This window comes from Acidobacteriota bacterium (assembly GCA_009861545.1).
In the GTDB taxonomy this organism is placed as follows: Bacteria; Acidobacteriota; Vicinamibacteria; order Vicinamibacterales; family UBA8438; genus WTFV01.
This window is the reverse complement of the sequence record VXME01000033.1, coordinates 1-53,129: the sequence shown is the minus strand read 5'-3', so window position 1 is coordinate 53,129 and position 53,129 is coordinate 1. Positions and strand designations below refer to the sequence as shown.

The 53,129-nt window shown below is 69.1% G+C and carries 45 protein-coding genes; 38 read left to right on the top strand and 7 right to left on the bottom strand.

Annotated elements, in window-relative coordinates; translation table 11 throughout:
- Positions 1-47 precede the first annotated feature (47 nt).
- The gene (dnaA, locus tag F4X11_04915) at positions 48-1,364 is read right to left on the bottom strand and encodes a chromosomal replication initiator protein DnaA (protein ID MYN64356.1); all 1,317 of its coding nucleotides are present in this window, start codon (positions 1,362-1,364) and stop codon (positions 48-50) included.
- A gap of 377 nt (positions 1,365-1,741) precedes the next feature.
- Here dnaA and F4X11_04910 point away from each other — a divergent pair, with 377 nt between their 5' ends.
- From F4X11_04910 to F4X11_04810, 21 genes are all read left to right on the top strand, one after another.
- A complete protein-coding gene (locus tag F4X11_04910; GenBank protein MYN64355.1) occupies positions 1,742-1,879 on the top strand; it encodes a 50S ribosomal protein L34 in 138 nt (45 codons plus the stop codon).
- Between the two features lie 128 nt (positions 1,880-2,007).
- A complete protein-coding gene (rnpA, locus tag F4X11_04905; protein MYN64354.1) occupies positions 2,008-2,415 on the top strand; it encodes a ribonuclease P protein component in 408 nt (135 codons plus the stop codon).
- The gene (gene yidD / locus F4X11_04900) at positions 2,303-2,626 is read left to right on the top strand and encodes a membrane protein insertion efficiency factor YidD (protein MYN64353.1); all 324 of its coding nucleotides are present in this window, start codon (positions 2,303-2,305) and stop codon (positions 2,624-2,626) included. The genes rnpA and yidD overlap by 113 nt, the downstream gene beginning before the upstream one ends.
- 42 nt (positions 2,627-2,668) lie before the next feature.
- A complete protein-coding gene (yidC, locus tag F4X11_04895) occupies positions 2,669-4,468 on the top strand; it encodes a membrane protein insertase YidC (GenBank protein ID MYN64352.1) in 1,800 nt (599 codons plus the stop codon).
- Positions 4,461-4,913, top strand: a complete 453-nt coding sequence (locus F4X11_04890; GenBank protein MYN64351.1) for a hypothetical protein — start codon at positions 4,461-4,463, stop codon at positions 4,911-4,913. Before yidC ends, F4X11_04890 begins: the two co-directional genes overlap by 8 nt.
- Positions 4,914-5,015: 102 nt before the next feature.
- On the top strand, positions 5,016-6,386 hold the full coding sequence (gene mnmE / locus F4X11_04885) for a tRNA uridine-5-carboxymethylaminomethyl(34) synthesis GTPase MnmE (GenBank protein ID MYN64350.1): 1,371 nt from the start codon (positions 5,016-5,018) through the stop codon (positions 6,384-6,386).
- Positions 6,340-8,244, top strand: coding sequence for a tRNA uridine-5-carboxymethylaminomethyl(34) synthesis enzyme MnmG (gene mnmG / locus F4X11_04880; GenBank protein MYN64349.1), 1,905 nt, complete (start codon positions 6,340-6,342; stop codon positions 8,242-8,244). The genes mnmE and mnmG overlap by 47 nt, the downstream gene beginning before the upstream one ends.
- A 13-nt stretch (positions 8,245-8,257) precedes the next feature.
- Positions 8,258-8,902, top strand: a complete 645-nt coding sequence (locus F4X11_04875) for a 16S rRNA (guanine(527)-N(7))-methyltransferase RsmG (protein MYN64348.1) — start codon at positions 8,258-8,260, stop codon at positions 8,900-8,902.
- Positions 8,903-9,086: 184 nt separating this feature from the next.
- Positions 9,087-9,830, top strand: a complete 744-nt coding sequence (pyrF, locus tag F4X11_04870) for an orotidine-5'-phosphate decarboxylase (GenBank protein ID MYN64347.1) — start codon at positions 9,087-9,089, stop codon at positions 9,828-9,830.
- Positions 9,831-10,031: 201 nt separating this feature from the next.
- The gene (locus F4X11_04865) at positions 10,032-10,844 is read left to right on the top strand and encodes a ParA family protein (protein MYN64346.1); all 813 of its coding nucleotides are present in this window, start codon (positions 10,032-10,034) and stop codon (positions 10,842-10,844) included.
- Positions 10,837-11,709 (top strand): ParB/RepB/Spo0J family partition protein, encoded by an 873-nt coding sequence (locus tag F4X11_04860; GenBank protein ID MYN64345.1) that lies wholly within the window; start codon positions 10,837-10,839, stop codon positions 11,707-11,709. The genes F4X11_04865 and F4X11_04860 overlap by 8 nt, the downstream gene beginning before the upstream one ends.
- Positions 11,710-11,807: 98 nt before the next feature.
- Positions 11,808-12,353, top strand: a complete 546-nt coding sequence (gene atpH / locus F4X11_04855; protein MYN64344.1) for an ATP synthase F1 subunit delta — start codon at positions 11,808-11,810, stop codon at positions 12,351-12,353.
- Between the two features lie 16 nt (positions 12,354-12,369).
- The gene (locus F4X11_04850; protein MYN64343.1) at positions 12,370-13,899 is read left to right on the top strand and encodes a F0F1 ATP synthase subunit alpha; all 1,530 of its coding nucleotides are present in this window, start codon (positions 12,370-12,372) and stop codon (positions 13,897-13,899) included.
- Between the two features lie 12 nt (positions 13,900-13,911).
- The gene (gene atpG / locus F4X11_04845) at positions 13,912-14,784 is read left to right on the top strand and encodes an ATP synthase F1 subunit gamma (GenBank protein ID MYN64342.1); all 873 of its coding nucleotides are present in this window, start codon (positions 13,912-13,914) and stop codon (positions 14,782-14,784) included.
- A 51-nt stretch (positions 14,785-14,835) separates the two neighbouring features.
- Positions 14,836-16,290 carry a F0F1 ATP synthase subunit beta gene (gene atpD / locus F4X11_04840; protein MYN64341.1) on the top strand — a complete coding sequence of 485 codons (1,455 nt, stop codon included), beginning with the start codon at positions 14,836-14,838 and terminating at the stop codon, positions 16,288-16,290.
- A 16-nt stretch (positions 16,291-16,306) separates the two neighbouring features.
- Positions 16,307-16,741 (top strand): F0F1 ATP synthase subunit epsilon, encoded by a 435-nt coding sequence (locus F4X11_04835; GenBank protein ID MYN64340.1) that lies wholly within the window; start codon positions 16,307-16,309, stop codon positions 16,739-16,741.
- A 39-nt stretch (positions 16,742-16,780) separates the two neighbouring features.
- Positions 16,781-17,578, top strand: a complete 798-nt coding sequence (locus F4X11_04830) for a Stp1/IreP family PP2C-type Ser/Thr phosphatase (GenBank protein ID MYN64339.1) — start codon at positions 16,781-16,783, stop codon at positions 17,576-17,578.
- Complete coding sequence (locus F4X11_04825) at positions 17,568-18,395, top strand: ABC transporter permease (protein MYN64338.1); 828 nt, start codon at positions 17,568-17,570, stop codon at positions 18,393-18,395. Before F4X11_04830 ends, F4X11_04825 begins: the two co-directional genes overlap by 11 nt.
- Complete coding sequence (locus F4X11_04820) at positions 18,155-19,747, top strand: ABC transporter ATP-binding protein (protein ID MYN64337.1); 1,593 nt, start codon at positions 18,155-18,157, stop codon at positions 19,745-19,747. Before F4X11_04825 ends, F4X11_04820 begins: the two co-directional genes overlap by 241 nt.
- 43 nt (positions 19,748-19,790) lie before the next feature.
- Positions 19,791-23,255, top strand: coding sequence for a transcription-repair coupling factor (gene mfd / locus F4X11_04815; GenBank protein MYN64336.1), 3,465 nt, complete (start codon positions 19,791-19,793; stop codon positions 23,253-23,255).
- Positions 23,119-24,405: a hypothetical protein gene (locus F4X11_04810; protein ID MYN64335.1), complete on the top strand. Its 1,287-nt coding sequence runs from the start codon at positions 23,119-23,121 to the stop codon at positions 24,403-24,405. The genes mfd and F4X11_04810 overlap by 137 nt, the downstream gene beginning before the upstream one ends.
- Positions 24,406-24,527: 122 nt before the next feature.
- Here the strand turns inward: F4X11_04810 and F4X11_04805 are convergent, their stop codons facing one another.
- A complete protein-coding gene (locus F4X11_04805; protein MYN64334.1) occupies positions 24,528-25,457 on the bottom strand; it encodes a hypothetical protein in 930 nt (309 codons plus the stop codon).
- A 683-nt stretch (positions 25,458-26,140) separates the two neighbouring features.
- On the opposite strand from F4X11_04805, the gene F4X11_04800 reads away from it, so the two are divergent.
- The 5 genes from F4X11_04800 to F4X11_04780 all read left to right on the top strand — a co-directional run bounded on the left by F4X11_04800 (position 26,141) and on the right by F4X11_04780 (position 33,712).
- A complete protein-coding gene (locus tag F4X11_04800) occupies positions 26,141-28,516 on the top strand; it encodes a hypothetical protein (GenBank protein ID MYN64333.1) in 2,376 nt (791 codons plus the stop codon).
- Positions 28,517-28,811: 295 nt separating this feature from the next.
- Entirely contained in the window at positions 28,812-29,870 is a 1,059-nt protein-coding gene (dusB, locus tag F4X11_04795) for a tRNA dihydrouridine synthase DusB (GenBank protein ID MYN64332.1), read from the top strand.
- On the top strand, positions 29,857-30,375 hold the full coding sequence (locus F4X11_04790; GenBank protein ID MYN64331.1) for an 8-oxo-dGTP diphosphatase: 519 nt from the start codon (positions 29,857-29,859) through the stop codon (positions 30,373-30,375). The genes dusB and F4X11_04790 overlap by 14 nt, the downstream gene beginning before the upstream one ends.
- A gap of 19 nt (positions 30,376-30,394) precedes the next feature.
- On the top strand, positions 30,395-32,383 hold the full coding sequence (locus F4X11_04785; GenBank protein ID MYN64330.1) for a DUF1800 domain-containing protein: 1,989 nt from the start codon (positions 30,395-30,397) through the stop codon (positions 32,381-32,383).
- Positions 32,384-32,458: 75 nt separating this feature from the next.
- Entirely contained in the window at positions 32,459-33,712 is a 1,254-nt protein-coding gene (locus tag F4X11_04780; protein MYN64329.1) for a DUF1501 domain-containing protein, read from the top strand.
- A 3-nt stretch (positions 33,713-33,715) separates the two neighbouring features.
- Here F4X11_04780 and F4X11_04775 read toward each other — a convergent pair whose 3' ends face one another.
- Positions 33,716-35,077, bottom strand: a complete 1,362-nt coding sequence (locus tag F4X11_04775; protein ID MYN64328.1) for a sigma-54-dependent Fis family transcriptional regulator — start codon at positions 35,075-35,077, stop codon at positions 33,716-33,718.
- Positions 35,078-35,393: 316 nt separating this feature from the next.
- Between F4X11_04775 and F4X11_04770 the strand changes: the two genes are divergently transcribed.
- Entirely contained in the window at positions 35,394-36,278 is an 885-nt protein-coding gene (locus F4X11_04770) for a FliA/WhiG family RNA polymerase sigma factor (protein ID MYN64327.1), read from the top strand.
- Positions 36,279-36,285: 7 nt separating this feature from the next.
- Here F4X11_04770 and F4X11_04765 read toward each other — a convergent pair whose 3' ends face one another.
- The gene (locus tag F4X11_04765; protein MYN64326.1) at positions 36,286-37,836 is read right to left on the bottom strand and encodes a response regulator; all 1,551 of its coding nucleotides are present in this window, start codon (positions 37,834-37,836) and stop codon (positions 36,286-36,288) included.
- A 98-nt stretch (positions 37,837-37,934) separates the two neighbouring features.
- Here F4X11_04765 and F4X11_04760 point away from each other — a divergent pair, with 98 nt between their 5' ends.
- From F4X11_04760 to F4X11_04750, 3 genes are all read left to right on the top strand, one after another.
- A complete protein-coding gene (locus F4X11_04760; protein ID MYN64325.1) occupies positions 37,935-40,385 on the top strand; it encodes a molybdopterin-dependent oxidoreductase in 2,451 nt (816 codons plus the stop codon).
- On the top strand, positions 40,382-40,945 hold the full coding sequence (locus F4X11_04755; protein MYN64324.1) for a 4Fe-4S dicluster domain-containing protein: 564 nt from the start codon (positions 40,382-40,384) through the stop codon (positions 40,943-40,945). Before F4X11_04760 ends, F4X11_04755 begins: the two co-directional genes overlap by 4 nt.
- 260 nt (positions 40,946-41,205) lie before the next feature.
- A complete protein-coding gene (locus F4X11_04750; GenBank protein MYN64323.1) occupies positions 41,206-42,729 on the top strand; it encodes a hypothetical protein in 1,524 nt (507 codons plus the stop codon).
- A 28-nt stretch (positions 42,730-42,757) separates the two neighbouring features.
- Here the strand turns inward: F4X11_04750 and F4X11_04745 are convergent, their stop codons facing one another.
- Positions 42,758-43,375, bottom strand: coding sequence for a Uma2 family endonuclease (locus F4X11_04745; GenBank protein ID MYN64322.1), 618 nt, complete (start codon positions 43,373-43,375; stop codon positions 42,758-42,760).
- Between the two features lie 328 nt (positions 43,376-43,703).
- Between F4X11_04745 and F4X11_04740 the strand changes: the two genes are divergently transcribed.
- From F4X11_04740 to F4X11_04725, 4 genes are all read left to right on the top strand, one after another.
- Positions 43,704-44,786: a hypothetical protein gene (locus F4X11_04740; protein ID MYN64321.1), complete on the top strand. Its 1,083-nt coding sequence runs from the start codon at positions 43,704-43,706 to the stop codon at positions 44,784-44,786.
- Positions 44,787-44,905: 119 nt separating this feature from the next.
- Positions 44,906-45,154: a DUF433 domain-containing protein gene (locus F4X11_04735; GenBank protein ID MYN64320.1), complete on the top strand. Its 249-nt coding sequence runs from the start codon at positions 44,906-44,908 to the stop codon at positions 45,152-45,154.
- 93 nt (positions 45,155-45,247) lie between these two features.
- Positions 45,248-45,796: a VanZ family protein gene (locus tag F4X11_04730; protein ID MYN64319.1), complete on the top strand. Its 549-nt coding sequence runs from the start codon at positions 45,248-45,250 to the stop codon at positions 45,794-45,796.
- A 59-nt stretch (positions 45,797-45,855) separates the two neighbouring features.
- Positions 45,856-46,095 carry a DUF2191 domain-containing protein gene (locus F4X11_04725; GenBank protein MYN64318.1) on the top strand — a complete coding sequence of 80 codons (240 nt, stop codon included), beginning with the start codon at positions 45,856-45,858 and terminating at the stop codon, positions 46,093-46,095.
- 262 nt (positions 46,096-46,357) lie between these two features.
- Here F4X11_04725 and F4X11_04720 read toward each other — a convergent pair whose 3' ends face one another.
- The gene (locus F4X11_04720; GenBank protein ID MYN64317.1) at positions 46,358-48,082 is read right to left on the bottom strand and encodes a TonB family protein; all 1,725 of its coding nucleotides are present in this window, start codon (positions 48,080-48,082) and stop codon (positions 46,358-46,360) included.
- A 342-nt stretch (positions 48,083-48,424) separates the two neighbouring features.
- On the opposite strand from F4X11_04720, the gene F4X11_04715 reads away from it, so the two are divergent.
- The 4 genes from F4X11_04715 to F4X11_04700 all read left to right on the top strand — a co-directional run bounded on the left by F4X11_04715 (position 48,425) and on the right by F4X11_04700 (position 52,737).
- Complete coding sequence (locus F4X11_04715) at positions 48,425-48,775, top strand: PadR family transcriptional regulator (protein ID MYN64316.1); 351 nt, start codon at positions 48,425-48,427, stop codon at positions 48,773-48,775.
- Positions 48,776-48,881: 106 nt separating this feature from the next.
- Complete coding sequence (locus tag F4X11_04710; GenBank protein MYN64315.1) at positions 48,882-51,479, top strand: ABC transporter permease; 2,598 nt, start codon at positions 48,882-48,884, stop codon at positions 51,477-51,479.
- A 77-nt stretch (positions 51,480-51,556) separates the two neighbouring features.
- Positions 51,557-51,892 carry a PadR family transcriptional regulator gene (locus F4X11_04705; protein ID MYN64314.1) on the top strand — a complete coding sequence of 112 codons (336 nt, stop codon included), beginning with the start codon at positions 51,557-51,559 and terminating at the stop codon, positions 51,890-51,892.
- Complete coding sequence (locus F4X11_04700; GenBank protein ID MYN64313.1) at positions 51,889-52,737, top strand: hypothetical protein; 849 nt, start codon at positions 51,889-51,891, stop codon at positions 52,735-52,737. The genes F4X11_04705 and F4X11_04700 overlap by 4 nt, the downstream gene beginning before the upstream one ends.
- A gap of 43 nt (positions 52,738-52,780) precedes the next feature.
- Here the strand turns inward: F4X11_04700 and F4X11_04695 are convergent.
- A partial coding sequence (locus F4X11_04695) for an FtsX-like permease family protein (GenBank protein ID MYN64312.1) occupies positions 52,781-53,129 on the bottom strand: 349 nt, incomplete at its 5' end.

The following is a 53,129-nucleotide window of genomic DNA, read 5'->3' as shown; positions in this document are numbered from 1 at the left end:
CGGCTCGCGCCTACAATTGTCGCATCTGTTTTCTGCGGCGCAGACTCCTAGCGGAACGTCTCGATGAAGCTGTTGACCAGGTTGTGGAACTCGCGGTCGGCCTTGCACTGCCCCTCGACCTTGCGAATCGAGTGGACGACGGTCGAATGGTCGCGGCCGAAGCTCTTGCCGATCTGCGGGAGCGAGGCGTCCGTCAGGGTCCTGCAGAGGAACATCGCTATCTGCCTTGGGCGCGCCACCGCCTTGGAGCTGTTGCGGCCCTTCAGGTCGGCGAGCTTGAGCCTGTAGTAGTTGGCGATGAACTTCTGGACCATGTCGATGGTCACCGGCTGCTCGTCGCGGTGGAGGATGTTGCGGAGGACGTCCTGGGCCAGGGCCAGCGAGATCGCGTTGCCGGTCAGCGAGGCGTACGCGATGAGTCGGATGAGCGATCCCTCCAGCTCCCGGACGTTGGACTTGATGCCGCTGGCGATGTAGAGCGCCACATCATCGGGCAGCGGGACGGTCTCGGCCTCGGCCTTCTTCTTGAGGATCGCGATCTTGGTTTCCAGATCCGGCGACTGGATGTCGGCGATCAGGCCCCATTCGAATCGCGATCTCAGGCGTTCCTCGAGCTGCTGGATCTCGTGCGGCGGGCAGTCGCTGCTGATGACGATCTGCTTCTGCGCGTCGTACAGCGAGTTGAACGTGTGGAAGAACTCGGTCTGGGTTCCCTCCTTGCCGGACAGGAACTGCACGTCGTCGACCATCAGGACGTCGAGCTTCCGGTAGCGCTCCCGGAAATCGAGGATGCGGTCGTAGCGGACCGCGTTGATCATCTCGTTCATGAAGCGCTCGGACGAGATGTAGGTGAGGCTGAGGTCGGGCATCTGACCGAGCAGGTAGTGGCCGATCGCATGCATCAGGTGCGTCTTGCCCAGACCGACGCCGCCGTACAGGTAGAGCGGGTTGTACGAACGGGAAGGCGCCTCGCCCACGGCGAGAGAGGCGGCGTGGGCGAACTGATTCGACGAGCCGACGACGAACGAGTCGAAGGTGTAGCGGGGGTTCAAGCCGCGTGCCGCCGCGCCGGGGGCTGAGGCGCGGGAGGCGGATGGCGACTGCGGCTCGACGGTGCCCGCGTCCACGTCGATGACGAAGGCGATCTTGACGCCGCTGCGCTGCACCTCCGCGGTGGCTTCCGTGATTACGGCGGTGTAGTGCTTGGTGAGCCAGTTCCGGCAGAGTTCGCTGGGCACGCGGACAGTGACGCGGTCGCCGGTGTCCTCCACGAAGACGGTCGGGCTGAACCAGGTGTTGAAGCTGTGACGGTTGACCTTGGTCTCGATGCGCGCCAGAAGTTCGGACCAGACGTTGTTCGGCATCGAGGTGCGGTTGCTCCGGCGGCTGCCGCCGGTTTCGCTGATTCCGTGGGCGACGGGCCGACGCGGGGGTGAAGAATCCCTGCGGTGATCTGTACCGTCGTCCAGCAAACCCTCACTGACCGATCCGCACGGCGATGGGCATCCTGTTTATCCACAGTTTCTTCCACACCCTGTGGAAAATCTCTGTGTGGGGGTGCCGCCTCGCGACCGGGACCGAAAATCTACCACACTCGCCGGACGACGACAACCGGCCAGCGACTCGTGGAGCAGGTCGCGCGGGCTCCGGTTTTCGTTGACATGCGTCCGGTGCGGTGGCTACCATGATCGTTTCACGTCGGGTGTGTCCGCCGAGGACGGGCCGCGAGGATGATCAGAGCATGAAACGCACGTATCAGCCGAACAACCGGCGGCGCAAGCGGACCCACGGGTTCCGCAAGCGCATGAGCACGAAGACCGGCAGGGAAATCCTGAGGCGGCGCCGGGCCAAGGGGCGGAAGCGCCTTTCGGTTTCCTGAGCAGGTGAGCGCGGCGTGGAACGGCGCAGATAGTCGACAGGTCCGGTTGCGCGAGCGAGACGGTGCGCCCGGCCGCGTGTCGACGAGCCGACGCCGGGCCGGCCCGTGAATCACGGTGGCGCGCAGACGTGGATCGGAGGCTTTCCCGGCGCGACCGGATCCGACGCCGAGGGGAGTTCCTCAGCGTGCAGCGGCAGGGTGTCCGCATCCACGGCCGCCATCTCGTTCTGTTCACGCTTCCGAACGGTCTGGACCGGAGCAGGCTGGGTATCATTGCGACGCGCCGGATCGGAGGGGCGGTCCGGCGAAACAGGGCCAAGCGCCTGATGCGCGAGCTGTTCAGGCGCCGCAGAGGCCTTCCGGGCTTCGATGTCGTCGCGTTGCTGCGGCCCGGGTTTCCCGACGTTCGATTCGCGGCGCTCGATGCCGACTATCACGCCACTCTCCGGCGGCACGGACGAACCCGTGAAGGTCGGGCGACCGATCGCGGCCCGCGCACCGTCCCTGGCGGCGCGGCTGCTGCTGGTCGGCATTAGGTCCTATCAGGTGACCCTTGCTCAGGTGCTGGGAGGGCACTGTCGGTTCGTGCCCTCGTGCTCCGCCTACGCCGTCGAGGCAGTCGCACGGCATGGCGCGATTCGCGGAGGATGGCTCGCGGCCTGCCGGCTGGTCCGGTGCCAGCCTCTGTGTCGCGGCGGCCTCGACCAGGTTCCCGCGCCGCGCGGCCCGCGCGCCGATGCTCCCTAGAGACAGACTCTCTGGCCCCGGCGTACAGTAACAGGCCCACTCATGGAACGAAGAGTCCTGCTCGCTTTCCTTCTCTCCCTGCTGGTGCTCCTGGTGTACCAGAGTCTCGTCGTACCGCCGCCGGCGCCGCCGCGCGAGGTGGCCGGAACCGATGCGCCGCCACAGCCGGCGCTGCCTGCCGTCGCACCCGATCAGTCGCCGGCGCCGGCGGCAACGTCGACTCCGGCCGCGCCGGCGGCCGGTCCGGAGACCCCACCGCGCGAGGAGATCACGCCGGTGGTCGCCGACCAGGAGCCCCGCGATGTAGTGGTCGAGAGCGCGCGCGTACGCGCGGTCTTCCGGAATCGCGGCGCCTCACCAGTCAGTTGGCTGCTCAAGGAGCACCTGGACCGGGAGACGGGTGCGCCGATAGACCTCGTGCCGGGCGAGTTGCCGATCGTCGAGCTGCCGCCGTTCTCCCTGGTGTTCGAGGACCCGGAGCTGACCGCCCGCGCTGCCGAAGCGCTGTATCGACCCAGCGCGTCGCGCGTCGCGGTCGCCGACCGCTCGGAGACCCTGGCCTTCGAGTTCGAGGATTCGTCCGGATTCCGCATCAGGAAGGAGTACGAGTTCGAGCCGGGCATGCACGGCTACCTCGTGCACTTCCGCGCCGCGGCATTCGATGGAGACAGCCGGCTCGCGCCGCGCGTTGCATGGGGTCCGGCGCTGGGCGGCGTGGAGTCGTCGAGTTCGGGAATGGTCTACCGCGAGGGACCGCGCGGCGTAATCTTCGGCCGCCTCGTGGGCGTCGAGGGCGTGGAGGACGAGGGCATCACGCGGCCGACGTCTTCGGACGTCGTGGCGCGCCCGGCGTACAGCGGGCAGATCGGCTTCGCCGGGGTCGACAATCATTACTTTCTTGCGGTTGCGCTAGTCGGCCGGCAGGAGGCCGACGTGGCGTATCGCTATGTGCCGCTGCCGCCGCGAACGCCCGACGGATCGGCGCGCGAGCTCATGGCGTTCAGCCTGCGGGCGCCCGGAGAGACCATCGACCTGCCTTTCTTCGTCGGGCCGAAGGAGTTCGACCTGCTGGAGCAGGTGGACGCGGCCCTGATCAGATCGATCGACTTCGGGTGGCTGGGGTGGCTGGTGGTGCCGCTCCACCGCTCGCTCACCTGGGTCCACGCGTACGTGGGCAACTGGGGCTGGGCGATCATCATCCTCACGATTCTCGTGAACATCGTCATCTTCCCGCTGCGCCACAAGAGCGTCGTCTCGATGCGCAAGATGCAGGAAGTCCAGCCGGAGATGAAGGCGATTCAGGAACGGTACTCGCACCTGAAGGCCACCGATCCCGATAAGCAGAAGATGAACCAGGAGATCATGGCGCTCTATCGGGATCGCGGGGTGAACCCGGCGAGCGGGTGCCTGCCGATGCTCCTCACCTTTCCGGTTCTCTTTGCCTTCTTCAGCCTTCTCCGGTCGGCGGTCGAGATTCGGGGCGAGCCGTTCGTGGGCTGGATCACCGATCTGTCGGTGGAGGATCCGCTCTACATCACGCCGATCGTCATGGGCGCCTCGATGGTGCTGCAGCAGAAGATGACGCCGACCCAGGCGGACCCGATGCAGCAGAAGATCATGATGCTCATGCCGGTGGTCTTCACGTTCATGTTCGTCTGGGCGCCGAGCGGGCTCGTGCTGTACTGGCTGACGAGCAACGTCATCGGGATTCTGCAGACCGTCGTGACGAATCGGGTCATCGGCCCCCCGAAGACGCGCACCGTGCGGCCGCCCGCCGAACGCCGCGTGAAGAAGAGCGGCCGGGGAACCGGATCCGGAAAGAAGGCCAGGCAAAGTGAGTGACGCACTCGATACGCAAATGGGCGACTTCGTCAGGGGAATCGGCCGGGCGCTGGGCCTGGCGCTCGACGTCGAGGTCGAGCGGATCGAGGACGGCACGCGGGTGCGCCTCGCCGGGGACGGTTCCGACGTGTTTCTCCAACGCAAGGCAGCGGGGCTCGATGCCCTGCAGCACGTGGTCAACGCCGCGTTTCGGCGCGAGCACGCCGATGGACATATCGTGGTCGACTGCCTGGACTATCGGAAGGGCAAGGACGGCGAGCTGCGCGAGTCGGCACGGATCCTCGCGCAACGCGCTCGCGACACCGGAGAGGCCCAGGAGATCGGTCCTCTCAACCCCTACGCCAGGCGGATCGTGCATCTGGCGGTCGCCGATCTGGAGGGCGTGTCGTCGGAGAGCGTCGGGGACGCCTTCCTGAAGACGGTGCTCATCACGGCTTCCGAGTGAGGTGATCGGCGGTTCTCCGCCGCGCTTTACGCACGTTGCGAGCCGGTCGGCCCACGGCGTGGCGATCCGTCCCGCACGGGCGCCCGCCGGGTCAGGACGCGGATGTTCGCCACCGACGACACGATCGTGGCCATCGCGACGCCGCCCGGTCCGGGTGGCGTGGGCATCGTGCGTGTGAGCGGACCAGGCGCGGTCGGCATCGCAGGCCGGATTCTCTCCACCTCGTCCAGGCTGGCGCCGCGGCGCGCCACGCTGACCGACGCTCTCGATCCCGCCGATCGTCGCCCCGTGGATCGCGTTCTGGCAACGTACTTTCCGGGCCCGCGCTCGTACACCGGCGAGGACGTCGTCGAGATCAGCGGTCACGGGAGTCCGGTGATTCTGCGGCAGATCGTGGCGGCGGCGACCGCGGCGGGCGCCCGATTGGCCGAACCGGGCGAATTCACCTTGCGTGCCTTTCTCCGCGGCCGCCTCGATCTGGTGCAGGCCGAAGCCATCCACGACCTCGTCACCGCGGTTACGCCGCGCCAGGCGCGTATGGCCTTCGATCAACTCGAGGGAACCGCTACCGCGGCAATCGGCGTGCTGGATCGCGTGCTCTTCGACCTGGTGGCGCGGCTGGAGGCATCGCTCGACTTTCCCGATGAGGGCTATCATTTCATCGATGCGCGGGCCGCCGGCGTGGAAGCAGCGAGTCTCGCGGCGCGGGTCCGCGATCTGATTGTCTCGGCGCAACGGGGAAGGCTGATTCGCGACGGTTGCCAGGTGGCTGTGGCAGGGCGGCCGAATGCAGGCAAGTCTTCTCTTTTCAACGCGTTGTGCGGGGCACAGCGGGCCATCGTGGCGGACACCCCAGGGACGACGCGGGATCTCGTGACCGAAACCGTCGATCTCGGGGGCATTCCCGTAACCCTGGTCGATACGGCGGGAATCCGCGCCGCGAGCGAAGAGGTGGAAGCGGAGGGCGTTCGCCGGGCTCGTGCGGCGCTCGGCGTGGCTGCGGCGGTCATCGTCGTTCTCGATCGCTCCCGGCCGCTCGATGCGGATGATTGGGGTCTGCTGGAGGAGACGGCGGCCCGACCGAGGCTCGTCGTAGCGAACAAGCGGGACCTGCGAGCCGCGTGGTCGCCGGCGGCGGAGCCGCGGATGGCGGCCTGCCGGCCCCTGCTGGAGACCTGTCTGATCGACGGCAGCGCCGCGGCAGGGGTTCGGGGTGCGCTGCAGCGAGTGATCGAGGGCGGGGCGCCGATTCGCGACACGCCGGCCATCTCCAACGTGCGGCACATCGATCTCCTCGGCAAGGCGGAAGCAGCGCTCCGCCGGGCGTCGGAGGCTGCGGCCGCGGGTGCTTCGGAGGAACTGGTGCTGGCGGATCTGGAGGAGGCGCGGCGCGCACTCGAGGAGATTTCCGGAAGGCGCACTCCCGATGCCGTGCTCGAACGCATTTTCGAGCAGTTCTGCATCGGAAAGTGAAGCGGAGGGTTGCCGGGTGGAGAGTCGATTCGACGTCATCGTGATCGGGGCAGGACACGCGGGCGTGGAGGCGGCCCGTGCAGCGGCCCGAATGGGATGTCGGGTCGCGATCTGCACGCTGTCCGAGGCGACCGTGGCGCACATGCCCTGCAACCCCGCCATAGGCGGCACGGCAAAGGGTCACCTGGTGCGCGAGATCGACGCACTGGGCGGCCTGATGGGCGAGGCGATCGATGCAACCGGTATCCAGTTCAAGCTGCTGAATCGCAGTCGAGGCCCCGCCGTGCGCTCGCCGCGGGCGCAGGCGGACAAGCGCCGCTACAGTGCGTGGGTCGCGGGGGCGCTCCGCCGGGAAGAACGCCTCACCTGGGTCGTCGGCCGCGTTGGAGGCGTGATCGTGCGGCGGGACCGCGTCACGGGGATCGAACTCGAAACCGCCGATGGAGACGCCGGTGGCGAAAGGCTCCACGCGCGAGCGGTCGTGGTGACGACGGGCACCTTCCTGAACGGCCTCGTGCACGTGGGACCGAGACGTACGCCGGCCGGCCGGGCCGGGGAGCCGCCGTCGCGGCGCCTGGCGGAATCCTTGAAGGCGCTCGGCCTCCCGTGGGGCCGCCTGAAGACGGGGACGCCGCCCAGGCTCCACCGGGGGAGCATCCGCTTCGAGCGGCTCGAGAAGGCGATGGGAGACGAGCAGCCGGTACCGTTCTCGTTCATGACCGGGCCCATCGACAGGCCGCAGATCGCGTGTCATCAGATGCACACCACGGAGCGCGTGCACGAGATCGTGCGGGCCAACATCGACCGGTCGCCGCTGTACAACGGTCAGATCGAGGGAATCGGGCCGCGCTATTGTCCGTCGCTCGAGGACAAGGTCATGCGGTTCCCCCATCACGAACGGCACCAGATCCTTCTGGAGCCGGAGGGCCTCGACGTCGACGAGGTCTATGTGAACGGGTATTCGATGAGCCTGCCGGTCGATGTCCAGGAATCCCTCGTCCACGCGCTCCCGGGACTCGAGGATGCGGAAATGATGCGGCCGGGTTATGCCGTGGAGTACGACTTCGTGCAGCCGACGGCGCTGTTGCGGAGCTACGAGGCGAAGGGCGTGGCGGGGCTGTTTCTGGCCGGCCAGGTGAACGGGACGTCGGGATACGAGGAGGCCGCGGGTCAGGGGATCCTGGCCGGTATCAACGCGGCGCGAGCCGTTGCCGGCGAGGAGCCGCTGGTGCTCGGTCGGGACGAGGCGTATCTGGGCGTGCTGGCCGACGACCTGACGACGCGTGGTTGCCTGGAACCGTACCGCATGTTCACGTCACGGGCGGAGTACCGACTGTTGCTGCGGATCGACAACGCCGATCTCCGCCTGACGGAACGGGGGCGCGAGGTCGGGCTCGTCGACGACCGGCGGTGGGCGCGCTTTCGGGACCGGCGGTCGCGGTTCGAGGAGAACGCGCGCCGGGTGGCGCGGACGACGGTGACGTTGGCGGACGGAAAGCGTGCGCGGGCGTCGCAGGCGTTGCGGCGGCCGGATGTGGAACTCGATTGGCTGGCCAGGGGGAACGAGTTGCGGCTGGAGGTGGCGCCCGGGGAGGAGCGAGAGGATCTCTGGAGCGTGGAGACGCACTTCAAGTACGCGGGGTATCTGGAGCGGCAAGAAGCGACGATCGAAAGGGCGCGGCGCCTGGAGGGTCGCCGTATCCCGGCGTCGTTCTCGTACTCGAACCTGCCAGGGCTGTCCCGGGAGATTGCGGAGCGGTTGACGGAGACGCGGCCGGAAACGCTGGGGCAGGCGCTGCGGATTCCCGGCGTGACGCCGGCCGCCGTGGCATTGATTGGCGCCAAGGTGCGCGCGTAGGGACGAGAGAGTCGTGGCGGAGGCGGGGCTGACGGAGCGGCTGCAGGGGCGGGCGGAGCGGGCGGGGCTGCCGCTGGCGCCGGCGCTGGCCGCGCGGTTGGCGGCGTATGTGGCGTTGCTCTTGCGGTGGAACGAGCACATGAATCTGACGGCGCTGCGTGCGGATGACCAGGGTCTGGACCGGCTGGTCGTCGAACCGTTGCTGGCGGAGCGGCGCATCCCGCGGGGGGCGGCGGCGCTCGTGGATATCGGCTCGGGTGGCGGCTCACCGGCGATTCCGATCAGGATCGCGAGGCCCCGGCTGGTCGTGAGATTGGTGGAAGCGAGGGAGCGGAAGGCGGCGTTCCTCCGCGAAGCGGTTCGGCAACTGAAGCTGGACGGCGTCGTGGTGGAGCCCTGCAGGTACGAGGAACTGCTGGACCGCGCGGAGCTGCAGGGCGCTCACGACGTTCTGACGGTGCGCGGAGTCCGGTTGGACGCGGGGGCGGCAAGCTGCCTGGAACGGCTGGTGAGGGCCGGAGGCACGCTGTTGTTCTTCGGCGGAGCCGGCGGGAGGGAGACCGGGGGCTCCGCGGGTCGGGCCGGAGCGGGGCTGGGGAAGGGAGCGGGTCTGGTTGAAGGGAGTGGCCTGGTGGTGGTTCGGAAGGGAGGACCATAGCGTCGGCCAGGATTTCCGGCACGATGTTCCACGTGGAACATTCCTTGCGCAACTTACCCGGTAGCGGGAGCCCGCCCGGTTGATTGCCGAGACGCTACCGTCGTTTGTGCCGGCGCCAGCCGAAAAGGGAGTTGGGACGCGGGACATTCGTAGAATCCGCCGCGAGGCGGGAGGGAGGTGAGTTCTGAAGGAAGGCAAGGACCGCCTGATCGTGGCCCTCGACGTTCGGAGCCATGGCGAGGCGGAGCGGCTCGTGGAGGAGTTGGAGAACGTCGCCTTTTTCAAGATCGGTCTGCGTCTCTTTCTGGCCGGTGATCTCTACGGACTCGTGCGACGGATTCAGGAGCATCGGCGCGGCGGGATCTTCATCGACCTGAAGATGGCGGGCGACATCAGCAACACGATTGCGGACTTCGTCGACCACGCAGGGGAGTTGGGCATCAGGTTCGTGACCCTGGCGGAGAGCAGGGATGACGTCTTCACGCGTCACAGTCTGGCCGCTGGCCGGAAAGCGCGCGGAGAGAATCCGTTTCCGCAGTTCCTCATGGTGCCGTTGTTGTCGAGCCTGTCGCCCGCGAACTTCGGCCGGCCGGAAATCAGCGCGGAGGACTACATCGTGGAGCGGGGAGGGGAGATGCTGGCCGCGGGCTGCGACGGGCTGATCGTGTCGGGGGCGGCCATCGGGACGTGTCGAGCCGCGTTCGGACCCGACGTAACGCTGGTGAGTCCGGGGATTCGTCCGAAGTGGAGCGGAGCGGACGATCACGTGCGCCTGACAACGCCGTCGGACGCGATACGGCTCGGCGCAGACTATCTCGTCGTAGGGCGGCCGATTCGTAGTGCGACAGACCCTCGGGCGGCCGCGCAACGGGTGATCGATGAGATCGATGCAGAGTTGCGGGCCCTCGATCGACGAGAGGGCATCTGAAGTTTGCCTAAAGGAGCGCTTGGGCGTCTGGCCGGCGGAAAGCGACCCCGAGCCCATGGAGCTCCGTCCCGATCGCGGGCCTTGCAACCGCTGTTCCACGTGGAACAGCGGTTGACCTGGAAGGTAACCGAAGCGTACGATGGCGAAACGTCGGATCCGGTTTACGCCCCACATTAGGGTGTTAGACCTAACGAGGTCGGGGTGAGATCTCGCATCTTTGCGATAGCCAACCAGAAGGGCGGGGTCGGCAAGACCACGACGACGATCAATCTCGCAGCGTCGTTGGCGTTGGGCGATCAGACCGTGCTGGTCGTCGACATGGACCCGCAGGGCAACCTGACGAGCGGTGTCGGCCGGAAGGGCGACCATGCGCCCGCCGGCACCATCTACGAAGCCCTGACGTCGGAGTCGACGCCGATGGCCCACGACTACATCGTGCCGACGTGCGTCTCGGGGCTCTCGCTCCTGCCGGCGGACCACAACCTGACCGGCGCCGAGATCGAGCTCGTTTCCGCCGCCCGGCGCGAGCAGCGGCTGCGTCTGCTGCTGGAGCAGGTGCGCGGCCGCTTCGACTACATCCTGGTCGATACCCCGCCCTCGCTGGGGCTCCTCACCCTGAATACCCTCGTCGCCGCCGACGGCGTGATCATCCCGGTCGTTTGCGAGTACTTCGCGCTCGAGGGCCTGGCGGCCCTCACGGCGACGCTGCATCAGGTCAAGGAAGCCTTCAATCGGAACCTGGAAATCGCCGGCGTCGTCCTGACGATGACGGATCTGCGGACGAATCTCGGCAAGGAGGTCGCGGCGGAAGTGCAGGGCGTCTTCGGCAACAAGGTCTTCGAGACCCCGATTCCTCGCAACATCCGGCTGGGCGAGGCGCCGGGTCACGGGCTGCCGGTGATCCTGTACGACGTGCGGTCCAAGGGCGCCGAAGCCTATCTCGCGCTGGCCCGCGAGTTCCTCGCGTGCACGCGCGCCGCGCCCCTGCCGGCGGGAGGCGCACTCCGTGGCTGAAAAGCGCAAGGCGCTCGGGCGTGGGCTGCGTGCGCTGATCCCGGACGTTCCGGCGACCGAGGCGCAAACGCCGCCGGGCGGTTCCCCCCGTGAGATCGACCTCGATCAGTTGCGCCCCAATCCGGATCAACCGCGGCAGGCCGTCGACGACGCGAGGCTCGAGGAGCTGGCGCAATCGATCCGGGCGCACGGCGTAATCCAGCCGATTGTCGTCACGCAGCGCGACGGGGTGGCGGGCTTCGAGATCATTGCCGGCGAACGGCGCTGGCGGGCGGCGCAGCGGGCCGGCCTGCTGCGGGTGCCGGTCGTCGTCCGGGAGATGGCGCCGTCGAAGCGGCTGGAAGTGGCGCTGATCGAGAACATTCAGCGTGAGGACCTGAACCCGCTCGAGGAAGCGGCGGCCTACCAGCGGCTGGCCGACGAGTTCGGGATGACGCAGCAGCAGATCGCGGAGGCGGTCGGCAAGGAGCGGGCCACGGTCGCCAACTACCGGCGGCTGCTCGGCCTCCCGGCAGAGGTGCAGACCGACGTCGCGGCGGGTCGCCTGACCATGGGCCACGCGCGCGCCCTGGCCGGGCTGAGCGACGTGGAGCAGCAACTCGCGGCGGCCCGCAGGATCCGCGAAGGCGAACTGTCGGTCCGCGACGCCGAGGCGCTCGTCAAGCGTACCGCGACGCCGAAGCCGGACCGCGCCGCGGAGACGCCGCCGCCCGACGTCCACGTCCGCGCCGCGGAGGAGCGTCTGCGCATCTCGCTCGGCACGCGCGTCAGGATCGTGCAGCGGGGAAAGCGCGGGCGAATCGAGATCAGCTTCACGTCCGAAAACGAGCTGCAGCGCCTGTACGATCTCCTGTCGGACGGGTGATCCGCTTGCCCGCGTAGCGGCCGAAATGTTATAAAAGGCCGTTTGGCCCACGCTGGTTCAACCCACCTACGTTCCAAACGATCAGGTACTGGCGGAAGATGACGGAACAGGCGGCGGCAAATCGGTACGCGCGGGCGCTGTTCGAGGTCAGCCTCGACAGCGGCGACCCGCGGAGAACCGAAAGGGACGTGGCGGCGTTTCAGCAGCTCGTCGACGGTCACCCGGCGCTGGCGCGCGTGATTCACAACCGGGCAATCTCGACCGTCGCGAAGCGGGCGGTCGTGGAGGCGATTCTCGACAGGACGCCGGAGACGTCACCGGTCGCCCGGCGGCTGCTCCTGATGCTCGCCGAGCGCGGCCGGCTCCACCTGCTGCCGAAGCTGCTGGCGGCGTATCGCGACCGCCTTACGGCGCATCTGGGGATCGTGCGGGCGCGGTTAACGACCGCCGCACCGCTGGACGCGGGGCGCGTGGCGTCCATCACCGAGCGGCTCAAGGCGGCGACCGGCCGGCAGGTAACGCTCGAGACCGCGGTGGACGAGAGTCTCGTGGGCGGCATGGTGACCCGGATCGGCGGCACGATCTTCGACGGCAGCCTCGCGCATCACCTCGACCGTCTCAGGCAGCGCTTCATGACGGCGTGACGGCACCTCAGGACCGATGACAATCAAAGCAGACGAGATTTCCAGGATCATCAAGGAACAGCTCGGCGACTACTCCCTCGACGTCGACGTCGCGGAAGTCGGCACGGTCGTGTCGGTCGGCGACGGCATCGCGCGGCTGCACGGGATCGACCGTGCGATGGCCACCGAGATGCTCGAGTTTCCGCACGGGATATTCGGCATCGCGCTGAACCTCGAGGAAGACGGCGTCGGCGCCGTGCTCCTCGGCGAGTCGACCGAAATCAAGGAAGGCGACACCGTCAAGCGCACGGGCCGGGTCATGTCCGTGCCGGTCGGCGACGCGATGCTCGGCCGCGTGGTGAACGCCCTCGGGCAGCCGCTCGACGGCAAGGGGCCGATCGCCACGGACACGCAGTCCCCGGTCGAGCGCATCGCACCGGGCGTGGTCGACCGCCAGCCGGTCAAGGAACCGCTCCAGACCGGGCTCAAGGCGATCGACGCGATGATCCCCATCGGGCGCGGCCAGCGCGAGCTGATCATCGGCGACCGCCAGACCGGCAAGACCGCGGTCGCGGTCGACACCATCATCAACCAGAAGGGTCTGGACGTCGTCTGCATCTACAACGCCATCGGGCAGAAGCAGTCGACCATCGCGCAGGTGGTCAAGACGCTCGAAGACGAAGGGGCGATGGAGTACACGATCGTGGTCGCGGCCGCCGCGTCGGACCCGGCTCCGCTGCTCTACATCAGCCCGTACTCCGCCTGTGCGCTGGGCGAGTTCTTCCGCGACAGCGGGCGCCACGCGTTGTGCATCTACGACGATCTGTCGAAGCACGCGCAGGCCTACCGGGAGATCTCGTTGCTGTTGCGCCGTCCGCCGGGACGCGAGGCGTTCCCCGGCGATGTGTTCTACCTGCACTCGCGCCTGCTGGAGCGGGCGGCGAAGCTGAGCGCCGAGAACGGCGGCGGCTCGCTCACCGCGCTGCCGATCATCGAGACGCAGGCCGGCGACCTGTCCGCCTACATTCCCACCAACGTCATCTCGATCACGGACGGGCAGATCTTTCTCGAATCCGATCTGTTCCACCAGGGGATCCGGCCGGCGATCAACGTCGGCAACTCGGTGTCGCGCGTCGGCGGGTCGGCGCAGATCAAGGCGATGCGGCAGGTGGCCGGCACGCTGCGCCTCGACCTCGCGCAGTTCCGCGAGCTGCAGGCGTTCGCGCAGTTCGGGAGCGACCTGGACAAGGCGACGCAGCAACAGCTCAATCGCGGCCGCCGGCTGGTGGAAGTGCTGAAGCAGCCGCAGTACGCGCCGCTGCCGGTGGAGCGGCAGGTGCTCGTCATCTTCGCGGGCACGCGAGGCTTCCTGGACGACGTGGCCGAGAGCGATGTCGCCGCGTTCGAGCCGGAGCTGTACCGGTTCATGGAGACCCGGCACGCGGACGTCGTCTCCCGCCTCGTCGCCGACAAGGCGATGAGCAAGGAGTTGGAGGCCGCCGTCGAGGCCGCCATCCGGGAGTTCAGCGAGCAGTTCGTCGCGGCGCGCCAGGGCGCGGCCGCGTAGCGCGGGGGACCGATGCCGTCACTCATCGATCTCCGGCGCAGGATCCGCGCCGTCAAGTCCACCGAACAGATCACGAAGGCGATGAAGACCGTCGCCGCGTCGAAGCTGCGGCGGGCCCAGGATCGCATCGTCGGCGCCCGTCCGTTCGCGCAGTCGATGCGAAGGGTGCTCAGCGACCTGGCGACCCGAACCGGAGAGGCCGCCGCCCATCCGTTGCTGGCTGCGCCCGTGGCGCCCGAGGCGCCGACCCTGCTGTTCGTGGTCACGGCGGACAAGGGTCTGTGCGGCAGCTTCAACTCCAATCTGATTCGACAGGGAGCCACCTTCGCCGTCGAGCCCGATCGCAAGGTCGCGATGGGGCTGGTGGGCCGCAAGGGGCGCGATTTCTTCGTGCGCCGCGGCGTCGACATCCGCTTCGAGATGGTGAACCTCTTCAACGATCTGCGGTACGGCCATGCCGAGGCGATGGCCGAAACCGCGATCGACCAGTACACGTCGGGGGCGGCGTCGGGGGTGTCGATCCTCTACAACGAGTTCAAGAGCGTGATGCAGCAGGAAGTGGTCGTCGACCAGGTGCTGCCGATCCCGACGCTGGACGCATCCGAGGACGAGGAAAACGAGGCGGTGTCGGCGGACTACCTCTTCGAGCCGCCGGCGGAGCGCATCTTCTCGGACCTGCTTCCGCACCACGTGGAGACGCAGTTCTTCCGCGCTCTGCTCGAATCGGCGGCCGCCGAGCACGCGGCCCGGATGACGGCGATGGATGCGGCAACCCGGAACGCCGGCGAGATGATCGACGGGCTGACGCTGCACATGAACAAGGTGAGACAGGCCGCGATCACGCGCGAGTTGATCGAGGTGGTGTCGGGCGCCGAGGCGCTGTAGGCACGCACGGCGGTCAGGAACGGAACAACCACGGATCGGGGGAGCCGGACGATGGCGGACGCGGGTGAAAAGAAGGTCGGACGGGTCGTGGCGGTGATCGGCCCGGTGATCGACGTCGAGTTCGAGGGCGGTTACCTTCCCCCGATCTACAACGCCCTGGAAATCAGGTCGGACTCGGAAGGCGAAGAGCGGGTCGACGTGATTGCCGAGGTCGAGCAGCACCTCGGAGAGGGGCGCGTCCGGGCCGTGGCGATGAAGCCGACCGACGGGATGCAGCGCGGCATGGCCGCCGTCGACATCGGGGCGCCGATCTCCATGCCGGTCGGGCCGCAGACGCTCGGCCGCGTGCTCAACGTTCTGGGCGAGCCGGTCGACTTTCCCGATCGGCCCGTGCAGGCCGAGGAGCGCTGGCCGATTCACCGCGCCGCGCCTAGCCTGGAGGATCAGTCCACCGAGCTCAAGATGTTCGAGACCGGGATCAAGGTCATCGACCTGCTCGAGCCGTACCTGCAGGGGGGCAAGATCGGGCTGTTCGGCGGGGCCGGCGTCGGCAAGACGGTCATCATTCAGGAGCTCATCCACAACATCGCCCTCAAGCACGGCGGCGTGTCCGTGTTCGGCGGCGTCGGCGAGCGGACGCGGGAGGGGAACGACCTCTGGCTCGAGTTCCAGGAGAGCGGCGTCGTCACCCTGAACGATCCCGACAAGTCGCGCGCCGCGCTGATCTACGGTCAGATGACCGAGCCGCCCGGTGCGCGGCTGCGCGTCGGCCTGAGCGCATTGACGGTCGCGGAGTACTTCCGCGACGCCGAGGGCAAGGACGTCCTCCTGTTCATCGACAACATCTTCCGCTTCACGCAGGCGGGCTCGGAGGTCTCCGCGCTGCTCGGCCGGATGCCGTCCGCGGTGGGCTACCAGCCGACGCTGCTGACGGAAATGGGCGCGCTGCAGGAGCGCATCACCTCGACGCGCAAGGGTTCGATCACGTCGGTGCAGGCCATCTACGTGCCCGCGGACGACTACACCGACCCGGCGCCGGCCACGACGTTCGCTCACCTCGACGCGACCACGAACCTGTCGCGCCGCATCGTCGAGCTCGGCATCTACCCGGCGGTCGATCCGCTGGCGTCGACATCGCGCATCCTCGATCCGCGCGTCATCGGCGAGGAGCACTACAGCGTCGCGCGCTCCGTGAAGCAGGTGTTGCAGCGCTACAAGGATCTCCAGGACATCATCGCGATTCTCGGGATCGACGAGCTGTCGGAGGACGACAAGCTCGCCGTCTCGCGCGCTCGGAAGATCGAGAAGTTCCTGTCGCAGCCGTTCTTCGTCGCGCAGCAGTTCACCGGCAAGGAAGGCAAGTACGTGCCGATCGCCGATACGGTCCGCGGGTTCAAGGAGATCGTCGAAGGCAAACACGACAGCCTGCCGGAGCAGGCGTTCTACATGGTCGGCACGATCGAGGAAGCCATCGCCGCCGCCGAAGCGCAGTCCACGGCCGCGTAGCCGGAGCCCGGAACCGATGCCGCTGCCGCCGCACCTGACCATCGAGATCGTGACCCCGGATCGCGCGATCGTCCACGAGACGGTCGATGAAGTCCGCCTTCCGGGAGCCGAGGGCTACCTGGGCGTGCTCCCGGGACATACGCCGCTGCTCGTGACGCTCCAGGTCGGTGAGATCTGGTTCCGGCGGGGGTCCGAGAAGACCTGGCTGCACGCCGCGTTCGGCTTCGCGGAGATTCTGCCCGACCGGATCCGGATTCTCGCGCGGACGGCGGAGCGCGCCGACGAGATCGACCTCGAGCGTGCCGAGGCGGCCGCGAGCCGCGCCCGGGAGCGACTCGCGACGACGACCGGCGACGTGGACTTCGAGCGGGCGCGGATAGCGCTGCTGAAGTCGCTGTCCCGCCTGCAGGTGGCCCGCCGCATCGGCATGCGAGCCGCGGGGAGGCGATGATTCGCGGCGGCTGACGCCGGCCGCTGGGCGCGCCGCCAGGTGCGTGGCCGGCATCCGGTGTGGGTGTTCTGGTTTCAGATGCGACTGACCTGCGCCGCCCGTACCGATCCAGGCCGCCGGCGCGAGAACAACGAGGACAGCTTCTGCACCCGGGAGGACCTCGGTCTCTTCATCGTGGCCGACGGGATGGGCGGCCACGTCGCGGGCGAGATCGCTTCCCGTCTCGTGGTCCAGGAGGTCGAACGATTCGTGGCGGCAACCCCTTCCGCCGCCACGGCGCATGCGCCGGCCCCAGGCGGCACGAGTAGCGCCGGCGACCGCCTGGGGGCCGCCCTGGTCGAGGCGAATCGGTTACTGGCCACCCGGATCGCCGAGGATGCCGCCCTCGATGGCATGGCCACGACCGCCGTGGCGCTGCTCTCCGAGGCCGGGGACATCGCCCTCGCGCACGTCGGCGACAGCCGCGCGTACCTCTGGCGCGGAGGACATCTGACACAGCTCACCAGGGACCATTCCTGGGTCGAGGAACAGGTGCGGGCCGGGCGGTTGACGGAGGAGGCGGCGCGGCGACATCCCTGGAGGCACGTCGTGACGCGCGCCGTTTCCGGCGGTACCGAACTCGAAGTCGAGGTTTCCGCCCTCGCGCTCGAACCCGGTGACAGGATCCTGCTCTGCTCGGACGGGTTGTCGACGGTCGTAGCGGACGGGGGAATCGCCGAGGCGCTCGGAATGGATCGACCGTCGCACGAGGCCTGCGACGAGCTGGTGCGACGAGCCAACACCGCGGGCGGGCCGGACAACGTGACGGTCGTACTAATCGAGGCCCATGCTGAATAATCTGTGGCGGCTGTTCGGGTACCGCGTCCTGATCCAGACGCTGGTCGTGCGCGAGCTCAAGGCGCGCTACCGGGGCTCGGTGCTGGGCTTCTTCTGGTCGTTCGCCAACCCGCTGCTGCTGCTGCTCGTGTACACCTTCGTCTTCTCCGTCCTGCTCCCGTCCCGCTTCGACGGCGTCGAGGACAACTACGCGCTGTTTCTCTTCTGCGGCCTGCTGCCGTGGACGTGGTTCACCTCCGCGCTCACGGAGTCGTCCAACGCGCTGCTCGCCAACGGGAACCTGATCAAGAAAGTGCTCTTTCCGGCCGAGGTGCTGCCGGTGGTGGCCGTGCTGGCCAACATGGTGCATTTCTTTCTGGCGCTGCCGATACTGTTCATCGCCCTCGCGCTGTTCTCGAATACGCCGCCCGGTTTGACGGAGCTGCTGTGGTTTCCGGCCGTGATCGCCGTGCAGCTCATCCTCACGCTCGGATTCGGCCTGATGCTGGCCGCGCTCACGGTGCACTTCCGGGACATCAAGGACCTGCTGGGGAATCTCCTGACCCTCTGGTTCTTCGCGACGCCGATTCTCTACCCGTGGACCGTGGTCACGTCGCGCGGGCCCTCCATCGGCGGCCTGCCGCCCGCGGGCAAGGTGCTCATGGACATCAACCCCTTCGCCCATATCGCCATCTCGTACCAGGAGATCCTGTTCTTCGACGGACCGTTCGGGCACTGGAAGTGGCTGCTCGCGCTGGCCCTGGGCGGTGTCGCGTTGTTCCTGGCCGGCTACGCGCTCTTCGATCGGTTGCGGGACTCTTTCGCGGAGGAAGTGTGACCGGCCCCGCGATCGCGTTGCGCGACGTGACGAAGCTGTACCGCCGGTACGCCTACCGGCGCCAGTTCTCCACGCTCAAGAGCGCCCTGCTCAAGGGAAGCCTGGCCAGCGAGCTCGAGCCGAGCGAGGTGCTGCGCGCCGTCGACGGCGTGTCGCTGGACGTGTCCCCGGGCACTACCGTCGGCCTGATCGGACGCAACGGCTCGGGCAAGAGCACGTTGCTCAAGCTGGTGGCCGGCATCACCAAGCCGACCACCGGGACGGTGGACGTGCGGGGGCGGATCTCGGCTCTGATCGAGCTCGGCGCCGGGTTTCACCCGGAGATTTCGGGCCGCGAGAACATCTTCATCAACGGGGTGATGCTGGGACTGACCAAACGCGAGATCGCCAGGCGTTTCGACGAGATCGTGGAGTTCGCCGAGGTCGAGGACTTCATCGATTCGCCGGTAAAGACCTATTCCTCCGGCATGTACATGCGGCTCGGCTTCGCGGTGGCGGTCCACGTCGACCCGGACGTGTTGCTCATCGACGAGGTGCTCGCGGTCGGCGACGAGGGTTTCAGCCTGAAGTGCCTCGACAAGTTCGCCGAGTTCAAGCGCCGCGGCAAGACGATTCTGCTGGTGACGCACGGACTGGGCCTGGTTCAACGCTACTGTGACGAGGCGGTCTGGGTGGATGCCGGACGCATCCGCGGCCAGGGCGACCCGCGCCGCGTCGTGCACACCTACACGACCGACGTCGCCAGGAACGAGGAGCATGCGATCGCCTCGGCGGACCGGAAGGCGCTGGCGGCCACCGAGGCGTCCGGCGACGACGCGGACGACACGCCGGACGACTCTGCGGTCCCGCCGCTGGACACGGAGGAGCCGCCCGCCGACATGTTCCAGGCCGCGCAGGGGCGCTGGGGCGCGGGCCCGGTGCGCATCGACCGCGTCGCCCTCGAACGCGACGGAGCCGAAGCGCATGTCTTCCAGAGCGGCGACCGGCTCGCAATCCGGCTCGGGGTGAGCACGTCCGAGCCGGTGCGCGACTTCGTTTTCGGGATCAGCATCTTCAATGCCGAGGGGGTGTGCTGCTACGGCACGAACACGGACATCGACGAGTTCGAGCCGGTCGAGCTGTCGGGCGCCGGCGAGGTGATCTTCGACATCGACAGCCTCGATCTCGTCGAAGGCACCTACAAGCTCGACGTGGCGGCCCACACGCGCAACGGACTGCAGTACGACTACCATCGGCTGCTCCACACGTTCCGCGTGAAGTCCCATACGAAGGACGCCGGGATCTACCGTCCCCGTCATCGGTGGTCGTTCAGCTCGGGTGTCCGCCTCGCGCCGCATCCCATGAGTAGGTAGAATCAAGGGTTCGGCGTCGATTCCGCGCCGCCATATCACCACCTTGCCGCCGACCACCGCGTCGCTGACGCTTCGCGCCCTGCTGCACGACTCGGCCGCCCGCGCCGGTCTGGGGGGCAGCTCGTCGTCCGGCGGGTCGATCAGCGGTCTGACGCCGCCGGCGCAGGCGCTGGCTGCCGCCGTGCTCGCCGGCGGCGGGCCGGTGGTGGTCGTGGTTCCGGGAGATGCGGCCGTCGACGGGATGGTGACCGATGCCCGGTTCTTCCTGGCTGGGCTCGAGGGGCTCGCGCGCGGCGATGTCGAGCGGGGTGTGCTTCCGTTTTCGTCGCCGGAGGTGGACCCGTACCGCGGCATGACGCCGCACCTGGACGTCGCCTCCTCCCGCGCGCGGGCCCTGGCGGGGATGGCCCTGGGCCAGGCGCGGATCGTCGTCGCCTCGGCGGTGTCGCTTCTGCCGCGCATCAGCCCGCCGGACCGGCTCCTGCTCGCAGCCGTGGATCTCCGGCTCGGCGGCTCGTACTCCCCTGTGGACCTGGCCGATCGGCTCGTCGACGCCGGGTTCACGCGCCGCGACCCGGTCGAGGCCCACGGGGAGTTTTGCGGACGCGGCGGTGTGGTCGACATGTTCCCGGCGGGGGAGACTTTCCCGATCCGGGCCGAATTCGTCGGGGACAACATCGAGTCGCTCCGCCGCTTCGATCCGGCGACGCAGCGCTCGGTGGCCTCCCTGGACCACGTGGCCGTCCGGCCCCTCACCGAACAGCTCGAGCGCGTGGCAGGAGGCGGCGGTCTGGAGCAGGACGAGTCCCCGACGGATCGCAGCGGGACTTTCGACGACTACGTCCGTCGCGCGTCGGCCCGTTTCGTGGTCACCGAACCGTCGGAGGTCGCGGATCGCCTGCGACAGGCGGCAGAGCAGATTCGGGCGAGCTACGCGGACGCCGCCGCGCGCGACGATCCGGCCCCGCCGCCCGCGACGCTGCAGGTGGACGACGGGGAGGCGGCCGCCTGGCTCGCCGGCGCCACGACGCTGGACGCGCTCGAGATCGGCGAGCCGTTGCCGGACGGCGCGGCGCCCGCCGGCCACCGGCACGTGGCCTGCCAGCCGGCGGTGGAGTTCCGCGGGCGGCTTCGCGATTGGGTGGCCGACGTCGAGCGCGCGCGCGACCGGCAGGACGTGCAGGTATTCGTCGCCGAGACCGCCGGCCGCGCCGAGCGCATCGTGGAGCTGTTGGGCGAGCACGGACTGGTCGGCGTTCCGATCGAGGGCGCGGAGGAGACGACATCCGCGACGGTACTGGTCACCACCGGCGTGCTCTCCCGCGGATTCCGGTTGCCCGCGGCCCGGCTGCAAATCTACGCCGAGACCGATCTCTTCGAGGCCGAGCACGTCGTGCGCCATCAGCGACGCTCGGTCGCGAGGTCGTTCCTCTCGGACTTCCGCGATCTGAAGGTCGGCGATCACGTCGTGCACGTCGACCACGGGGTGGGCGAGTTCGTCGGTCTGCGGCAACTCACCGTTCCCGAGACGCGCGGCCGGCACGAGTTCGTGGAGCTTCGCTATGCCCGCGGCGACAAGCTGTTCGTGCCGGTCGAGCAGCTCGATCTGCTGCAGAAGTACACGGGTTCCGCCCACCCGACGCTGGATCGGTTGGGCGGAACGACCTGGGAGAAGGCGAAGACGCGCGTCCGGAAGTCGATGCGCGACATGACGGACGAGCTTCTCAAGCTGTACGCGGCCAGGCAGGCGCTGCCCGGTCACGCGTTCGGCGCCGACACGCACTGGCAAGAGGAGTTCGAAGCGGCGTTCGAGTACGAGCTGACTCCCGATCAGCGGACCGCGCTGGCGGACATCAAGCGGGACATGGAGCAGCCGTCGACGATGGACCGGCTCCTGTGCGGCGACGTCGGCTACGGCAAGACCGAGGTCGCGCTGCGGGCGGCGTTCAAGGCCCTGATGGACGGCAAGCAGGTGGCGGTGCTGACCCCGACGACGGTCCTCGCCTTCCAGCACGGGGAGACCATCCGCGAGCGCTTTGCGTCGTTTCCGGTCCGCGTCGCCGTGCTCAGCCGCTTTCTGAGCCGCGCCGAGCAGAAGGCGGCGCTGGCCGACCTTCAGTCGGGCAAGGTGGACCTGATCGTCGGGACCCATCGCCTGCTGTCCAAGGACGTGAAGTTTCGCGACTTCGGACTGCTGATAGTCGACGAGGAGCAGCGCTTCGGGGTGGCCCACAAGGAGCGCATCAAGCAGATGCGACGCCATGTCGACGTGCTGACGCTGACGGCGACGCCGATTCCGCGCACCCTCAACATGTCGCTTGCCGGAATCCGGGACATGTCGGTCATCGAGACGCCGCCGAAGGACCGCATGGCGATCCAGACCAGCGTGGTGCGGTTCGATCCGCAGGTGATCGCGCGGGCCATCCGCACCGAGCTCGACCGTGGCGGACAGGTCTACGTGGTGCACAACCGCGTGGAGTCGATCGACTCGATCGCCGGGCTGATCGGGCGACTGGTGCCGGAGGCGCGGCTCGCCGTCGCTCACGGCCAGACCAGCGAGATGGCGCTGGAGAAGACGATGGTGGCCTTCGTGGCGCACGAGTACGACATCCTCGTCGCGACCACGATCATCGAGAACGGTCTCGACATCCCGAACGTCAACACCATCGTCGTCAACCATGCGGAGCGCTACGGCCTGGCCCAGCTCTACCAGTTGCGGGGACGGGTCGGTCGTTCCGACCGCCGCGCCTACGCCTACCTGGTCGTCCCGGCCGACAACACGCTGTCCCCGGTGGCGCGGCAGCGCCTCTCGGCCATCCGCGAGTTCAGCGAGCTCGGCAGCGGCTTCCGCGTCGCCGCCCTCGACCTGGAGATTCGCGGGGCCGGCAACCTCCTGGGCGCACAGCAGAGCGGACACATCGAAGCGATCGGTTTCGACATGTACGTCAAGCTGCTCGAGCAGACCGTCCGCGAGCTGCAGGGGGAAGAGGTGCGCGACGAACGCCGGGCGCGCATCAGTCTCGGCATCGACCTGCGGATCGACGAGGGCTACGTCACGGAAACCGATCAGCGGCTCGCCGTGTACCGCAAGGTCGCCACCGCGGCCGACGAGCCGGCGCTGGCGGCGGCCCTCGAAGAAGTGAGCGACCGCTACGGACCCTTGCACCCGTCCCTGGTCCGCCTCGCGGAGTACGGCCGCGCCCGGGTGCGAGCGAGCCAGCTCGGCGTGGAGGCGATCGACCGGGAAGCGTCGCGGCTCGTCATAAGGTTCGGGGGCGATGCCCGGATCGATCCGGGGCGCCTGGTCGATCTCGTGCGCTCGCGTCCGGGTCTCGCCCTGACGCCGGCCGGCGTCCTGCGGCTCGATCTCGATGCCGCCGGCCGGTCCGGCGCCCCGCAGGCTGTGGGGAACCGGCCCGGCGCCCGCGATTCGCCGGCCGTGGGCGGGGACCTCGACCTGCTGGCGCGGGTCAACGCGTGGCTCGACGATCTCGGCGATGCCGGGTGACGGTTACACTTGCAGCAACGGCCCGGTGCCGGGGAGAGGAACCATGGTGCAGAAGTCGACACGGTGTGGATGGTGGTTCGCGCTCGGCGCCGCGGGCGCGGCGCTCGCCGCCCCGGCGGCGGCGCAGACGCTGGGCGGGACGTCTCCGGACACGGCGACGGGCATCGTCCTGGAACGCATTCTCGTGAAGGTCAACGGTGACATCATCACGCAGACCGAGCTGGAAGAGCGGCAGGTCGGCCTGATACGCCAACGCGGTCTGCAGCCGCGCAGCGATGCGGAGCTCGTCCAGGCGTTGCGGGAGCTGACGCCCGAGGTGATCTCCGGCGCAGTCGACGAGCTGCTGCTGATCCAGCGGGCGCGGGAGCTCGGCTACCAGTTCACCGACGAGCAGTTCGACGAGATACTCGGCGATCTCATGGCGGAGAACGGATTCGAGACCGAGGAGCAGTTCCAGGACGCCTTGAACCAGTCGGAGGGAATGACCCTCGATGACCTGCGGCGTGTCATGGAACGCCAGATCCTGATCAATCAGGTCCAGCAGATCGAGGTGCTGGGAACGGTCACGCTCACCGAGGTGGAGGCGCGCGAGCACTACGAGGCCAACATCGCCGAATACACGGCGCCCGCCACGGTGACCATGCGCGAGATTCTGATTCGCGTGCCGGAGGGCCTCGGCGGTGCGGGCGTCGCCGCCGGCGATCAGGCCCGGCGGGATGCGGAAGAGGCCCGGCAGCGGGTGATCGACGGAGAGGAATTCGAGCTGATCGCGATTGCCGTGTCCGACGCCGCGTCGAAGGCGAACGGCGGCTTGATTGGTCCCATCGACGTGTCGCTGCTCAGCGGCACGCTGCTGGACGCGCTTGCCGAGATCGACGTCGGCGACGTCACCGAGCCCATCCGCACGTCGCTCGGCTACCAGGTGTTGAGGCTCGAGGCCTGGACGCAGCCCGAACCGACACCCTTCGAGGAAGTGCGGGACAGGATCTCGGAGAACGTGTTCAACGACCGCCGCCTGGCGGAATACGCAAGGTACCTGGATAACCTGCGTGCCGAGGCCGACTTCGAATGGAAGGACGACCAGGTCAGGCAGGCGTTCGACGACTACCAGGTGGTCCGGGCGGCGAGGCTCGCGGACGGCGGCGAGTGAATCGAATCAACGCGAGGAAGGGAACAGTCGGACGGCAGACGGGCGGGCGGCGAGCGGCCGGCAGGCCGCGCTCACGGTCGCTGCCGTAAGTCGCGGCCTGCCGGTCCTGCGAGCGGGAACCTTCACGGTTCGTTGGTCGGAACGGCGCCTGGCAGCCCCGGCGGTCGAGCCGTCTCCACCAGCTCGGCGACGTCGGTCGGCTGCGGCTGCGTGGAGCGGTTCTCCGGTTCGATCCCCGACCCGTCTGCCAGCGGTCCCGGGGCCTCCGAACGCGAGGCTTCTCCGGCGGCCGGCTCCTCCGCAGCCGCCGGCCGTCCGAGAGCGTCCGCCGGTGACTCGTTCACAGGTGACGAGAGCGAAGCCGCCGGTACTCCCGTCACCGGGGGCGGCGCAATATTCTCCGACTCGCTGCCGGCGAGCTCCACAGCCGGCCCCGGAGCCTCGGCCGGACCGGAAGCGGCGCTGTTCGGCTGCAGCGAATCGGGACTGCCGCCGCTCTGCGGGATGACAGGCTCGCCGGCCGCGGACGCAGCCTCCGGCTCCGACGCCGGACCCGCGGCGCCGCCGTTGTCGATCCCGCCCCGCATGGCGCCCGGCGCCGTGGCGCCGGTGGCGTTCGCGGAATCGTCGAGCGCCGGGAGGTCGGCTTCCACCAGCCTCGTGAGCTCCGTCGTGATCTCACGCGAAATCTCGCCCATCCGCACCAGCGCGATTTGTCCGACCGCCTCGCGAATCGGTTCGAACACCTCGGTCAGATCCAGCTCGACGCGGTTGCCGCTCTCCCGGACCTCCCGAAGCTCGGCGATCTGCTGCTCGAGCGCGAGAATGCGCTCCTGCGCGTCCAACTGCTGCTGCAGAAGGTTGCTCTGATCGAGCTGCATCTTGTTGGCGTTGAGCAGATAGCCGGTGCCGAATGCGCCGCCGAGGGCGATCACCAGCAACAGAAACTGAAGCAGGAACCGCTGGAACCCCGACGACTTCGGAGGCGGAGCGGCGGGCTTGCGGGGGGTGGGCGCGGTTGCGGGACGGACCGGGTTGACTCCCCGATCCATTGGCGGATCCGCTGGCGGTTTGGTCGACATCGTTGCCCTCCTGACGGGTTTGGACGACGGCGCCCGAAGGATGGCTGGTACGATGCCTCCCTGGATCCCCGACGCATTGGCAGTCGGGGGGCGCTCGGGCGCCAACAATCGCTACACGCTTCAAACCGGAGCACCCCTAACGGCCTGGGAGTTGCCGTTTTCGGGAAGGCAGGCTACGAACAATCTGGCAGTGCTTCCATTATAGAGGTGGTTGCGATGTTGTCAAGGAACAGGAGGTGGTTGCGACGCTTGTCAAGGCCGGTCGCCGGCCTCGATCGGCTGTCGGCGTGGTCCGAGATGCCCGCCGCTGGTCGCCGGCCTGTCCAGCCGCCCCTGAAGAGATTCCTCGACCGGCCACGATTTGGGCTTGACCCCGGCAACGGGCGTACCCATAATGCTCATAGCGGGCAACCGGTCAGTGCCCGTCCATCCATGTAGACGGCTACTCCCAAGCCAGTCTTCATTCGGCGTGCGTCGCCCAACCATGTTGGGAGCGGCGCGTTGATGGAGCGCGGGTCCGTTGACGGACCTGCCCCGGAAATCGCCCGGCGTCGTCCCGGTGCGGGACGTCGGCGGACGAATACCGGATGGCTTGTGCCACGCGCTACGCGGCAGCAACTCGGATCTGCGGTGGCGATTCAAGGAGTAGTGTGATGCAGAACCAGACAGGAGCTCGACGAGGGAGGCCCGGCCCGACCTGCGCGATCAGGTGGTGGGCCGCCCTTCTGACGTGCGTGGTCGGCGCGGCGGCGACCGCGGCGGCGGCGAACCCGGAGGCGACCTACCGTTGGCACGGCGAGCTCGTGGCGCTCGACGAAGCCGCCGGAACGGTGACCGTGAAGTCGCCGGCGGCCGATCCGGACGGGCTGGCGTCGCTCGAAGAGGCGCGCGCCGGCGACCGCATCCTGATTACCTGGTCGGGCGCCGAGAACCGGGCGGGCGCAATTCGCATGGCGGTGCCCTACGCCGGTGCGGATCCCGCGCCGGTGGCAGTGCAGGAGGCCGTCGAGGCCGACGGCGACGCTGCGGCCGCGGAGGAGTCCGCGCGCTTCCTGTCGGCGAAGTTCGTGGCAGTCGATGCCGGCGACGCGCATCTCACCTTCGAGGCGCCGCTGCCTGCGGGGAGCCTCGGGAAGGTGCGGTCGCTGACCCGCGGCGCACGGATCACGGCCACGACGACCAGCGGCGGGGCGGAGGCGGACGCGAGGTTGCTGTCGATCGCGGCCTACAACCCGTCTCCCGAGTGGCGTCCGTCGCCGCAGCGAGGGGCGACCTACCGGTGGCAGGGCGAGCTGGTCTCACTCGACGAGGCGACGGGGACCCTGACGGTGAAGGCCCGCGTGGCGTCGCAGACCGGTCTGGCCGCGGTGGCCGGCGCGAAGTCGGGCGAGCCCATCGTCATCAACTGGTCGGGCTTCGAGAGCCGGGCGAGCGGGATCCGCAGCGCGATGCCGGATGACGGTTCGGGCCTGTGGGGCAGCAACCGCTTCCTGCTGCGGGCCACGTTCGTGGAGGCCGACGATACGGGCCGCTACCTGACCTTCGAGACCGCGGTGCCCACACAGAGCCGGGCGACGGTGCGGTCGCTGACGCGCGGCGCCTGGGCGAGCGTGACGTCGCCGCACCACCCGTCGGACGGGTCGCCCGCCGTGCTGTCAGTGGACGCGTACGTGGCGTCGCGGGAGCGCCGTCCGGCGCCGCTGCCGGGCGCGAGCTACCGCTGGGACGCGGAGTTGCTGGCCCTCGACGAGTCGACCGGCACGGTGACGGTGAAGTCGCGCGTGGCCTCGCCTGCGGGTCTGGCGGCGGTGGCCGGTGCGAAGTCGGGGGCGCCGATCGTCATCACCTGGTCCGGCTACGGGAGCCGGGCGAGCGGGATCCGCGCTGCGATGCCGGACGACGATTCGGGTCTGTGGGGCAGCAACCGCTTTCTGCTGCGAGCGGCGTTCGTGGAGACCGACGAAACCGGACGCTACCTGACCTTCAAGACCAGGGTGCCCGCGGAGAGCCTGGCGACGCTGCGGTCGCTGACCCGCGGCTCCTGGGCGAGCGTGCGGTCGCCGCACCACCCGTCGGACGAGTCGGCCGCCGTGCTGGCGGTCGATTCCTACGTGCCGCTTCGGGACCGCCGGCCGGCACCGCTGCCGGGCGCGACCTATCGCTGGGACGGCGAGCTGGTTTCGCTCGACGAATCGACCGGCACGGTGACGGTGAAGTCGCGCGTGGCCTCGCCTGCGGGTCTGGCGGCGGTGGCCGGCGCGGAGTCCGGGGCGCCGATCGTCATCACCTGGTCCGGCTACGAGAGCCGGGCGAGCGGGATCCGGTCCGCGATGCCGGACGACGGCTCGGGTCTGTGGGGCAGCAACCGCTTCCTGTTGCGGGCGACTCTCGTGAAAGCCGACGACGCCGGGCGCTACCTGACCTTCAAGACGAAGGTGCCGGCGGGGAGCCTGGCGACGGTGCGGTCGCTGACGCGCGGCTCCTGGGCGAGGGTGACGTCGCCGCATCATCCGGCGGGCGAAACCCGATCGGTGATGGCCGTCAACGCGTACGTGCCGTCGCCGGAGCGCCGGCCGGCGCCGTCCCCGGGCGCGACCTATCGCTGGGACGGCGAGCTCGTTTCCCTCGATGAGGCCAGCGGCACGCTGCGGGTCCGGTCGCGCGTAGCGTCGCCAGCGGGTCTCGCGGCGGTCACGGATGCGCGGGCCGGCGCGCCCATCGTCATCACGTGGTCCGGATACGACAGCCAGGCCAACGGGATCCGGACCGCGATGCCGGACGACGGCTCGGGTCTGTGGGGCAGCAACCGCTTCCTGTTGCGGGCGACTTTCGTGGAGGCCGACGAAGCGGGGCGGTACCTGACCTTCGAGGTCGCGGTACCCGAGGCGAGCCTGGAGGCGGTCCGCGCGCTGGCGCAGGGCGCCTGGACAAGCGTCACGTCTCCGCACCACCCGGCCGACGCGGCGCCGGCGGTGATGGCCGTCACCGCGTACGCCGCCTCGGCGACGTTGGATTCGGCCGCACAGTAGCTCGGCGCCGGGGCCGGCTGTTCCTTGGCAGCCGGTCGTCGTTCCCGGCATTCGGCGCTCGGAAGCGGGGTCCCGGCAGCGGCTGCCGCGGGCCCCGCTTCTCCTTCCTGCCCCCCTGCGACCTCTTGGCACGTCGGCGCCGCTGCGCTGCTTTCTGCGGCGCAAGGTCCTAGCGCCCCGAAACGCCTCGCAGGCTCGGCGTCTCGGCCCATCCCCCCCGCTCCATGACCTTGCGCCCCAGAGCTCCGCTTCGCTGCGTTCTGCGGCGCAACGTCCTAGAATGGATCCAGCGCTCATGAGAATCGGATCCGTTTCGCTCGATCATCGCTACGCTCTGGCCCCCATGGCGGGCATGACCGACACCGCCTTTCGCCGCCTCGTGAAGGCGCGCGGCGGGTGCGGGCTCGTGGTCACCGAGATGGTCAGCTCCGAGGGGCTCGTGCGCGGTATCGACCGCACGCTCGAGTACGCCGAGTACACCGAAGCGGAGCGACCCGTGTCGATCCAGATCTTCGGCGGCGATCCCGGCAAGATGGCTGCGGCCGCCCAGATCGTCGAGGCGATGCAGGCGGACATCGTCGACGTCAACATGGGCTGCCCGGTTCCGAAGATCGCGAAGCACAACGCCGGGTGCAGCCTGATGCGCGAGCCTGCGCACGCCGCACGCATCGTGCGGGCGATGACCGACGCGGTGGACATCCCGGTAACGGTCAAGATGCGGGCCGGTTGGGACGACGGCAGCATCAACGCGCCGTCGATGGCGCGCAGGATGGAGGACGCGGGGGCCGCGGCCGTGGCGGTACACGGGCGCACCGCCAGGCAGTCCTACAGCGGGGAATCCGACTGGGAATTGATTCGGACGGTCGCCGAGCAGGTGGCGGTCCCCGTGCTGGGCAGCGGCGATTGCGTGACCCCCGAGCAGATGGTCGACCGCGCCCGCGCCGGTGTGGCCGGCGTTCTGGTCGGGCGCGGCGCGCTGCGCAATCCCTGGATTTTCCAGCAGGCCGCCGTGCTGGCCGCGGATGGATCCGTGCCCGAGGTGTCGCTCGAGGAGCGCGGGCGCTTCCTCCTCGACTACATCGATCTGCTGATGCGCGAGGGCGTCGACGAGTCGCGCGGATTCCGTCATCAGGCGCCCGGGACGGCCCCGCCCCGGGCGCGCCGCGCGCGGCCCCCGCGCAGCCGCGAACGGTGGGTCGTCAACAAGCTGCGGGCGCTCGGCTCCTGGTACACGAAGGGGCTGTACGGCGGCTCGCAGTTGCGGACGGCCATCAATCAGGCGGAGTCCGTCCAGGCTCTGCAGAGCATCATCGCGATGCACTTCCTGGAGCCGGCTGGCGATGCCGTCGCCTGAACGAGGCACGCCGGTCCGTCGCGTACGCGAAATCGACTGGACGTGCTGGCGCGCGGTCGATCCGGCGACGCTCGTCTTCGTGGTCAAGGACCGGCGCATCCTGCTGATCCGCAAGAAGCGGGGGCTCGGGGCCGGCAAGATCAACGGGCCGGGCGGACGACTGGAGGCAGGCGAATCGTTCGACGCATGCGCGGTCCGCGAGGTGCGCGAGGAGCTGGGCGTCACGCCGCTCCATCTGGAGAAGCGGGGGCAGCACAGCTTCCAGTTCGTGGACGGCTACTCGACGTTCGTGCACGTCTTCCGCGCGGCGGATCTGGCCGGCACGCCCATCGAGACGGACGAGGCCGAGCCGTTCTGGTTCGACGTCGACGCCATTCCGTTCGACGAAATGTGGGAGGACGATCGCCTTTGGCTGCCGCTCGTCATCGACGGCCGGCGGTTCGCCGGGCGCTGGGTCTTCGACGGCGACCGCATGCTCGATTACACGCTGGACGTGCTGCCGTAGCGGCGCCCAGCCCGTCGCGATGCGCCGTGTTCGGCCCCAACTCCCACCGCCCCAGGCGTCTTCGCCACGGCACTTCGCTTCGTTGCGTGCTGCGGGGCACACTCCCGGCCCGACAGTTGGCGAAGCGTACACGGTGACGTATCATGCGAGTCTCTGCGCCCGGAGGCCTGGTTGCGGCCGGGCTCGGCAAGACCGGAGGAACACCGTGGCACGACAGATACTCTTGGCGGCACTCCTGCTGACGGTCGGCGCGGCTCCCGGCGGGGCCGCCGGCGAGGGCGCCGGGCCAGCCTCGTGGCAGAACGACCTCGCGCCGATCGCCGCCGGAGAATGGGACCGCCAGAAGGCGGCCCACCTGCTGGAGCGCGCAGGTTTCGGCGGGACCCCGGCCGAGGTGGAGCACCTGGCCGGAATGACGCCGGCCGCCGCGGTGGAGTGGCTGGTCGACTACCAGCGGCAGCCCGACACGCTCGGGTCGTTCGACGCTTCTCCCATCTGGGATCCGGGCATGGACCCGTTCCCGAAGAGCCGGGCCGAGGCGGTCCGCATCGGGCGGGAGCAGGGCGAGGCGATGGGCGTGGCGGTCCTGCCGGAAGGCGAGTCGCGCCGCCTGCAACCGGTGGTGAACAAGTTCTTCTACGGGCTGCGCGCCAACGCCATCGAGACCCAGCGCCTCGCGACCTGGTGGGGCGAGCGGATGCTGGCCACGACGCGCCCGCTCGAGGAGAAGCTGACGCTCTTCTGGCACGGGCACTTCGCGACCGGCAACACGAAGGTCCGCGACACGCGGATGATGCTGCAGCAGAACGAGATGTTGCGCGCCAACGCCAACGGGAGCTTCGAGGACCTGCTGATGGGCATCCTCACGGACCCGGCGATGCTCGTGTATCTGGACAACGGCGAGAACGTCAAGGATCATCCGAACGAGAACTTCGGCCGCGAGCTGCTGGAGCTGTTCAGCCTCGGCGTCGGCAACTACACCGAGCAGGACATTCGCGAGGGAGCGCGCGCGTTCACCGGCTGGACCAACGACGTCCTGGCGTTCGAGTTCGACGCCGAGCAGCACGACTTCGGGGAGAAGACGTTCCTCGGGCAAACCGGTCCGTTCGACGGCGGCGACATCATCCGGATCATCCTGGAGCAGCCGGCCGCAGCCGAGTTCGTGAGCGGCAAGCTCTACCGGTACTTCGTCCGCGAAGAGCTCGCCGAGTCGGTCCGGACCGAGCTGGCGGCGACGTTGCGCGACGCCGACTACGGCCTGAAGCCGCTGCTGACGAAGATCTTCCTCTCCAGGGACTTCTACAGCCCGCCGTCGTACGCCACCCAGATCAAGAGCCCGGCGCACCTCGTGGTGTCCACCTACCGCAAGCTGGGGCTGACGGAGCTGCCGACGATTCCCGACTTCAACCGCCTCGTCGCCGGCCTCGGACAGACGCTGTTCAATCCGCCGAACGTGGCGGGGTGGGCCGGCGGCCGGACCTGGGTCACGCCGGCGACGCTCCTCCAGCGCGGCAACCTCTTCCGCGACGTGCTGTATCCCGACACCGACGGGTTCTGGGCGCCCGACCGCGTCGTGCCGGGCATCTACCGGCAGGTGGAGGAGCGCCTCGCCCGCGGCATGAACATCACGGCGGCGACGCAGCAGGGGGATGCCGAGTCGAGCCGGCTCGTGGATCGCGACGAGGACTACAACACGCGCTACGGCGGGTACATGGGCTACCTGATGGCGTTCGAGAAGCTGCATCCGATCCCGCGGCGGGTCGCCGACCTGGACATGGTTCGGCTTCTGTCGGACGCGGGGGTGGCGGAGTCCGGGGCGGTCGTCGACCACCTGATTCGCCGTTTCCTGCGCGTCGAGCTGAGCGGCGCGGACCGCGCCGTGCTCGTCGATTTCCTGCGCGACGAGCTCGGGAGCGACCGCATCGAGTCGGATACGCCGCAGACCGAAGCGGCGTTGCGCGCACTGCTCTATCTGATTCTGAGCACGCCGGAGTATCAACTGGCCTGATTGCGAGAGCAGTTGAAGGGCCGAAGCGACACGCGGGCGGCTCGCCGTCGAAGCCGCGGGAGTTGGGGGACAACGATGGCTCGATTCAAGTGTGGATGTTCGCGACGTGAATTCCTGGTCAAGGGCATGTACGGCCTGGGCGTCGGCGCGACGCTGCCGATGCTGCTCAACCGGACCTCGGCCGCGCTGGCGGCCAGGGCGCTAGAGGGCACGAGCATGGAGACCAGCCCGGAGCGCATCCTCGTGGTGGTGGAGCTCTCCGGCGGCAACGACGGCCTGAACACGGTGGTGCCCTTCGCCGACGACGCGTACTACCGCGCCCGGCCGACCATCGGCATTCCCCGGTCCGAGGTGATCGAGATCGAGGACGGCTACGGGTTCCACCCGTCGCTGGTCGGTTTCGAGCGCCTGTACAAGGACGGCGAAATGGCCGTCGTGCACGGCTGCGGCTACGACAACCCGAGCCTGTCGCACTTCTCGTCGATGGGTTGCTGGCACACCGGCGTGCCCAACGGCGGCGAGACGCTGGGCTGGCTCGGGCGGCTGGCCGACGGCGCCTACGACCACGACGCGCAGGGCAACCGCATCGTGAACATCGGGACCCGACAGTCGCTCGCGGTCCGCAGCCGCCACCACTCGCCGCTCGTGTTCAACGATCCCCGCACCTTCCGCCGCGAGGGCGCCGAGAGCGAGAAGAACGCGCTCGCGAGCATGGCCGCCGACGGCGCGCGGGGCAACGCGACCCTGGAGTTCCTGGCCGGCACGGCGCAGAATGCGGCGGAGAGTTCCGAGTTCGTGCGGCAGGCCGCTGCTTCGTACCGGACGCCGGTCGACTACGGCATCGGCGGGTTGTCAGGGCAGTTGCGGCAGGTGGCCTCGCTGATCCACGCCGAGATGCCGACGCGCATCTACTACGTCGCGTACCAGGGCAACTCGTTCGACACGCACGTGCACCAGGCGGACCCGCATGCGCGGCTCCTGGCCTACACCGCCGACGCCGTGCGCGGCTTCACGCAGGACCTGAAGCGGATCGGCCGGGCGGACGACGTGGCGATCGTGATGTTCACCGAGTTCGGGCGCCGCGTCGAGGAGAACGGCAGCCTCGGCACCGATCATGGCACCGCGACGCCGATGTTCGTCGTCGGCAACCACGTGCAGGGCGGGCTCTACGGCACGCATCCGAGCCTGACCGCGCTCGACGACGGCAACCTGATCAAGACCACCGACTTCCGCCGCGTCTACGCGACGATGATCGAGGAGTGGTTGAAGTTCGACGATGCCCCGGCCGTGCTGAAGGGATCGTTCGACTCGCTCGGGGTCTTTGCATAGCGCTCACGGCCAGCGTTTCGTCTTCTCGATCAGGGTCGTGCGCTTCAGGCCGAGGAGTTGCGCGGCACGTTGCTTGTTGCCCCCTGTACGCTCGAGCGCCGAGCCGATCAACGCGCGCTCGATCCGCTGCAGGTGGTCCTGCAGGTCCAGCCCCGTCTCCGGGAGGGAGATGGCCGCGTCCAGCGGTCCTTCGACCGCGGCCTGTATCTCGCTCGGCAGGTCGGTCGTCTCGATGTGGGACCGGCCCGGGCTCAGGGCCAGCGCACGCTCGACGGCGTTCTCGAGCTGCCGCACGTTGCCCGGCCACTGGAACGCCATCATGCGCCGCATCGCGTTCTGCGACACGACGACACCGCGCCGCGGCGGCGTCTGCGCCGTTCCAATGCGCTCGACGAAGTCCTGCACGAGCAGCGGAATGTCCTCGCGGCGGTCCCGCAGCGGCGGCAGATGCAGAGGAATCACGTTCAGTCGGTAGTACAGGTCCTCCCGGAAGTGGCCCTCCTCGACCAGGCGGACGAGATCGCTGTTCGTCGCGGCGATCACCCGAACGTCGACGCGCCGCGTTTCGTTGCCGCCGACGCGCTCGAACTCGCGCTCCTGCAGGGCGCGCAGCAGCTTGGCCTGCAGGCTCGTGCTCATCGTGCCGATCTCGTCCAGGAACAGCGTCCCGCGATGCGCCTGCTCGAGCCGCCCCGGCCGACTGGTGAAAGCGCCGGTGAACGCGCCCCGCACGTGGCCGAACAACTCGGCCTCGAGCAGCGCGTCGGGGATGGCGCCGCAGTTGATCGCCACGAAGTGCTGATGGCGGCGCGGGCTGTTGTGGTGGATGGCGCGGGCGACGAGCTCCTTGCCCGTGCCGGTCTCGCCGGTGATCAGAATGGTGCTCGTCGTGGCGGCCACGGTCTCGAGGAGCTGGAAGAGATCCCGCATCGGCCGGCTCCGTCCGACGATGCCCTCGAACCGGTAGCGTTCCTGGAGCTGTGAGCGGAGGTACTCGTTCTCGGACTTCAGCCGCCGCTGCTCCAGCGCCGTCGAGAGGATGTGCAGCAGATGGTCGAACGGGAACGGCTTCATGACGAAGTCGGTCGCGCCACGCTTGATGGCGGATACCGCGTCCTGCACCGTGCCGTAGCCGGTGACGATCACGGCGACGATCTCCGGGTAGCGCTCGAGTGCGAGCTCGACGACTTCGGCGCCGTCGATGCCCGGCAGACGCAGGTCGGTGATGAGGATGTCGAAGGCGAACTCGGCCAGCAGGTCCCGCGCCGCTTCCCCGCTCTCGGCCTCCGTTACGTGATAGCCGTGCTCGACGAGCCGCTCGGCGGTCGCCTCGCGCAGGGGCGCCTCGTCCTCGACGAGGAGCAGGTGCCTTTCTTGTTCTGCCACGGTGGTCCAGCTCGCCGGGGGAAGTGTCGGTATTCTGACGCTCGGTGCGGCGGTGGTCAAGACGCAGACCCCTCGAGAACAGCCTGTTTCCTGGTCGATCGGCGCGCCTGCTGCGTCGTCGGCCGACCCGTGGGTCAGCCGATGTCAAGGCATTGACGGTCGGCCGCGATCAGCCGTCAACCCAATGACGGTCCGGCCGCCGCCCGCACGCCGCAGAAGAAACACCCCGCGGTCATGTCGGGACATAACCCACTGACAAGACTGGGTTTACAGGTGCGCACGAAGGCACGCGTCCATGCGGTTTCGTGTTGGCACGGTCATTGCCATTGAACCGGGCATGGAGAACAACACGCGCACCAAGACACAGCAGGAGCGCATCGAGGCGGGTGTGCCGTTCGTCGGCGCGATGGCTCGGCGCCTGGCCGCCTCGATGCCGCACTCGATCGATCTCGGCGATCTGGTTCAGGACGGGATGCTCGGCCTGATCGACGCGGTGGAGCGATTCGACGAGGGACGGGGCATCAAGTTCGAGACGTTCGCCGAGCGGCGCGTGCGCGGCGCGATGATCGACGCCCTGCGTCGCGGCGCCTGGCCGCGCGGAATCCGCCGCGTGCGGCGTGAGCTCGAGGCCGCGCGCGAGAAGCTGCGGAACGACCTCGGCGGCGAGCCGTCGCTGGCCGACCTCGCGAATCACATCGGGACGGACGAAGCGGCGCTCGGCCGCACGATCAACCGGATCAACATCATCGAGTCGACCTCGCCGCTGGCGACCGCCGATAGCATCGAAGGCATGGATCTGCCGCCGGTGCTGACGCCGCCCGAATCGCCGACCCCCGACAAGGTCTGCGAGGAGACGGAGGTCAACGACCGCGTGCGCGCGGCGATTGCCGCTCTGCCGGATCGTGAACGCAGGATCATCGGTCTCTACTACTACAGCGATGCGACGATGAAGGAGATTGGCGCCGAGATCGGCGTCAACGAGTCGCGCGTCTCCCAGCTCCACGCACGAGCGATCCGGAAGCTGCGTGCGCAGCTCGCGCCCGACCTGGCCCCGGAGCAGTTCAAGGGGACGCTGGCCGCTGCCGGAAACCGGACGCTTCCGCGCGCGCGTCCGAAGATGAGGATGGCAAAGGCAGACCTCCGGCAGCCGGCGGTCCGGCCCGCCGCCGCCGCGCCCTGACCGCCCGTCAGGCGCTGACCTCGCGCGCCACCTGCAGGAGATCGGCCAGGCGAAACGGCTTCCGCAGCCAGCGGCAGCCGCTCTCCTCCAGGAACGCTTCGGCATCGGCCGTGACCACGTCGCCGGTCACGAATACGATCCGTCGCGCGAGCGACGGCACCGTGCCGGCGACCGCCCGGTAGAATGCCTGTCCGTCCAGCCGCGGCATCTTCAGGTCGCAGATCACCAGGTCGTACGTCCGGGTCCGTGCCTGTTCGAGCGCCTTTTGACCATCCGGGGCGCCGTCGACCAGGAATCCTGCATCCTTCAGGGCATCGCGCACGGCTTCTGCGAGCGCGGGCTCGTGCTCGACCAGGAGCACCGCGGAGCCTCGTCCGACAACCGGTTGCTCCCGCGGTGGGGAGGTCGCCCCGGGCCGCGGCAGCCCGGTGCTGGTCGGGAGCCGCACGTAGAACGAGGCGCCGCGCCCCGGGGCCGACTGCATATCGAGCTTGCCGCCGTGATCCTCGACAATCCGGCTCGCGACCGTCAGGCCGAGCCCCGTTCCCGTCCCGGCCGACTTCGTCGTGAAGAAGGCGTCGAAGATGCGTGGCCGTACATCGTCCGGAATGCCCGGACCGTCGTCGTTGATCTCCAGGACCACGCACCCGCCGGCGGCCTCGTGCCACGTGCGGACGATGAGGGTGCCGCGTCCGCTCGCCGACAGCATGGCCTGCTCGGCGTTGATGACCAGGTTCAGAAGTACCTGCTTGAGCTGATGCGCATCGGCGAACACCTGCGGGAGGCCCGTCGCCAGGGCGTCGATCGTGGTGATGTTGGAGACCCGTTGGTCGTACGTCCGGAGTGACAGCGTCTCGCGTACTACCAGGTTCAGGTCCACCATGCCGCGCGTCGTGTGGTGCTTGCGCGAGAACGTCAGCAGATTGCGGACGATTTTCGCGGCGCGTTCGGATTCGCTCAGAATGGTCGCGATGCCGCGCCGGGTCAGCGCGTCGACCGAGCGCCCGGCGAGGCGTTCCGACCAGGTCAGAATCGTGGCGAGCGGATTGTTCAGCTCGTGCGCCACGCCGGATACGGTCTGGCCGAGCGCCGCCAGCTTCTCGTACTGCAGCAGCTCGTGGTACACGCCGCGGCCATGATCCTCCATCTTGCGCCGCTCGCTCACGTCGCGCAGCAGCGCCCCGACGCGAGCCGGCTCGGGCACGCCCGGAACGGCAAGGTGTGCGTTGACCTCGACCCAGATCGGTTTGTCGTCGGCCCGCCGCAACCGGAGCAGGTAGTCGGTCACGGCGCCGTCGCGCGTCAGCCGCTGCACGAAGGTCCGCCGAGCCTCGGGATGCACGAACCGGTCGCCGTCGAAGGGGCGGACCTCGTTCTTGTCGACCTCCGGCGGGAAGCCGAACATCAGTTTCAAGTGGGGATTGGCGCCGAGAGTGACGCCCTCCCCCCGGAGCGGAAGCGTGCCGAGATAGATGCCCTCGTGCGTGGTCTCGAACAGCTCGGCGAGCGCGGCGTGCAGATCGGGGGGAAACGTGTGTCGGGCGGCGCTGAACGACACCGCCGATTATAGCAACCGCAACACGACCCCGGACGCGCAGTCTCCGAAGGATCCCGGCGGCGAGTTGCGTTCTCGACGAAACGCTATAAGATGCCTCCATGCAGTCGCGGCGGAGCTTCCTGAAGTGGAGCGCCCTCGTGGGCGGCGCGTCGGCCCTCGGCGGCGGCGGTCTGCTCCTGTCCCGCTATCCGACCGGCGGGGCGCCCGCCGGCGTCTCCGGCGCGGGGGCCGCCGCGGCAGCGGCGGCCGGCACCCGCATCGTCCGCACCGCGAACACCCCGGAGTGCCTCCACTGCGCGCTGCTGGCCCACGTCGAGGACGGCCGTCTGGTCAAGGTGACCGGCGATCCGGACTTCAACATCCTCGCCTGCGCCCGCGGCATCTCCCGCATCCGCCAGCTCTACAGCCCCCATCGGCTCAAGTACCCGATGCGCCGGGCGGGCCGGCGGGGCGAGGACCGCTGGGAACGGATCACCTGGGAGGAGGCGCTCGACACCATCGCCGAGCGCTACCAGCGGATCCTCGAGGAGGACGGCAACCAGGCGTTCCTGGCCTTCGGCGGGACCGGCAACTGGTCGTCGCTGTCGACGGGCGTCCGGGGCCTCTACTCGGCCTTCTGGAACCGCTTCGGCGGCAACACGCCGATCATCTCGCAGCTCTGCTGCGCCTCGGTCAGTTCGGGGTTCAACGCCATCTTCGGGGGCGGACGGTCGGAGTTCCGCGACGAGTGGGTCCACAGCCGCTTCTTCCTGGCCTGGGGCAACAACCCGGCGGTCTCGAACCAGGGCTACATGAAGAACCTCTTCCAGGCCCGGGAAGAGCACGGCGCACGGCTGATTACCATCGACCCGCGGCTGAGCGAGACGGCGGCCCTGTCGGACCGCTGGATACAGATCCGGCCGGGCACCGACGCCGCCTACGCCCTCGGCATGGTCAAGGTGCTGCTCGACGAAGGGCTCTTCGACGAGGAGTACGTCCGGCGGTTCACCAACGCGCCGTTCCTGGTCCGCCTCGGCGAGCGCGGCTGCGACCTGCAGGCCGAGTCGCGGGGCTGGCCGGCGGGCGGCGAGACGCTGCCGGTCGATTTGCGTGACCTGCGGCTGTTGACCGACGGCGGCAGCGGGCCGGGTAGCTTCGTCGTCTGGGACGAGATCGGCGGCCGGCCGGTTGCCCCCGACACGCCGGGGATACGGCCCGCCCTGCGCGGCGACTACACGGTCGGCGGCGTCCGCTACCAGCCCGTCTTCGAATGGATGCGCGCCATCGCCGCGCGCTACACCCCTGAAGTGGTGCACCGCATCACCGGCGCCCCGGCCGATTCGGTCGCCCCGGTCACGCGGGAGTATGCGGCCGTCAGGCCCGCCGCGATCATCCAGAACATGGCCGGCGCGCAGCGCACCGACCACGGCACGCTGACGGTCATCGGCCACCTCTACCTGGCCTCGCTCACCGGCAACATCGGGATGCTGGGCGGCGGCGTCAACGACAACGGCGGCTACCTGCGGCAGGGCGGGAACATCAACTATCCGGTGCCGGTCCAGCGCAACGAGCCCATCGCCGGCATTCCCGCCACCAAGCTCGGGGAGTACCTGGTCGAGCGCAAGCCGCATCCGATCCGGGCCATCCACGTGGCGGGGACGGGCGTGCTGACGCAGTACCCCAACACGCGGAAGATCATTGCCGGGCTCGACAACATCGATCTGATGGTCGTGCAGGACATCTTCATGACCACCACGGCGCGCTACGCCGACTTCGTCCTGCCGGTGACCACGCTCTTCGAGACCCGGAATCTGCTGGCCGGCGTCCGCAGCCGCTACATCCAGCTCATGCAGCAGGCGATAGAGCCGCTGTTCGAATCGCGCCCGGACCGCTGGATCCTGACCGAGCTGGCCAGGCGGCTCGGCTTCGGCGACGACTTCGACAAGCCGGACGACGACCTGCTGCGGCACGTGCTGGAGCCGACCGGGGTGAGCCTCGAGCAGCTCGAGGAGGGCCCGATCAATCCCATGCCGGACCCGTGGGTCCCGTTCGCCGACAAGAAGTTCGACACGCCGTCGGGGCGCATCGAGTTCTTCTCGACGTATCTGCAGGAGCGGGGCTTCGACCCGCTGCTCGAGTACCTGCATCCGGTGGAGGCGCCGTGGGTGGATGAAACGCGGGCCGCGCGATACCCGCTGCAGCTCATCAACCGCAAGAACCACAACCACGTCAACTCCAGCTTCCACCACCACGACTTCCTGACCGAGATCTGGGCCAGCCAGGTGCTGCAGATCCATCCCGACGACGCGACGCCGCGCGGCATCGAGGAAGGGGCCCGCATCCGCGTCTTCAACGACCGCGGCGAGATCGAGGCGATGGCGCACGTGACCCGCGGCATCCTGCGCGGGGTGGTGAGCGTGACCACCGGCTGGGGCGGCGTGAACGAGAAGCAGACGGCCAGCATCCTGAGCCCCGACAAGTACGAGCCGATCTCGCTGGGACACACGCTGAACTCGTCGATGGTCGAGGTCGCCGGCGGGGATGGGGCATCCCGGGGGGACGCGGCATGAGCGGCCCGAAAAAGCAGGTGGCGTTCTTCTTCGACGCGAACCGCTGCACCGGCTGCCGCACGTGCGAGGTCGCCTGCAAGGTCGAGAACGGGGTCGAGCTGGGTCCGCGCTGGCGCAAGGTGCGGACGGTGGAGGGCGACCAGGACGGCGGGCCCTACATGTACCACGTCTCGATGTCGTGCAATCACTGCGAGGTCCCCGTCTGCGCCGAGGCCTGCCCGTCCGGCGCCATCACGAAGCGGGACGACGGCATCGTCATCGTCGACGAGAGCAAGTGCATCGGCGCCCGTCTCTGCGCCTGGGCGTGTCCCTACGACGCGCCGCAGTTCAGCGAAGAGACCGGCAAGATGGAGAAGTGCAACTTCTGCTCGCACCGCATCGACGCCGGCACCGGCGGACCCGCGTGCGCCGAGGCGTGCCCGACCAAGGCGCTGCAGTGGGGCACGCTGGACGAAGTGGCCGCCAAGCCGGGCGCCATGGCCGAGTTCGGCCCGCTGCCCGACGCGGAGATCACCAAGCCGGCGATCCGCTTCATCCCGCTCAAGCTCGTCGGCTCCTGACCCGCGCGCCGCATGGAGACGCGCGACTGGTCGCTCGTGTTCTTCACGGTCCTGACGCAGGCGGCGGTGGGCGCATTCCTTACGCTGCGGGTGCTGGAGTACCTGTCGGCGCGGCGGGGAGGTTCCGATGCCGGTCGAGAGTCTGACCGCGCCCCGCTTCTCGCGGTTCTCGCGGTACTGTCGGCCGGGTTGTTCGCGGCCCTCTTTCATCTCTCCACTCCGCTGCAGGCGGCGCGGGCCGTCGTGAACTTCTCGTCGTCCTGGCTGAGCCGCGAGATCGTCTTCGGGAGCCTCTTCGCGGCGCTGTTGAGTGCGGTCGTGGCGCAGGAGTGGCGCGCGGCCTATTCGGGGGCAGTGAGTTCGGCGCAAGAGCGGCGCGCGGCGAATCCGGCGCCAGCCGGTCCGCCATCAGCGAATCCGGCCAGGGGGCGGCGCGAGACCGGTCCGGAGCCGGCGAATCCGACGCCCGCGAATCCAGCGCTCGCGACGTGGCTGCCCCGACTCGCCGCCGTGGCGGGCCTGGCGTTTCTCGGCTGCCAGATCGCCATCTACCTGCTGCCGGCCCAGCCGGCCTGGAACAGCTTCGCGACGCCCGCCGGGTTCGGGGGCACGGCGCTGCGGCTGGGCATCCTCGGCGTGGCCGCCGGGTTGGCGGCGCAGCGCCTCACGCTGACAGGCGACGCTCTGTCGGGAAGAGATCCCGTGACCAGCCGCGGGACGCCGGCGGCGACCCTGCGGGGACTCGCGCTGGCCGGCATCGCGGCGCTGGCGCTGGAGTTCGTTGTCGTGCCGCTCCACCTCTCCTCGCTGGCCGCCAATCCCTTGCCGGCCGCGGCGGCGAGCGTGCAGAGATTGACCGGCGACTACGGCGGCATCCTCCTGCTGCGGCTGGGACTGCTGGGCGCGGCCGCCGCGGCACTCGGTGGTGTTCTTGCGAGCATTCGCAGAGCCGGGGGATCTTCCGGGTCCTCCGGGTACTCGCCCCATCCTCTGGCTTCCGCTCTCACGTGCGGCGCGTTCGGCCTCACCACGGCGTCGGAGGTGTGTGGGCGCTTCCTCTTCTACGCCATGCAGGTGAGGGTCGGCATTTGACCGCCCCCGCGCCGGACGAAGCGCGGACGATACCGGCCGAATGGCGGCGGCGGCAGCAGGAGCAGGCCCTCGCCTACCACTTCCTCGGCCGGTGCTTCTACGAGGCGCCGCGCCCCGAGTGGCTGGCCGCCTTCGCGGGGGACCGGCTGTTCGAAGCCTGGCCCTTCCCGTCCGGCGACGACAGAACCGCCGCGGGGCTCGTGTTGCTGACCGAGTTCTGCCACGGCTGGAATCCGGCGCAGCTCGACGCGCTGACGTGGGATTTCAACCGGCTCTTCGTGGGGCCGGGCGAGATGCTGGCCGCACCCTGGGAGTCGGTCTATCGCAGCAAGACTAAGCTCACCTTCCAGGAGTCGACCCTGCAGGTCCGGGAGCTCTACAAGCGGTTCGGCGTGCAGGCGCCGGCGATGCACCGCGAGCCGGACGATCACCTGGGGCTGGAGCTGGCGTTCGTGGCGACGCTGTCGGACCTGGCCGCTCAGGCCGCAGCCGCGGGCGACGCATCTCAACTTGGGAGATGCTTCGAAACCCAGAAGGATTTCCTGCGGGACCACGTGCTTGCCTGGGCTCCCACCTGTCTCGCGCTCGTGGACAAGCACGCCGAGACCGGCTACTACCGCGGCGCGGCGCTTCTTGCGCTGGGGTCGCTTGCGGAATCGGCGCGTCTGTGCGGCGCCACGACGTCTGGTTGACACCAGGAGCAGCCTGCGGCGAAGTGTGTCACTTCGCGTCGAACACGCTCGCCACGTCGAGCGGGCAGTCGCGCAGGCAGACGGAATCGGTCTGCTGTCCCCTCCGGAACACGCCATGTTCAACGTAGGCGGTCCCTCGCAGCACGAGCACCGTCACCGTCTCGTCGAGTGGATTGACGATCCAGTACTCGGGAATCCCCGCTTCCGCGTAGTCCAGCCGCTTGTCCTGCGTGTCGCGGCCAGGGTCGTCGGGACTGACGACCTCGATCACCAGGTCGGCGCCCGTCCAGAAGTCGTTGCCTCGGCGTGGATCGTTCGCGTCGAGCACGAGCAGCAGATCCGGCTCCCGGAACTTTCCGTCGCGAATACGCAGCCGCAACGGGGCAAAGAGCACCGTACCGCCGAGCTCCTGTGCACGCGGAAACAGAGCCAGCAACAGAAACCGCACGATGACCTGATGCTGGTCCGTCGGCATGGGCAGGATATCGAGATGGCCGTCCGTGAACTCGAGCAGCCGCCGGGAGCGCTGCGTCAACTGCAGGTACCGCGCCTCGGTCCACGGCTCCCGCCGCGCCGATCGGTCGATTGACTCGCCGTCGCCCGGCGTGAGAGGCCGCCATTCGTCCGGGTGTGCCGCAGGTCTCATGGTGTCGGCCCCGTTCGGTAGATCCGGCGAACCGCTTCTCGAGTATCGGTAGCCGCGATTCGGCCTGTCAAGCGCCGACGTGGCGCGAGCCCTTCCGCCCCGTTCGACTCGGGAATGCCATTCGTCTCCCCGGGGGTGTAGGTGCATTGAATGCACAGCAGTTGGCGCGTGGTGTCCAGCCTCCACCCTGAATCGAGCCGCGTTCCACGTTTCTTCACACCAACCAAACCACTTTGTCTCAATGAGTTGGCAATTGACCAGCCGTTGGCATCCGCCGTGCAATGCGTAGCGCCGTGCGGCGCGCCCGCCCCACGAACGGAGGACCGACATGCACACGGAACATCCCTCGTCGCGCCTCGCCACGCGGGTCCCTTGCCGCTCTGAGTACGACGCGGCGTCTCGCCACGGACCGCTCGTGTTGCTGGCGGCACTCACCGTCGCCATGACGACGGCGACCACGTCGACGCTCGCTTCCGCACCGTCCGGCGCGGCGGTCTCGTGCACGCAGCCGGTCGCGACGGTCTCGTCCAGGCAGGCCGGCACGGCGACCGCGCACGCTGGGGAACCGCACGCCCACCGGAACGACAACGACAAGGACATCGACCGGTTCATGGAGCGCGTGCTCGCCCGGCGGGACGCCGCACCGTGGCGGCGGCTGGGCGACTTCGTCCTGCGAGAGACCTCCTCTTTCGAGCTCGACGCTCCGCCGGACAGTCGACTCTCCAGCTTTCGACGCGTGCGCGAGTACGAGTGGTACGTCCGCGAAGGAACGGCCGTGCGCAGCCCGGTGCGAGTAGATGGTCTCGGCATCGACGACGCGACGCGGCGCGGCTACGAACGGTCCTGGCTGCGCGAGGAAGAGCGGCGGCGCACCGAGTTGCTGACGGGTGATGATACGCGTGGTACCGAGACCCAGGAGCTGGTCGACCAGGGAGACCCCGAGCCCCGCTTCGTCACCGACTTCTTCTACTTCCTGGAGTGGACGCTGGAACCGGGCGAGTACTACTTCGTCGGCCGCGAGACCGTCGCGGGCCGCGAGGTCGTGCGCATCGAGTTCTACCCGACCGGCGCCTTCTGGAAGGAGGCCGGCGAGCGGATCAATCGGGGGATCGTCAAGACGTCGATGGTAACGCTGTGGGTGGATCCCGAGATTCACCAGATAGTGCAGTACGCCTTCGAGAACGCCGGGCTCGACTTCCTTCGGTTCCGATGGCTCGTGCGGTCCGACGGCCTGCAGGCGGTGATGGAGCTGGCGCCCGTCCGCGGCGTCTGGATGCCGGCGCGGATGACCCTGTCGGGGCGGGCCACGACCGCACTCGGCGAGTATGCCGCGACGTTCACGCAGGAGTTCTTCGACTACCGGCAGGCGGATACGGGAGCCCGGCTCGGCGATTCGGGGAGCGTCCCATGATCCCCGTGCGTCGAGAGGGAGGGGATCCGCCGGCCCACGTTCCACACGCCGGTGACATGGTCCGAGCTCGCGGGGCCCGGTAGTACAGTATCGAATTGCTGAAGAAGGAGTCGGAGCGCATGGACAACTCGGAACTACTGAAGCGGATCTCCGCTCGGCCGGACGTGTTCGGCGGAAAGCCCATCGTCCGGAACATGCGCCTGTCGGTGGAGACGATTCTGAGCCTGCTGGCGCAGGGAGCGAGCTCGGAGGAAATCCTGGACGACTACCCGAAGCTCGAACAGGACGACATCCGAGCGTGCATCGCCTACGCGCACGCGGTGATCGCGGGTGACACGCTCGCCGCGGTCTCGGTGGAGCGGCGGTGAGGTTCCTGGTCGACTGCTGCGCCGGCCGCCGCTTGGCGGAATGGTTGCGGAACCGGCGAGGGAGAATGCAGTCCAGACTGTAAAGGGCTCTCCTTGTCGCTCTTCGCATCCGAACGCGAACGGCGCCTCTGGGCCTGGACGCTGGCCGTCGTGGTGGCAATCTACTCCACCCTCGGCTTGGCGCGGACGTTGTTCGACCTGCTCGGTCACCTCAACCTGGGCGTCGGCCTCTTCCTGGCCTGCTGCCTCCTGGTCGTGGCGACGGCGGTGACGCAGGGGCTCAGGGTGCGGCCGGGGGGAGCCGAGCTCGCCGTGGCGCTGGGGGTCCTGGCCGCCTACCTCCTGGTCTTCGTCCGCATGTCGATCCCGACCGAGCGCTCTCACCTCATCGAGTACGGCGTGGTCGCCCTGTTCATCCACGAAGCCCTCACGGAGCGGGCGCGCCACGGCCGCCGCGTCCCCGCGCCGGCGCTGCTGGCAGTATTGGCGGCGACGCTGATCGGGGTGATCGATGAGTGCATCCAGTTGACGCTGCCCAGCCGCGTGTTCGACCCGATCGACATGCTGTTCAACCTCCTGGCGGCGGTCATGGCGGTGACGGCCAGCTCGGCGCTGCGGTGGGCGCGACAGCGCGATGGGTAACGGCCGCGCCTCGAGCCATTCGTTGGCATATTGATGCACATGAGACATGCTTATGCATCATGCGGACCACCATTCGACTGGCGAACAGTCTCCTGCGGGAAGCAAAGCGGGAGGCGGCCAGGTGCGGCATGACGCTGACGGCGATCATCAAGGAGTCGCTACGCGCCCGACTGGCTCGAACGATCGCCGAACCGCGCACGCGCGTCCGCCTCACGACTACCGGCCGGGGTGGCCTGCGTCCGGGAATCGATCTGGATGACTCGGCATCCCTGCTCGACGTGGTGGACGGCGTGGAGTGATCCTTCCCGACGTCAACGTGCTCGTCTACGCGCACCGGGAAGACACGCGCGCGATCATCGAGCCTATCGCGACTGGCTGGAAACGACTGCCAACGCCGACGCCGCCTTCGGACTGAGCGATTCCGGTGGCGACATCCCCTGAAGTCGTGACGTCCGTGGTCATCGGTCAGTTCTGCGGGCGCGACGAGGATCCTCGAGGTGCCCTCTCTCTCAACGGTCACCGGCCGGCGGCGGATCGAACCGAGCATGCCGGCGTCGCGGACTACGGGCGAAAGGTCACGTTGATGGTCATCCGCGTGTCGACCGGCACCTCGTGCAGCAGCGTCGGCTCGTAGCGCCAGCCGCCGACCGCCTCCACCGCCGAGCGGGCCAGGTCGGGGTACACCGTCGTCATCGTCTCCGGGTCCACCGGGGCCAGAATCTGCAGCACCTCGACGGTCCCGTCGGTCCTGATCAGCGCTTCCAGAACGATCTTGCCCTCGAACCCGCTGCCGCGCACTGATGCGGGGTAGACGGGGGCTACGTCCCGGATCTTGATCGGTGGCGCGATGGTTCCGCCCCGGGTCCGGTTCTGCCGGTATCGCTCCCGCGTGGCGGCGCTGATCGTCCTGGCCGCGGTCAGCGACTCACCCGTGTCCGTCACCACGATGGTCTCCTCGACGGAGCCGAGGCGGAGCACCAGCTCTTCTTCGATCTGCTCGCCCCCTTCGAGCGAGAACCGTCGAAACAGCCTCTCGAAGCCCGGCGTCCTCACCACGAGGCTGTACTCCGACGGTTCCAGCTCGGCGAACTCGAAGCGGCCGGCGTCGTCGCCGGTCACCCGCAGTTGCTCGGCGGTTGCGCGGTTGGTGAGCGTCAGGCCGGGGTTCTGCACGACGTGCCCGGCTTGGTCGACGACGTTGCCGGCGATCCGGGACGTCTGCGCGGCGACCTGCAGGCCGGCAACGACGATCGAGGCCAGCACAATCGAGCCCAGGCTCGAGAAGCGGGCGAAGCGCGTCAGCGGACGCCGATTCGTGTGCGAATTCAACATGGCGGACAACCTCCGTTCCAGGTTTGACGGACGCGCCATCGCCGGCGCCGGCAACCACGTCCGCCGTTGTTTCCGAACCTCTCTCGCGAGTTCGACGAGCTGTGTCGCGCAGGTGGTGGCCGGAACGCCCTGCGCCAGCACCAGGTCGTCGGCCGCCTGCTCGCTTTCGCGGCGCAGCCGGGCTCGGACCAACCATGCCAGCGGGTTGAACCACCAGACGCAGCGCAGCGCTTCGGCCGCCATCTGCAGCAGCCAGTCGCCGCGGCGCGCGTGGGCAAGCTCGTGCAGCAGCACGACGCGCATGCGCTCCGGCGACCACTCGAACGCCCCCGACGGCAGCATGACCGCCGGCCGCCGCCAGCCCCACGTCGCCGCCAACCCCGGACGCGGACCCACCAGCAGGTCGACGCCGCGTCTCACCTCGCACGACCGCGCGAGGTCGCCGCACAGCCGATGCCACGGCCCGTCCGTCACACGACACGACGCCGCGCGGAGCCAGCGAAGCCTGGCCAGCCCGACCAGGAGCACCATGGTGCTGCCCACCGCGCCCACCAGCCAGATCGCCACCGCCCACCGGCCGACCCCGGCAGCGAACGCCGTGCGAGCTACCGCGGGTCGAGGTCGGCCGGGCCGGAATCCGCCGGGCTCCGACCCACGCGCGGCTCCGGGCGAACCGGGACCTGCCGGCCCTGCGAACGGGACCAGGGGGCGCAGCGGGAGCGCCTCGAACAGCGGCCCGGCACTCCAGGCGAGCAGCTCCACCGGCGCCACCCGCACCACCGGCGGCATCGGCAGGACGTGGAGCGCGGGCGCCGCGCACGCCGACAGGACGCCAACGGCCAGCACCCAGTGCCGCGCGGACGCCGACCGCGCGCGGAGGCAGCGGGCGCCGGCCAGCGTCAGGAACAGGATCGCCGACACCTTGACGGTCAACGCGGCCAGCAGGCTCGTCACAGTTCCTCCCGCTCCCCGCTCGCGTCGTTTCCGTCCGGCCTGTTGCCGCTTGGCGCCTCCGCGGAGCCACCGGCGCTCCCTTGCGCCGTTTGCGCGCCGGCGACGATCTGTCGCTCGCGACGCGACGGCCGGCCGTGCGACGGCGCCCGCATGCGCATCGGAGTTCGACCGGCGCGACCGTGCGCCAGCGGCCCGCACGCCGTTATTTTTTTAGCCACAGGCTATTAAAGTAGCACGTCGGATCACGTCTGTCAAAACGGCCGGCCCCTCGAACGCGGAATCTCGGCGCGCCGCCTTCTTCTTGTTGACATCCGACAGGGACTGCCCGCATACTCATGTGCGATGACCATAGGAAAGGGGCGGGCCGACGTCCTCCAGGGCACGTTGGATCTGATGGTGCTGAAGACCCTGGCCGTGCTCGGGCCACAGCACGGGTACGGCATCGCGCGGCGGATCGAGCAGATCAGCGACGACGTGCTGCAACTCAACGAAGGCACGGTCTACGCGTCGTTGTTGCGACTCCGGCAGCAGCGCTGGATCGCGGCCAGTTGGGGGCGCTCGGAGAACAACCGCCGCGCCCGGTTCTACACGATCACCGCCGCGGGCCGTCGTCAGCTCGCCGCCCAGACGGAAGACTGGGAGCGCATCGCCGGGGTCATGGCGCGGCTCCTGCGCTTGTCGGAGGACGCGTGAGCCTCAACCGATGACCCTGTGCCGACGGGTCGTCGCACTCGCCTCCCGCCTGCGGGATCTGCGTGATCGCCGCCGCCTCGAGGGGGAGGCGGAGCAGGAGCTCGAGATGCACGTCGAGCTCCTCACCAGCCAGTACGTCCGTGCCGGGATTGCGCCCGGCGAGGCCCGCCGGATGGCCCGCGTGAAGTTCGGCGGGGTTGGCCAGATCAAGGAATCACTCAGAGATCAGGCGGGGTTTCCGATGCTTGAATCGATCATCGAGGACGTGCGGTACGCGGTGCGGGGCATCCTGAAGAACCCGGGATTCGTCCTGGTCGTCGTCCTCACGCTGGGCGTGGGGATCGGCGCGAACACGGCGATCTTCTCGGTCGTCAACACGGTCCTGCTCGAACCGTTGCCCTACCCGGAGCCGAGCCGGCTCGTCGTCCTCCAGACCACCGGACCCCAGCGCTCGTTTCCCATCGCCTCGCCCACCAAGTTCAACGTGTGGCGCGAGCACGCCGGCGCCTTGCAGGACGTCTCCGCGTACCTGTTCAACACCGCCAACCTGACCGGCGGCGAGCCGGAGCAGATCGTGGCCGGATCCGTCACGGCCGATTTTTTCCGGCTGTTCGGCGCCACAACCGTGGCGGGCCGCACCTTCTCCGCCGACGAGGACCGCCCGAACGGCGGACGCGTCGTGGTGCTCGGCCACGGGTTCTGGCAGCGCCGCTTCGGCGGGGCGGCGGACATCGTGGGCGGGACGCTGCCCATCGGCGGCGACGCCCACAACGTGCTCGGGGTCCTCGGCCCCTTCGACACGGAAGCGCTACAGGGACCGGAAGGCGCGCCCGACGTGTACCTGCCGTTCCGCATCGATCCGAACAGCGCGATGAACGGCCACTTCTTCCGCGCCGTCGGACGGCTCGCGCCGGGCGCGAGCGTCGAGTCGGCCACGGCGGGGCTGCAGCCTGCGGCCGAGACGTTCCGGCAGCGCTTCCCGGACGTCCTGACACCGAACCAGTCGTTCGGCGTGCGGTCGTTCCCGGACCTCGTGGTCGGCAACGTGCGGTCGTCGCTCTGGATCCTGATGGCGGCCGTCAGCCTCGTGCTGCTCATCGCCTGTGCGAACGTGGCGAACCTGCTGCTGGTTCGCGCCGCCGCGCGGAAGCGCGAGCTGGCGGTGCGCGCGGCGCTCGGGGCGGGGCGGTTCCGCATCGCCCGCCAGCTTCTCACCGAAGGGCTGGTGCTGTCTGCCGCGGGAGGCGTGCTGGGGCTGGGCGTCGGCATGCTCGGCATCCGCCTGCTTCTCGCCGTCAACCCCGGCAACATCCCGCGCATCGGTCCCGCCGGCGCCGGGGTCGACCTCGACTGGCGCGTGCTCGCCTTCACCGTCGCGCTGTCGCTGGCGACGAGCCTGGTGTTCGGCACGCTCCCCGCCTTGCGCGCCTCGCGGACGGACCTGACGCAGACGCTCAAGGAGAGCGGCAGCCGCACCGGCAGCGGGTTCCGCCAGCAGCGGGCCCGCGCCCTGCTCGTTGTCAGCGAGGTCGGGCTCGCGCTGGTGCTGCTGGTCGGCGCGGCCCTCTTCATCCGGACATTCTTCAACCTGCGCGCCGTCGACCCCGGGTTCGACGCACGGCGGGTGCTGACGATGAACATGTCGCTGGGCGGCGGCCGGTTCGACGCCTCGGGGGCGATCGGCGACGTGATGCGGGCGGGACGCGAACGGTTGACGGCCCTGCCCGGCGTCGAGGCGGCCGCCGCGGCGTGCTGCATCCCCCTGCGGGGTGGGCTCGGCCTGCCGTTCGTCATCGAGGGCCTTCCCCTCGAGGGGCCGTTCCACGGCGGGGGGGCATTCACGCCGATCTCGGCCGGCTACTTCGAGGCCTTCGGCATCCCCCTCGTGCGTGGCCGCGCGCTGACCGATCGGGACGATGGCGGGGCTGCACCGGTGGTCGTCATCAACGAGTCGATGGCGCGGCAGTTCTGGCCCGACGGCGACCCGCTCGCCGATCGCATCACCATCGCGAAGGGGAGACCGGTGGTCGGCGGCCCGACCCGGCAGGTCGTCGGCATCGTCGGGGACGTGCGGGACGGGCGCCTCGACGTCGAGCCCCGCCCCACGATGTACGTGCCTTGGGCGCAGGTCCCCGATGCGCACAACGCCAACCTCGTGAGCATGTTCCCCCTCTCGTGGATCGTGCGCACCCGAGGCGCGCCGCAAGCCCTCGGCGAGACGATTCGGGACGAGCTGCGGGTCGCGAGCGGCGGGATTCCCGTGGCGGGGCTCCTGAGCATGGAGGCCGTCGTGTCGCGATCGACGGCGCGCTCGGACTTCCTCATGCTCCTGCTGACCATCTTCGCCGGTGCCGCGCTGGTGCTGGCCGCCATCGGCATCTACGGGCTGAGCGCGTACTCGGTCGAGCAGCGGACGCAGGAGATCGGCATCCGCCTCGCGATGGGCGCCGACTCGGACCGGGTGCGCAACCTGGTGATCCGGCAGGGCATGGCGGTGGCGCTGGTCGGCGTCGCGCTCGGCATCGCCTCGGCGTACGGCCTCAGCCGCCTGGTCGCCGGCTTCCTCTTCGAGGTCGCGCCGCGGGATCCGGTGGTCTTCGCCGCGGTGCCGCTGCTGCTGGCCGCGGTCGCGCTGGCGGGCGTGTGGCTCCCGGCGCGGCGGGCCGCACGGGTCGAGCCGGCGGCGGCGCTGCGCCTGGAATGACGCGCGGCCGCCTTTGACGAAAGGTGCAGTCGGCAATTCGCTTGCATCATCCGTATTTCTTCATTAAAATAAAAGAAATGGCGGGCCGACCCTACCTGGGAAACTTCGAGCTGATGGTGCTGCTGGCGGTCATCCGGCTGGATGATGCTGCGTACGGGGTCACGATCTCGCGCACGCTCGAGGTCGGCACCGGCCGCGAGGTCGCGATAGGCAGCGTCTACGCGGCGCTGGAGCGCTTGCAGGACAAGGGCCTGGTCACGTCCCGGCTCGGAGAGCCCACGCCGGAACGCGGGGGCCGCGCGAAGCGGTACTTCCGCGTGACGCCGGATGGCGTGCGCGAGGCCCGCTCCACACGGGAGGCGCTGTCCGTGCTCTGGGAAGGCCTGCCGCAACTGGAAGGCGGACGTGCATGAGACCACCCCGATTGGCAACATGGCTCCTGGGCCGGCTGGAGGACGCCAGCAGCCCGCTGGTGGGCGACTTGTATGAAGAGTGGCAAAACGGTCGGTCAGCGCGGTGGTTCTGGAGGCAGACGATGAGCGTACTGGGTGGACGTGCTGCAAGATACGTTGCGGAACATCGGCCGCTGGCGTTCCTGGGCCTGGTGGCCATCGGTCTCTACTGGCTCGGGACGCATGTACCCGTGCCCGGCGTGAACACCGACGCGCTCGCACCCGTGACCCGACACGGCGCGCTCGGGCTCTACGACCTCTTCACCGGCGGCAACCTCGGAGGAGGCACGATCTTCGCGCTCGGCATCATGCCCTACGTCACGGCACTGTGCATCGCCTATCTCGCGACCGCGCTCGGATTCGCGCGTGGCCGGGGCGCCCCCGGGCGCCGGACGATGGCATGGTCCGTGCGGGGTGTCGCGCTGATGCTGGGTGTCGCGCAGGCGACAGGGATCGCGATCTGGCTGGAACAGCAGACCGTCGTCCCGGAGGGGTTGCCGCTCGTGGCCGAGCCCGGCTGGAGTTTCAGACTCACCCTCGTCCTGTCCGTCACCGCGATCACCGCGTGTCTCATCTGGCTGAGCGATGAGATCAGCAGGCGTGGAATTGGTTGGGGCGTCTCGCTGCTGTTCTTCGCGGGGCTGGTGGCCGGCCTGCCGGCTGCCGTGCCCGCCATCCTGGAACAGTTGCGAGCCGGGTACATCGGGCCCGCCGATCTCGCGGCATTCGGCGCGGGCCTGCTCGTACTCTCGTCGCTCGTCGTGCTCGTCGATCCAGCCCGGCGGCGCAACGCCCACGCTGGATGAGCAGCGGCGAGCACGCAACAGGCGCCGGCGCGTCCAGTTGTCGTCACTCGGCCCGCAGAGCGGTCATCGGATCAATCCGCGCGGCGCGGCGCGCCGGTAGATATCCCGCGGTCACACAGGCGGCGAGCAGCGCCCCGCAGGCTGCGGCCCAGGTCACGACGTCCAGCGCGCCCACGCCGAAGAGCACGGATGCCATCATCCGTCTGGCGCCGGCCGCGGCCGCGAGCCCGAGCGCAATGCCGGCCGCCGCCGGTTGCAGCGCCGTCCGCATCGCCAGGCCCGCGACCGCCCACGGTCCGGCGCCGAGCGCCGCGCGGATGGCGAGCTCGAGCTCGCGTTTGGTAGCGGCAAGATGAAAAGGGACCCCGCGGCAATCTGAAAAGGGACCCCCT

Excerpts from the sequence above, each read along its gene's own strand:
- dnaA (MYN64356.1), bottom strand. The coding sequence starts at position 1,364 with ATGCCGAACAACGTCTGGTCCGAACTTCTGGCGCGCATCGAGACCAAG.
- F4X11_04825 (MYN64338.1), top strand. The coding sequence starts at position 17,568 with ATGCTGAATAATCTGTGGCGGCTGTTCGGGTACCGCGTCCTGATCCAG.
- F4X11_04780 (MYN64329.1), top strand. The coding sequence starts at position 32,459 with ATGGCTCGATTCAAGTGTGGATGTTCGCGACGTGAATTCCTGGTCAAG.
- mnmE (MYN64350.1), top strand. The coding sequence starts at position 5,016 with ATGTTCGCCACCGACGACACGATCGTGGCCATCGCGACGCCGCCCGGT.
- F4X11_04700 (MYN64313.1), top strand. The coding sequence starts at position 51,889 with ATGAGACCACCCCGATTGGCAACATGGCTCCTGGGCCGGCTGGAGGAC.
- F4X11_04740 (MYN64321.1), top strand. The coding sequence starts at position 43,704 with ATGCACACGGAACATCCCTCGTCGCGCCTCGCCACGCGGGTCCCTTGC.
- F4X11_04705 (MYN64314.1), top strand. The coding sequence starts at position 51,557 with ATGGCGGGCCGACCCTACCTGGGAAACTTCGAGCTGATGGTGCTGCTG.
- F4X11_04790 (MYN64331.1), top strand. The coding sequence starts at position 29,857 with ATGCCGTCGCCTGAACGAGGCACGCCGGTCCGTCGCGTACGCGAAATC.
- F4X11_04800 (MYN64333.1), top strand. The coding sequence starts at position 26,141 with ATGCAGAACCAGACAGGAGCTCGACGAGGGAGGCCCGGCCCGACCTGC.
- atpG (MYN64342.1), top strand. The coding sequence starts at position 13,912 with ATGCCGTCACTCATCGATCTCCGGCGCAGGATCCGCGCCGTCAAGTCC.
- F4X11_04785 (MYN64330.1), top strand. The coding sequence starts at position 30,395 with ATGCGCCGTGTTCGGCCCCAACTCCCACCGCCCCAGGCGTCTTCGCCA.
- F4X11_04770 (MYN64327.1), top strand. The coding sequence starts at position 35,394 with ATGCGGTTTCGTGTTGGCACGGTCATTGCCATTGAACCGGGCATGGAG.
- dusB (MYN64332.1), top strand. The coding sequence starts at position 28,812 with ATGAGAATCGGATCCGTTTCGCTCGATCATCGCTACGCTCTGGCCCCC.
- F4X11_04745 (MYN64322.1), bottom strand. The coding sequence starts at position 43,375 with ATGAGACCTGCGGCACACCCGGACGAATGGCGGCCTCTCACGCCGGGC.
- F4X11_04805 (MYN64334.1), bottom strand. The coding sequence starts at position 25,457 with ATGGATCGGGGAGTCAACCCGGTCCGTCCCGCAACCGCGCCCACCCCC.
- F4X11_04835 (MYN64340.1), top strand. The coding sequence starts at position 16,307 with ATGCCGCTGCCGCCGCACCTGACCATCGAGATCGTGACCCCGGATCGC.
- F4X11_04710 (MYN64315.1), top strand. The coding sequence starts at position 48,882 with ATGCACGTCGAGCTCCTCACCAGCCAGTACGTCCGTGCCGGGATTGCG.
- F4X11_04810 (MYN64335.1), top strand. The coding sequence starts at position 23,119 with ATGCCGCCGGCCGGTCCGGCGCCCCGCAGGCTGTGGGGAACCGGCCCG.
- F4X11_04760 (MYN64325.1), top strand. The coding sequence starts at position 37,935 with ATGCAGTCGCGGCGGAGCTTCCTGAAGTGGAGCGCCCTCGTGGGCGGC.
- F4X11_04755 (MYN64324.1), top strand. The coding sequence starts at position 40,382 with ATGAGCGGCCCGAAAAAGCAGGTGGCGTTCTTCTTCGACGCGAACCGC.
- F4X11_04850 (MYN64343.1), top strand. The coding sequence starts at position 12,370 with ATGACAATCAAAGCAGACGAGATTTCCAGGATCATCAAGGAACAGCTC.
- F4X11_04910 (MYN64355.1), top strand. The coding sequence starts at position 1,742 with ATGAAACGCACGTATCAGCCGAACAACCGGCGGCGCAAGCGGACCCAC.
- F4X11_04725 (MYN64318.1), top strand. The coding sequence starts at position 45,856 with ATGCGGACCACCATTCGACTGGCGAACAGTCTCCTGCGGGAAGCAAAG.
- yidD (MYN64353.1), top strand. The coding sequence starts at position 2,303 with ATGCCGACTATCACGCCACTCTCCGGCGGCACGGACGAACCCGTGAAG.
- atpD (MYN64341.1), top strand. The coding sequence starts at position 14,836 with ATGGCGGACGCGGGTGAAAAGAAGGTCGGACGGGTCGTGGCGGTGATC.
- F4X11_04715 (MYN64316.1), top strand. The coding sequence starts at position 48,425 with ATGACCATAGGAAAGGGGCGGGCCGACGTCCTCCAGGGCACGTTGGAT.
- F4X11_04735 (MYN64320.1), top strand. The coding sequence starts at position 44,906 with ATGGACAACTCGGAACTACTGAAGCGGATCTCCGCTCGGCCGGACGTG.
- yidC (MYN64352.1), top strand. The coding sequence starts at position 2,669 with ATGGAACGAAGAGTCCTGCTCGCTTTCCTTCTCTCCCTGCTGGTGCTC.
- mnmG (MYN64349.1), top strand. The coding sequence starts at position 6,340 with ATGCCGTGCTCGAACGCATTTTCGAGCAGTTCTGCATCGGAAAGTGAA.
- atpH (MYN64344.1), top strand. The coding sequence starts at position 11,808 with ATGACGGAACAGGCGGCGGCAAATCGGTACGCGCGGGCGCTGTTCGAG.